Source organism: Gammaproteobacteria bacterium, from assembly GCA_032250735.1.
Lineage (GTDB): Bacteria > Pseudomonadota > Gammaproteobacteria > SZUA-152 > SZUA-152 > SZUA-152.
In genome coordinates this window covers 1-56,657 of record JAVVEP010000017.1, presented here as the reverse complement: position 1 = coordinate 56,657, position 56,657 = coordinate 1, and the positions used below count along the sequence as shown (strand labels likewise).

Sequence of the window (56,657 nt, the reverse complement as noted above, 5' to 3'; positions counted from 1 at the left end):
GAGTTGCGTGGCATTGCACTCGACGATATGGATACCGCCTTTGATGGCGCCTTCCTGATGCAGCAGATGGAGCTGCGTGAGCGTTTGGCCGAGGTCAATGCCAGCGCCGATCCACACCAGCAATTGCAGGTGATTGCCCGGGAGATCAGTGCCCACAGTCAGGCGTTGATTGCTGAAATGGCCGCACTGTTGCAAACAGAGGACAGGGACGATTGGCAACAGGCAAGAGAGGCGACACGCAAGTTACAGTTTTTCCGGCGACTCAGGGAAGAGGCCGATGCGCTGGATGATGAGCTGAATGAATTTTGATGATTTGACGGTTAATGATTTGAAGGTTGCCGCTTGTTTTTGGCGGCTTCATCGCAACTATTAAGAATGTACCTGTTTCAACGCACACAAAAAAAGACACTAGGAGCCTGTCGGACTATGGGAATCGTAGCGAGCATGTTGGGAAATCGAGTCCATTTTTTCGATCATTTGAGGAGAATAGTGGGCCTATTTAACGAAAATGATCGGAAAAATGGGCCGATTTCCCATCAGCGCAGTAGATTCTTCCATAGTCCGACAGGCTCCTAGATTCCCGAAATGGCATTGTTACAAATAAGTGAACCCGGAAAAACCGCCGCGCCGCATCAGCGCAAGCTGGCTGTGGGCATCGATCTGGGCACCACCAATTCCCTGGTGGCGACCGTGCGCAGCGGCAAGGTAGAGACGCTGCCGGATTCGGAGGGCATGCACCTGTTGCCCTCGGTGGTGCGATATCAGAAGGGTGGTTCGCCGCAGGTGGGGTTGCTTGCCAAGCAGGCCGCGGTGATGGATCCGCGCAATACCATCAGTTCGGTGAAGCGCTATGTCGGGCGCGGCATGGCCGATATCTGCAAGGGCTGTTCGTATAGCGAATATGAATTTGTCGACGGTGATACTTCAATGCCACGGATCCGTACGGTGGCCGGTGATGTGAGCCCGGTGGAGGTGTCTGCCGAGATTCTCAAAACCCTCAAGCTACGCGCCGAGCAGACTCTGGGTGATACCCTGACCGGGGTGGTGATCACCGTGCCGGCCTATTTTGATGATGCCCAACGCCAATCCACCAAGGATGCCGCCCAGTTGGCGGGGCTGCATGTATTGCGTCTGTTGAACGAGCCGACGGCGGCCGCCGTGGCCTATGGTCTGGACAACGGCTCCGAGGGTGTGCATGTGGTGTACGACCTGGGTGGCGGCACCTTCGATATTTCGATTTTGCGCCTGAATCGCGGCGTGTTCGAGGTGATGTCCACCGCCGGCAATACAGCGCTGGGGGGTGACGATTTCGATCGCGCCATTGCGCAGTGGATCATGCAGCAGGCCGGACTGTCCCCGTCGGCCCTGTCGGCCGGGCAGATGCGCGCCATTCTGACCGAGGCCTGCCGGGCCAAGGAGGCCCTGTCGGATGCGCCGCGGGTGACGGTGTCGCTGTCGGGTTCCGGGCTGCAGGCATGGCAGGGCGACTTGACCCGGGAGCAGTTGTATACACTGATTGATCCCCTGATCCGCCAGACCCTGTCGGCCTGCCGGCGCGCCCTGCGTGATGCCGGCATTGAGACCCAGGACATCGAGGATGTGGTGATGGTCGGCGGTTCCACGCGCTCGCCACGGGTGCGCGAACTGGTCGGTGAGTTTTTCCAGCGCGAGCCCATGGTGGATATCGACCCGGACAAGGTGGTCGCTGCCGGGGCCGCGATTCAGGCGGATATCCTGGTCGGCAACAAGCCCGACGATGAGATGCTGCTGCTGGACGTGATCCCGCTTTCCCTGGGGCTGGAAACCATGGGCGGGCTGGTGGAAAAGGTCATTGCCCGCAATACCACCATTCCCGCGGCCAAGGCCCAGGACTTTACCACCTACAAGGATGGCCAGACGGCGCTGGCGGTGCACGTGGTGCAGGGCGAGCGCGAGATGGTGAGCGACTGTCGCTCCCTGGCGCGGTTTGATCTGCGCGGCATCCCGCCCATGGCCGCCGGGGCGGCGCGCATCCGGGTGACCTTTCAGGTGGATGCCGATGGCCTGCTGTCGGTGACCGCACACGAGATGGTGTCGGGCGTGGAGAGCACGGTACAGGTGAAGCCGTCGTTTGGCCTGACGGACACCGAGATCGAAACCATGCTGCGTGACTCCATGGAACACGCCGAAGAGGATGTGCTGGTGCGCAGCCTGCGCGAGCAGCAGGTCGAGGCCGATCGCATTCTGGCGTCGGTGGAATCGGCGATGGCCGTTGATGGCGATCTGCTGGAGTCTGCGGAACGCCAGCAGATCGAGGCCGCCGTGGCTGCGTTACATCAGCGACGCGACGGCAATGATCCGCAGCAGATCAAACAGGCCATTCAGGCGCTGAATCAGGCGAGCACCGGTTTTGCCGCCCGGCGCATGGATGCCGGCATTCAGTCCGCCATGACGGGCCACAAGGTCGATGAGTTCTAGGAGCCTGTCGGATTATGGGAATCGTAGCGAGCATGGTGGGAAATCGAGTCCATTTTTTCGATCATTTGAGGAGAATAGTGGGCCTATTTAACGACCAATCCGCCGGGAGCGGATTGGGACCGCGCAAGCGACCCCGAAGGGGTGAAATACAGGACGTATTTCATCAAAATGATCGGAAAAATGGGCCGATTTCCCATCAGCGCAGTAGATTCTTCCATAGTCCGACAGGCTCCTAGGCGCGACCTTGTGGGCCGTTGAAAAGGCGGCCCCTTTCTCATCATCCGTTACAGCACACTATTGACGAGCACATCATGCCCCAAATTATCTTTTTACCCCATGAAGAAATCTGTCCTGAGGGCGCCGTGATCGAGGCCGATACCGGTATGACGATCTGCGACGCCGCCCTGGCCAATGGCATTGCCATCGAGCACGCCTGCGAGAAATCCTGCGCCTGCACCACCTGCCACGTGATCATCCGTGAAGGCTTTGAGTCGTTGGAGGCCTCCAGCGAAGAGGAGGATGACCTGCTGGACAAGGCCTGGGGACTGGAGCCGGACTCGCGGCTGAGCTGTCAGGCACAGGTCGGGAGTGCGGATCTGGTGGTGGAAATCCCCAAATACACCATCAATATGGTGTCTGAAAACCACTAGGGAGGACGGTGCATGGGCCTGAAATGGACGGAATCGCTGGAGATCGCCATTGCGCTGGATGAGGCGCACCCGGACGTGGATCCACAACGGGTCAACTTTGTCGATCTGCGCAACTGGATCATGGCCCTGGAGGACTTTGACGACGACCCGGCGCGCTGTGGCGAACGCATCCTCGAGGCGGCACAGCTGGCCTGGATCGAAGAGCGGCAATAGCCCCCAGCTGTCCAGTCCCTTGTGGACTCCCATCACTTGGCCAGACCGCCCCACCCATGGCCTGCTCTGGTGGACGGCCTGATACATGGCGCCGGCGATGCGGCGTCGATCCCGATTGTAAGCCGTTAATAACCCGACAGATTTTTGTCCGATAGGCCCGCCATTCCCTCGGGGTTTTTGAACGCTTGTTCGTCCTCCCTTTTTTCGCGCCACAGCACTCCTTCCGGCAAAATGCGGGCTAGGGGCTGGCCCCGATTCTCTTGTATAATAAGCGGTTTACGTAATCTCGAAGTCGTCACCGGTGGCCTGGCCCCGGCGGCGGCTCCGTCCCCTTTAGAACAGACTGGAGTATTGATACGCATGGCTATTGAAAGAACATTCTCTATCGTGAAACCTGACGCGGTTGCCAAAAACCACATCGGTGAAATCTATGCGCGATTTGAGAAGGCGGGTTTGAAGATCGTCGCCGCCAAAATGTTGCATCTCACCCGCGAACAGGCCGAAGGCTTTTATGCCGTGCACAAAGAGCGCCCCTTCTTCAAGGATCTGGTGGATTTCATGATCTCCGGTCCGGTGATGGTACAGGTGCTGGAGGGCGAAGGCGCCATCCTCAAGAATCGTGAAGTGATGGGTGCGACCAACCCGAAAGAGGCCGCGGCCGGCACGATTCGCGCCGACTTCGCCGATTCCATCGATGAAAATGCCGTGCACGGATCCGATGCCGCGGAGACCGCCGCACAGGAAATCGCCTATTTTTTCACTGCTGACGAGCTCTGTGCTCGTACACGTTGAGCAACAGGCGCGAGCGAGTAACGGCTTATTGTGATGTCGACCAAGGTCAACCTGCTGAATTTTTCCCGGCCTGACATGGAGGCCTTTTTCCTCGAGCTGGGGGAGAAGGCTTTTCGTGCCAAGCAGGTGATTCAGTGGCTGCACCAATACGGTGTTGATAACTTCGATGCGATGACCAACCTGAGTAAAGCTCTGCGTACCCGGCTCGAAGAGGTCGCGGAGATCCGCACGCCGGAGGTGTTGATCGATCAGGCCTCTGCCGATGGCACGCACAAATGGTTGTTAAAACTGGATAACGGCAACTCCGTTGAGACCGTGTTTATCCCCGAAAAAAATCGCGGCACCCTGTGCATTTCATCGCAGGTGGGGTGTGCGCTGGAATGTTCATTTTGTTCAACCGGGCAGCAGGGGTTTAACCGCAACCTCAGCGTGGCGGAAATTATTGGCCAGGTGTGGGTCGCCAATAAGGCCCTGGGCTGGGACCCGGTTGCCAATGGCAAGGCTGAGCGTATTATTTCCAACGTGGTGTTTATGGGCATGGGGGAGCCGTTATTGAATTTTGACAGCACCGTCAAAACCATTGATCTGTTGATGGATGATTTCGCCTATGGCCTGTCGAAACGTCGGGTGACCGTGAGCACCTCTGGTGTGGTGCCGGCACTGGCACGCCTGAAAGAGGTCAGCGATGTGGCCCTGGCCTTGTCCTTGCACGCACCCACCGATGCACTGCGCGATGTGCTGGTGCCACTGAATAAGAAATACCCGATACGCGAAGTGCTGGATGCCTGCAAACAGTACATCAGTGGCGATACCCGACGTAAGGTGACGATTGAATATGTCATGCTGGATGGCGTCAATGACAGCATTGCTGATGCCAGGGAACTGGTGAAGGTGCTGAAGGATGTGCCCTCCAAGGTTAATCTGATTCCGTTTAATCCCTTCCCCAACACGCAATACCGGCGCTCAAGCGATGAGGCGATTGTCAGATTCCGGGATGTGTTGATCAAGGGCGGTTTGATCACCCTGACGCGGCGCACCCGTGGCAATGATATTGACGCGGCCTGTGGGCAGCTGGTCGGTCAGGTGGAAGACAAAACGAAACGTAATCAACACAAGGTGGCGCTAGGCTGATATGCAGATGAATGTCTTACGAATGCTATTGTTAGTTATGTTGGGCGCGACATTGTTCGCCTGCGCGACGGTAAAAGAGCAGCAGCGCGAAGACAGTAAAAATCTCGAAATTGCCGATACCAATGTGCGTCTTGGCCTGGGCTATCTGCAGCAGGGGCGCGCGGAAGCGGCACTGGAAAAACTACAGAAGGCCCTGGCGGCATTGCCTGATCATGCCGAGGCGCACAGCGTCATTGCCCTGATATATACCGAGCTGGAAGATACGGAAAAGGCCGAGATGCATTATCGACGGGCGCTGGAAATTTCTCCCAAGGACGGATCGATGCACAACAACTACGCCGTTTTTCTGTGTCAGACGGGAAGACCCGCCGAGGCGGAGCCCTATTTTCTGAAGGCGATCCAGAGCCGCAATTATCGTACGCCGGCACAGGCGCTGGAAAACCTTGGCCTGTGCGCCCTGCAAATCCCTGATCCGGACAAGGCGGAAACCTATTTGCGCAAGGCCTTGCAGATCGATCCTCGCCTGCCCTCGGCCCTGTTGAAAATGGCACGCCTCAGCGTGGAAAAGGACAATCCCCTGTCAGGCCGGGCCTATCTGGCCCGTTACCAGGCGGTCTCGCCCCTGAACGCGGAAGGCCTATGGCTGGGGATTCAGGTGGAAAAGGCCCTGGGTGATGAGGCGCGGGTGCGTGACTACGAGAATCGGTTGCGCCGCCACTTTCCGGATTCGCAGGAACTGCGTCTATTGTTAGAGGCGCAGCAGGCCGAGCAACAGCCAGGCCAGACCCGGCAAGGGACAGAGGCCGGAAAATGAATCAGGATCGGGGGGAGCCGTCTCTGCTGGACGCCGCCGAGCCTGAAAACGCCGCTGCGCTGGCGCCCGGCGAGCAATTGAAGGCGGCGCGTCTGGCGCAGGGCCTGTCCGTGGCGGATGTGTCACGCCGCCTGAAGCTGCCGCCATCCACCATTGAGTCGCTGGAGCGGAGTGAGGTTGCCGGCATCGCCATTCCGGTGTTTGTGACCGGTTATCTGCGGGCCTATGCGCGGTTGCTGGAGCTGTCGGCCGACGACGTGCTGGAGCAGTTTTCGGCCTTGAGCGCGATGTCGTCGCCGGCGGATGCGGCTGAAGGGGGGGCGTTTGCAGGCCCCGAATCAAACCCGGAGGGCATGATCGCGACGGCCCTGCCGTCATCAACCGGCACCATTTTTCGGCCGGGCAGGGTAGAGCTGATGTCGGTGTTGCTGGGCGTGTTGTTGATCGTCTTGCTGGTAGTTGCCGCGCTGTATGTTGCACAGACGGCGGACGAGCGGGCGAACGAGGTAGTTGATGAGGTAGCGAACGAGGCAGTGGATGAAACGGTCAACGAGACCGTTGACAATGCGCTCGAGCAGCGGTCGGGCGATAGCCAGACGGAATCGGAGACAGGCAAGGAATCGGCGACAGAATTTGCGCCACCCCCTGGAGGGGTTGAGCCCCTCTCCGCCGCCGATCGGGAATCCAGGCCGGTCACCGTGCCCTTATCCCAGGCGTCGACGATGGACATGGCGACGCCCGGTGGTGTCGCCGGCGCCGAGGCTGATCCTGCTACCGAGGCGGGGCCTGCCGGCCAGGGTGCGGAAATGGATGCCGTGGCGGAAGTCTTTCAGCAGGCAGAACTGGCGATCGTTTTTAGGGACGACTCCTGGGTGGAGGTCACCGATGCAAGGGGAGCGCGACTGATCTATCGCCTTGCCAAGGCCGGCATGTCGCATACGGTAACGGGTGCTGCGCCGTTTGAGGTACAGCTGGGATATGTGCCCGGCGTTGAAATTTTTTATAACGGTGTGCCGTATGATTTGTCGCGCTATGCCGGGCGCCGCTCGGCGCGGTTTCGTGTCGGTGGCGCGGATGAAGGCAACACTAATGGTTAGGCAATGGTTAGGCGACTGTGATTTAGAAAACCTATTTTAAAAGACTATCTTAAAACCGTGATGAAAAGCCGTGATTGAAAAACCAGAATACCAGCAGATAAAGCGCCGTAAATCCCGCCAGATCATGGTCGGCAAGGTGCCCGTGGGTGGTGATGCACCGGTGACGGTGCAGAGCATGACCAATACCGAAACCACCGACGTGGCGGCAACCGTGGCGCAGATCCGTGCGCTGGAGTCAGCGGGCGTGGATATTGTGCGCGTCTCGGTGCCGAGCATGGAGGCCGCCGAGGCCTTCGGTGAAATCAAGCGTCAGGTGAATGTGCCGCTGATCAGCGATATCCATTTTGATTACAGGATCGCCTTGCGGGTGGCCGAGCTGGGCGTGGATTGCCTGCGCATCAATCCCGGCAATATCGGTCGCGAGGATCGCGTGCAGGCCGTGGTATCGGCGGCCCGTGACAATGGCATTCCTATCCGTATCGGGGTGAATGCCGGCTCACTGGAAAAAGACCTGCAGAAAAAATACCGTGAGCCCACGCCCGAGGCCCTGGTGGAATCGGCGATGCGCCATATCGACATGCTGGATCGTCTGGATTTCCAGAATTACAAGGTGAGCCTGAAGGCCTCGGATGTGTTCATGACCGTCGCCGCCTATCGCCTGCTGGCGGGCCAGATTGAACAGCCCCTGCACCTCGGCATCACCGAGGCCGGTGGACTGCGCGCGGGCTCGGTGAAATCGGCGATTGGCCTGGGCATGCTGCTGGCGGACGGTATCGGCGACACGATCCGTGTGTCCCTGGCGGCGGATCCGGTGCAGGAAGTGAAGGTGGGTTTTGATATTCTCAAAAGCCTGCATGTGCGCAGCAAAGGCATCAACCTGATCGCCTGTCCTTCCTGTTCGCGGCAGCAGTTTGATGTGGTATCGACCGTCAATGCGCTGGAAGAGCGCCTGGAGGATATTCTGGAGCCGATGACCGTGGCGGTGATCGGCTGCGTGGTGAACGGGCCGGGTGAGGCGCGTGAGGCCGATATCGGTCTCGCCGGTGGTGAACCGAATCTGTTGTATGTCGGCGGCAAACCCGATCACAAGGTATCCAACGAAGACATGCTGGATGAGCTGGAAAAGATGGTGCGGGCGGAAGTGGCCCGTCGCCTGAAAAATGCCGATAGCCTCAGCGCGATCGCTATCCAGCAGGTCGATGCGTAGCAATACGCTGGCACTGCGGACAAGTCGGCGAATAGAACAATAAAAACTGGAAACAAGATTGTGGCACAAGCACTAATACAGGCAATCCGGGGGATGAATGACATCACCCCGGACGACACCCCTTACTGGCAACAGCTTGAATCGACGATACGCACGGTTCTCGCCAGTTATGGTTATCAGGAAATCCGTTTTCCCATCGTGGAAAAGACCGAGCTGTTCAAACGCTCCATTGGTGAAGTCACCGATATTGTTGAAAAGGAGATGTACACCTTCGAGGATCGCAACGGCGACAGTCTGACTATGCGCCCGGAAGGCACGGCGCCATGCGTGCGCGCCAGCATCCAGAATGGCCTGTTACATAACCAGCTTCAGCGCCTGTGGTACATGGGACCGATGTTCCGCCATGAGCGCCCGCAGAAAGGCCGTTATCGCCAGTTTCATCAGGTGGGAGTGGAAACCTTTGGCATGGCTGGCCCGGATGTGGACGCGGAATTGATCTTTATGACGGCCCGCTTCTGGCAACAGCTCGGGCTCGATGGGCTGGAGCTGCAGATCAACTCGCTGGGGACCAAACAGTCGCGTGCCGCGTATCGTCAGCAGCTGGTGGCCTATCTCAATCAACACCTTGATGTGCTGGATGAGGACAGCCTGCGTCGCCTCGACAGCAACCCGTTGCGTATTCTGGATTCAAAAAATCCGGCCCTGACCGGGCTGATCGAGTCGGCGCCCAAGCTCATGCAGCATCTGGACGATGAGTCGCGTGAACATTTCGCGCGCCTGTGCGGTCTACTGGACGGCGCGGGGATCGCCTATCGCATCAATCCCTGTCTGGTGCGCGGTCTGGATTACTACTCGCGCACGGTGTTTGAATGGGTGACGGACCAGCTGGGCGCGCAGGGCACGGTCTGTGCCGGCGGCCGGTTCGATGGCCTGGTGGAACAGCTGGGCGGCAAGCCCGTTCCGGCGGCCGGTTTCGCCATGGGGCTCGAGCGCCTGCTTGAGCTGGTGCGTGACAATTTAAGCCCCGCCAACCTGCCGCAGGTGTATCTGGTGTTGTGCGGGGAAAAGGCGCAGGCCAGGGGATTGATCCTGGCCGAACAGCTGCGCGATGCGCTGCCCGAGTTGCGACTGATGACCCACTGTGGCGGCGGCAGCATCAAGAGCCAGTTCAAAAAGGCGGACAAGAGCGGCGCGCAGATTGCCCTGGTGATGGGGGATGATGAGGTCGAGCAGGGCACGGTGGGCGTGAAAACGCTGCGCGGTGACCGTGGTCAGGAGCAGGAGATGCTCCAGCAGAGCGCTGTGCCGGCATGGCTGAAAGATATCATCGCCTGAGGTTTGTCTGCCCGGGCAAAGAGAACACCGCCAGTAAAAACAGCAATAACGGTAAATAGTTAAAAATATCAGTGTAGTGTCTTATATAAAATGTGTATTTAGAAAGCCACTCAAGGCGCAAGTGCAAGGCGCAGACCGCAGGGAATGTCGGCTACCTTTCCAAGGTCTGCAACGCAGCAATTGCGCCTTGAGTGGCTTCCTGTAGGGCGAGACAGGATCTTTGGGGTACACCTAAACTCTGTCTCGTCTAAATATGCGTTTTATATGAGACACTACACTAGGCACACAGCAACATTAACGGAGAGCAGCCGTGGACGTATATACAACGGAAGAACAACAGGTCGAGGCCATTAAAAAATGGTGGCACGACAATAAATGGTCAGTCATCGGTGGGGTGGTGATCGGGATTAGCGCCTTATGGGGCGGCCGGGCCTGGCTGGATAACCAGCAGGCCTATGCCGAGGCCGCATCGGCGAACTATCAGATGATGCTGGAGCAGATGTCGCGCGGCAGCATCGAGGATGCCTCCACGCAGGGCGCGCTATTGCTGGGACAGTTTGCGGATACGCCCTATTCATCGTTGGCGGCCCTGGCCATGGCCACCATCAAGCTGAACGCGGGTGATGCCGCCGCGGCCAGTTCACATCTGCGTTGGGCGCTGGACAACAGCGAGGAGCCGGCGGTGAAGCAGGAGGCACGCCTGCGGCTGGCAAAATTGTTACTGGCCGAGGCAAAGTTTGACGAGGCCCTGGCTCTGCTGGCAGGCGCAGACACCGGCGTGTACACGGCCGCCTATGAAGAACTGCGCGGCGACATCCACCTTGCCGCCGGTCAGCCTGAGGCGGCGCGCACGGCGTATACGCGGGCGCTGGTCGCACTGACCCCCGCCGAACGTGGCCGTGAACTGCTGCAGATGAAGCTGGATGATCTGGGTGCCGCCGCTGATCCCGCGCAGGCAGCTGCCGGAGATGTCTCCTGACCATGAATGTCGTGCTCAAACGCATCGTGGTGTTATCGGCGTTGCTCGCAGGCGGCCTGCTCACGGCCTGCGGTTCCTCGCAGAAAGACTATTCCAATGCCACGCCACTGGCGAGTATCGACACGCGACTGGCAGTGACCCCGCTGTGGGCGGTGCAGACCGGTGATGTCCCCCCCTCGGCGCACGCACAATTGCCCGTCAAGGTTGATGGCGAGCGGGTGTACCTCGCCGACAGAGACGGCGGTGTTTCCGCATTGGACGGGCATAAGGGAAAACGGCTTTGGCGTGTGAATCTGGGTGAGGCGCTTGCCGGCGGTCCGGGTATTGGCGCCCGACATCTGTTTGTCGCGACCCGCAAGGCGGAGCTGGTGGCGCTGGACAAGGAGACCGGTGCGGAACAATGGCGTCAGCGTATCAGCAGCGAAATGCTTGCCGCCCCCGTGGTTGCCAATGAGCAGGTGGTGGTGCAGACCATTGATGGCAAGATCAGCGTGCATGATGTCGCGACCGGCAACAGGCTCTGGGTCTACGCACGCTCGATTCCAAACCTGACCCTGCGTGGCACCAGTGCGCCGCTGGTGGTTGACGACAAGATCCTCGCCGGTTTTTCGGATGGGCGTCTGGTTGCCCTCCGCCTGACCGATGGCGAACTATTGTGGGAGGCCACCATCGCGACCCCCCATGGTCGCACCGACCTGGAGCGCCTGGTGGATATCGATGGCCTGTTTCAGGTCGAAGATGGCATCGTCTATGTCAGCAGTTTTCAGGGGCGCGTGGCGGCCATCTCCGTGGTAAACGGCAACGTGGTGTGGGCGCGTGACATGTCATCCTATACAGGGCTTGCGGTTGGCGTGGGTCAGGTGTTTGTGACCGATGCGCAGAGCAAGGTGTGGGCGCTCGACGGCCGTACCGGTGCGACCCTGTGGCGGCAGGACAATCTGCAGGGACGCGAGCTCAGCGCCCCCGCAGTGGTCGGCGATAGCGTCGTAGTGGCGGATTTTGACGGGTTTATGCACTGGTTATCGCGCGATGACGGACAATTTATCGCGCGCAATAATCTCGCGGTCAGCTGGGGAAAATTGAATCATGTGTGGGAAGACGAAGAACAGGATGAGCGCCGTCGCAGCGTCACCGTTCCCCCACTGGCGGTGGCGGATACCCTGTATGTGCGGGATGACACCGGCGCATTGACCGTTTTCAGGCTGGCTTCTAGACGCCCGTTTGCCGTATCCCGCTAGAATTATTCATGCTCAACACAATAGCGACCTGATATGAAACCCGTAATCGCCCTCGTTGGTCGTCCGAATGTCGGAAAATCGACCCTGTTTAATTGTCTTACCCGGTCTCGGGATGCGCTGGTTGCCGACCAGCCGGGGCTGACGCGCGATCGTAAATATGGCGAAGGCCGTGTGGGTGATTATCCCTATCTGGTGGTCGATACCGGCGGACTCAGTGGCGAGAAGGAAGGCATTGACGGACTGATGGCCGATCAGGCCTGGTTGGCGGTGGAAGAGGCGGATGTGGTGTTGTTTATGGTCGATGCCCGTGATGGTCTGGTGGCCGGCGACCATGAAATTGCCAAACGTCTGCGCAGTGTGGGCAAAAAAGTCCACCTGGTGGTCAACAAGATCGATGGTGCAGAACTGCAAGTAGTGATTGCGGATTTTCATAACCTTGGTCTGGGTGTGCCGCTGGGGATCACCGCCAGCCAGCGGGGCGGCGTGAATGATCTGATGTCCGAGGTTCTGCCGAAGCGCGATGAATCGGAGATTGAAGAAGAGGAAGAAGATCATGGCATCAAGATCGCCATCGTCGGTAAACCCAATGTGGGCAAATCCACCCTGATCAATCGCATCCTCGGGGAACAGCGGGTGCTGGCCTATGATATGCCCGGTACGACACGTGACAGTATCTACGTACCGTTCGAGCGCCGCGGCCAGCGTTACACCTTCATTGATACTGCGGGTGTGCGCCGGCGCAAGAATGTCCATGACATGCTGGAAAAATTTAGCGTCATCAAGGCCATGCAGGCGATCGAGCGTGCAAATGTGGTGGTGCTGGTGATCGATGCGCACGAAGGCATCAGTGACCAGGACGCCCACCTGCTGGGTTTTGTGCTGGATGAAGGCCGTGCGCTGGTGATCGCTGTCAATAAATGGGATGGGCTGGAAGCGTCCGAGCGGGAGCGGGTGAAATACGAGCTGGATCGAAAACTGCAATTTGTTGATTTTGCAAAATTACACTTTATCTCGGCCTTGCACGGCACCGGCGTGGGCGATCTGTTCAAGCCGATCCAGAAGGCCTACCTGTCGGCGACGCGTCACTTCCCGACACCGGAGCTGACGCGCATTCTGGAAAAGGCGGTGGAGGCCCATCAGCCGCCGACGGTGCATGGTCGGCGCATCAAGCTACGCTACGCCCATCAGGGTGGACGTAATCCGCCGACCATTATCATTCATGGCAATCAGACCAAAGATGTGCCGGATGCCTATCGGCGCTATTTGCAGAATACCTTCCGCAATGCGCTCAAGCTGGAAGGTACGCCCATCCGCATCGAGTTCAAGACCGGTAGTAATCCGTTTGAGGGCAGAAAGAATATTCTGACGAAACGGCAGATCGATAAGCGCCAGCGTTTAAAGACCTTTGTAAAGCGCAAGGGCTAGGTCGACAGGTTTCTGTTGGCCGGTGTTTTCTTAAGGGCACCTCTAAAAATCCGCTGAAGCCGCGATGGCTGCGTTGGAAATGTCCGAAAAATGCTCATGTACTACGTGTACGTGTACACTGCGCTTTTTCGACCATTTCCGCCTTTCCCTCGCACCTTGATCGAATTTTTAGAGGCACCCTTAACGTGAGATGAACGTGAGATGAGCGCAAGATGAACGTGCGATTAACGCGTGGACAATATGCCGGGGCTGACCGATGGCGGTGTGAAGGGCAGATGGTCCGGCAGTTCGTGATATTCCCCGGAGCGTAATGCCATCCACACCAGTCCGGCCAGGGAATTAACCCCCAGTTTTCGCATGATATGCGCGCGATGGGTCTCGATGGTTTTGGTGCTGAGGCTCAGCTGGTGTGCAATCACCTTGTTGGCCTTTCCCTGTAGCAACAGACGCAACACCTCCTGTTCGCGGCGTGAAAGCTGCCCGAGATACTGCAATATCAGCGTGCGCCAGAGTGTTTCAGCGCGCATTTCCCTGTCGATCTCTAATGCCTTCTGAATGCTGTCCAGCAGCATTTGGTCATCAAACGGCTTTTCGAGGAAGTCGATGGCGCCGGCCTTGATTGTGCGCACCGCCATGGGGACATTGCTGTGGCCGGAAATAAAAATGATCGGAATGTTGATGCCTTCGCGTTGCAGGTATTCCTGTAACTCCAGACCGCTGAACTGCGGCAAGCGCACATCCAGTATCAGGCAGCCGTGTTGCGCGGGGTCATAGACATCCAGAAAACCTTGCACATGACTGAATGCGCGGGTGGGTATATCCATGGATTCGATGAGCAGCTGCAGGGCGTGGCGAACCGCGTCATCGTCGTCAATGATAAACACCAGGGGCTCGCTATCGGTGTTGCCGGCGGCAAGCACGGTGGGCGGGTTTGATGTCAGGGCTGGGGTAGAGAGTGTCGGTTGCATGGTGACAATAGTTCCTTCTATCGGTTGAATGGATGCAGAGTCATTCTGCGCGGTCAATGACCTTTTCAAGATGCCCCTTCCCGTGTGCTGAGTCAATATTCTGTACCCTATAGCTGGATGGTGCCATTGCCGCTAAAACTCCCGGTTGTACGGCTGTGGTTATTGTTGCGGGCTAGCCGATTTCCGGTTCCAGAGAATGGCGCCAGAACTGGTCTTCACGATCAAACAGCCGGCGTGTTGCCTGAGGTCCCCAGGTGCCGGCGGGATAGGTGTGGATAAAATCACGTTCCGTCGCCCAGACGCGCAGGACGGGGTCAACCACATTCCAGGCGCCTTCCACTTCATCGAAGCGCAGGAACTGGCTCTGGTCTCCCTTGATGATATCCAGCAACAGATCCTCATAGGCGTCGGACGAGATTTCTCCTTCGTTGCGCAGGCTGGCATCCAGGCTGATGGTACGGGTCTTCATGGTCGGGCCGGGTTCTTTCACCTGCATCTCGATGCGCAGGCATTCTTTTGGCTGGATACCAATGATCACCCAGTCCGGCTGCATGGTATCGATGGGGGTTTTGCTGAACAGGCGTTGTGGCGGCTGTTTGAAGCGAATGCTGATGGCAGACTTTGTTTCAGTCATGCGCTTCCCGGTGCGCAGGAAGAAGGGCACGTCGCGCCAGCGCCAGTTATCAATGTAGAGCTTGAGTGCGGCGTAGGTTTCCGTGGTGGAGTGTTGGCGCACCTGTTCTTCATCAAGATAGGCGGGTACCGTTTTGCCATTGACCATGCCGCTCGCATATTGGGCACGAAATGACTGGGCATGCACCGCACTGCTCGGAATCGGGCGAATGGATTTAAGCACCTTAACCTTTTCGTCACGCAGGGATTCGGCATCCATCGCCGCTGGAGGTTCCATTGCCACCAGGGTCAGCAGCTGCATGAGATGACTCTGGATCATGTCGCGCAGGGCGCCGGATTGATCGTAATAACTACCGCGGCCCCCGATCCCCAGGGTTTCCGAATGGGTGATCTGCACATGGTCGATATAGTTGCGATTCCACAAGGGCTCCATCATTACATTGGCAAAACGGAACACCAGGATGTTTTGCACCGTGCTTTTGCCAAGGTAGTGGTCAATGCGATAGATCTGTTCTTCGCGCAGATTACGGTGCAGTCGCGCCTCCAGCATGTGGGCGCTGTCCTGATCATAACCAAAGGGTTTTTCGATAATCACGCGCCGCCAGCCATGGGCCTCGGACAGTAATTCCGCCCCTGCCAGTTTGTCGATAACGATACCGAACTGGGCGGGTTGCAGGGCCATGTAGATGGCGCAGTTTTTAGAGAATTTGTTCTCGCTGTCAATGCAGTGACGAATATCCGCATACAGGGACTCTTCATTAAGATCGCCGGCGAAATACTGCATGCGCTCGCTGAAGCGCTGGAATACGTCGTTGTCGATACCGCCGCGGGCCTTGGTTTCGAGCATGTCACGCAGTTCGTTAATCCAGCCCTGTTTATCCAGCTTGCGACGGCCGATGGCCATGATCATGACGCCAGCCGGGAGGCGTTTTTCCGCTTCCAGGTGATACAGCGCCGGCATGAGTTTGAGGCGGGAAAGATTGCCGGTGGCGCCGAAGATAATATAGGTACAGGGTTCTAACATTGCGAATGCTCGGTGGTGATCATGGATAAATAGGTATGGGTTAGTGGTGAAGCAGGCTCAGGCCTTGCCCGACCAGTCGCTGTGGAAAAATTCACCGCGCGGCCGGTCGGTGCGCTCGTAGGTGTGCGCCCCGAAATAATCGCGCTGGGCCTGTAACAGGTTGGCCGGCACGGTGGCGGAACGGTAGCCATCGTAAAAGGCCAGGGCCGAGGAAAAGGCCGGGCTGGGAATGCCCGCGCCGACGGCAAACTGGATTGCGCGTCGCCAGCCGCCCTGGGCATCGTGAATCGCGGTGCTGAAAAAATCGTCCAGCAGCAGGTTGCTGAGCGTGGGATTATTGTCAAAGGCCTGTTTGATGTTGTTCAGGAAGCGGCTGCGAATGATGCAGCCACCGCGCCACACCAGGGCGATGTTGCCATAGTTGAGATTCCAGCCCTTTTCATCCGAGCTGCTGGCCATGAGCATAAAACCCTGCGCATAGGAGATGATCTTGGAGGCGTACAGGGCATCGTGGATGGCGTGGATCATCTGCGCGGTATCGACGCTGGGCCGGGTAGCAGGTCCCTGCAGTCGGGTTGATGCCTGCACCCGTTGTTCCTTAAGGGCGGACAGAAAGCGCGCAAAGACCGCCTCGCCAATGAGGGTAAGCGGGATGCCGCTTTCCAGGGCATTGATGCCGGTCCACTTGCCCGTGCCCTTCTGTCCGGCGGTATCCAGCACCTTGTCCACCAGGGGTTCACCGTCGGTGTCGCGCACGCCGAGGATGTCACGGGTGATCTCGATCAGGTAGGAGTCGAGCACACCGGCATTCCACTGCCCAAAAATGCCCTGCAAGTCCTCGAACGGGATACCCAGCCCCTCGCGTAACAGCTGATAGGCCTCGCAGATCAGCTGCATGTCGCCGTATTCGATGCCGTTGTGCACCATCTTCACGTAGTGTCCGGCGCCGCCTTCACCCATCCATTCGCAGCAGGGCTCGCCATCTACCTTGGCGGCGATGGCCTGAAAAATGTCTTTCACCGCCGGCCAGGCGGCCGGGTCGCCGCCGGGCATCAGCGAGGGACCGTGCCGCGCGCCTTCTTCGCCGCCGGACACACCCACGCCCAGAAAATGCAGCCCCTCGGTGGCGAGCGAGTCGACACGCCGCTGGGTGTCGGTATACAGGGAGTTGCCGCCGTCGATGATGATGTCGCCCTGGTCGAGATGGGGTTTGAGCAACTCAATGAAGTCATCCACCGCGCTGCCCGCCTTCACCATCAGCATGATGCGGCGGGGCGCCTTCAGTGACTGGCAGAAGGCCTCCAGGCTGTGACTGCCGATGATGGATTTTCCACAGGCGGCGCCGGCAAGAAAGTCATCCACCTTTGAGGTGGTGCGATTAAACACGGCGACCGTGAAACCGTGGTCGGCCATATTCAGCACCAGGTTTTGTCCCATTACCGCCAGGCCGATAAGGCCGATATCTGCTGTTGCCATGTCAATCTCTTTGCTTGATACGAGGTGTGTGTATCTTAACCTGAAGCCTTTAAAAATTCGCCCGCCTTCGCCGCCCAATATCCTGCGCGATCCGTGGGCGAATTCGAAGGGGTCGGCTCTACAGCAGCGGCAAAAAAGTCGGCCCCTTTATAGCGTGCAGGATTTATTGTTGTAATGTTGTTGTAGTGTCAGAAATGACTTGGGCCGGGAATCCGGCTGTGCTGCCGCCTTAACCTATAGCAGATAATCGCGGCTTCACCACTGGCACCAGTACGGCACATCCTGTTCGCGCAGAAACGCCTCGGCACCCGCGCCCTGCAACAGGGCAAGGGTGCTGAGCATGCCCGCATCGGTGCAGGTGGCGGCGGCCACGGTGACCGCATGGGGTGCGCCGCTTACCGGCCAGCCGCTGCGGGGGTCCAGTACGTGGCTATAGCGTCGGCCGTCTTTTTGCAGATAGCGCTTGGCGTCGCCGCTGGTGGCCACGCCGCCTTGCTGCAGTGAAAAGTCCGCCGCCTTTGCATTGGCGCCGGTCGCTCCCGTCTCGATGCCCACCCGCCAGCCTGAACCATCATGGCGCGGTCCGGTAACGGCAAGATCGCCGCCCAGATTCACCAGTACGGAAGGGGTGTGGCCGGGCTGGGTGTGCTGCGGAAGGGGAAATGCCGAGGCCAGCTGCGCGACACGATCGGCCGCATATTCCTTGCCAATGCCACCGAAATCGATTTCCATGCCCGGCGCCAGCTGGATCAGCGGCGCCTGCCACATCACCTTGTCCCAGCCCACCAGCGGCAACAGGGCCTCGACCTCGGCAGCATCGGGCAGCCGGTCGCTGCCGTCAAACCGCCAGACCCGCCGCAACACCCCGGAGCTGATATCAAACAGTCCGTCACTTAATTGATAGAGCTGTTGTGCGTAGTCCAGCAGGCGGGCGGTTTCGGCATCGACCCGGGTGGGTGCGCCGCTGTTGATGTGGTGCAGAATATTGTCGTCACGATAGCGACTGTATTTGTGTTCAATGCGCGTGACCTCATCCGCCGCCAGCCGGGTGATCTCCCGGGCCAGCGATTCACTGCGGGTATCCACCAGCACCTCACAGTGGCTGGCCATGGCCTCGAAACGACCCACAAAATAATCGGCCCTGCGCTCGAGGCTAACCATAGCCTTTTCTATTTGAACAGCCCCAGCACGTAGTTGATGATCATGTCGGAATCCAGCGACACGCCGGCCTGTAGCAGGTAGGCCTCGTTATCCGGGAACAGCTGCTGATTCTGTAGTTTGCCGATGGCATCCGCGCTGCGGTCTTTGCCGTTCTGCTCGATCATCTCCACCCGCAGATTCAGCTCGGCGCCGTTGTGGAACTGATAACCGTATTTTACGCCGATGGTCTGGGTGGTGAATTCACCCAGCCGATAATCGGCACTGGCGTAGGCGAGAGTGGTCTCCTCACCATCGATGAGTGTCTGGCGATAAAAGTCCGCCTGCGCCTGCTGGTAATAGCGCAGATGGGGCTGTAGATAGTGGCCGCCGGCGAAGTCGAAACGGTAGCGCAGGTCGACGGTGTGTGACTGGATGCCCCAGTCATCCCAGAAATAGCGATACGAGAGATTGAGCACGTTCTCGTTGGGGAGCTGATGCACACCCTTCCAGAAAAGGATCTGATAGTTGCGTTGATCCGGTCGGCTCTCATAAACATAAGGCGTGGTGCCGCGCAGATTGCCAGTGCCGTCGTCTTCCAGCACGCTGAGAATCTTGTACGGGTCGGTGAGATAGCCGTCACTCTGGCCGCGGCTGTAGTTCAGCTGCATCAGGCTGCTGCGGTCAATGATCTGCGTAACGCCAAATAGCACCTCTTTGACGGTTTTGTCCTGCTTGCTGCCATCGGTGGCCTTCACGCCGGGATAGACCGGCATCACCGTCAGGCCGACGGGCACGCCGCCCTCCGGGCTGACGGTGTCATTGTTGAAGGAGAGACCGAGCGCCAGGGTGGTATGGCGCTGGTTGATGTCCTGGGCGAAGTTCGCGGAGAACCCGGTGGACAGGTAGTCGTGTTCGTTGGAAAAATTGCCGCCGAAGGTGCCGCGCAGGTTGTTGCCCAGGGGGGTATCCCATTCCACATTGAGCGCGCCGCGGGAGTCTTTGAAGGTGTCGTCCAGCGGCGTGGTGTTGGCGGCCTCGGTATAGGTCGACTTGCCCGATGGGGTGGTAAAGGTCTGCGGCGTGTCGGCCGGCACCGCGCCATTGGGCGAGGCCCCGGTCAGCACGTCGGCGACGATACGGACATTGATGAATTCGTCGTCATCAATCTCCTTGCTCAGACTCAGTACCGGCTCGACCAGCGCCACGCGGTCCTTCTCGGCATAGATCAATAGCGCGGAATCGATTTTCCAGTTGTTGCCGGACGCCACCAGTCCCCCGGCATGGCCGGCACCGGCCAGTAGGCCACAGGTGGCCGCGGCCAGTTGTCGGCGGATGTTACGTGGTGTGTTGTGCGATTTTTTCAGTTGCATCCGCAGCCCCCTCCGCCCACGCCCTGGCCGCCGCTGGAGGCCTCCTTGCTAAAATAGATATGTTCATCGAGGTAGGTTTCCAGCGGGTCGGCTACCAGTTGCATTTTTTGCTGGGCCAGGATGTCCCGATCCCAGGGTTGCACCGGTTCAAGACTGCAGGCGCTCAGGCTGGCGCCAATGCCTGCGGCCAGGAGAAAGGTCTTTATCATGTTTGTCGGTCTCGTGAGCAAGGGTTATTGGCGGACTATTTTTTCAGCAAGGCCTGGATGGCGGCTTCCATTGTGGCCTTGTCCTTATCGCGGAAACCCAGGTGGGTTTTGACCAGCAGGCCGTTGCGGTCGATCAGATAGGAGCTGGGCATGCCGCGTAGACGATAGGCCTTGGCAATCTCTCCGCTAGGGTCATGCGCCACCGTGAAGGCAGGTTGTCGCTGGTTGATAAACTCTTCGATGAGCTCGCGTTTCTTGTCCACGCTGACGGCGATGATGGTGAGGCCCTCGTCCTTGTAACGCGCATGCATCTCATCCATCCAGGGAAAGGACTTGCGGCAGGGCGGGCACCAGGTGGCCCAGAAATCCAGGTACACCACCCGCCCCTTGAGATCGTGCAGGCTGATGCCGGCGTCATCGGGAAAGGTGGGCAGGGTAAAGTCGGGGGCGGGCTCGGCGCCAAAAGTGGGGGACGTAAAACCACACAGGAGCAGAACCAAAAGCAGGGGCAGGCGGGTTGACATGGGGTACGAACCTCTAAAACCTGTATACAGGCGTGATAATGCTGTGACAAATTGCCGGCACAATTATACGGTATTTTGCCGAATGGGTGCGAGTGCCGGCGGGCGGGTTCCCCGGTCATGGGCACTATGCGGGACGCCGGGGGTCTCAATTGATAACCCGACACGTCGACCAACCGAACGCGAGGAGTATCCATGCTGATCAGACGCGCTGCCGATATCAAGAGTTCCGAGATTACCGATGAGCAGATTTATCAGGGGCGGCGGGCGTTTTTGCGCACCGGCTCCGGCCTGGCCCTGGCCGCGGCGGCAGGGGCTGCGTTTCCAGGTCTGATGCTGCCGCGCGAGGCGGCGGCCCGGGTCGAACTGCTGAACGTCAACAAGAACCCCGGGTTTTCTACAGAGGAGTCGCCCAATAGCTTCAAGGACATCACCCGTTACAATAATTTCTACGAATTTGGCACCGGCAAGGAAGACCCCGCCCGCCACGCCCACAGCCTGAAGACCGATCCCTGGACGGTGCGCGTGGAGGGCGAGGTGGAAAAGCCCGCGGACTATCAGCTGGAGGATCTGGTCCGGGAGAGCCAGCTCGAGGAGCGCATCTATCGCCTGCGCTGCGTGGAGGCCTGGTCGATGGTGATTCCCTGGGTGGGTATTCCGTTGGGCACCCTGATCAAACGCCTCAAGCCCACCTCAAAGGCCCGCTATGTGGAATTCACCACGCTGCACGATCCGCAGCAGATGCCGGGCCAGAAACGCGCGGTACTGGACTGGCCCTATGTCGAGGGTCTGCGGATGGACGAGGCCATGCACCCGCTCACGCTGTTGGCCGTCGGCCTGTACGGCAAGGTTCTGCCCAACCAGAACGGGGCGCCGATCCGCCTGGTGGTGCCGTGGAAATACGGCTTCAAAAGCATCAAGTCCATCGTCCGGATCCGCTTTACCGAGACCATGCCCAGTACCACCTGGAATCTGGCCGGGCCGGGTGAATACGGCTTTTACGCCAATGTGAACCCCGAGGTGGATCACCCGCGCTGGAGCCAGAACCGTGAGCGCCGCATCGGCGAATTTCTGAAACGCAAGACGGCGATGTTTAACAGCTATCAGGAGCAGGTGGCCGGCCTGTATGCAGGCATGGATCTGCGCCGGAATTTTTGATGTCAGCAGGTGATGTCCATTATGGGATGTCGGCAAGTCGATGATGCAACCGACGCTGAAACCCGTGTTGATCAAGCCGCTGGTGTTTATCGCCTGCCTGCTGCCGCTGGCGCTGGGTATCTGGGACGGCCTTACCGATCAGCTCGGGGCCAATCCCATCGAGGAGATTACCCACCGTACCGGCGACTGGACACTACGCCTGTTGTTGATCACCCTGGCGGCAACCCCGGCCCGTCGCCTGTTCGGCTGGAGCTGGCCGCTACGCGTGCGGCGCATGCTGGGACTGTACAGTTTTTTTTATGCGTGCCTGCATGTGTTGACATACTTCGTGTTAGACCAGTTTTTTGACTGGGGTGAGATTCTCAAGGACATCATCAAACGTCCCTATATCACCATCGGCTTCACCGCCTTTGTGTTGCTGATACCGCTGGCAGTAACCTCCACCAACGCGATGATGCGCCGCCTTGGCCGGCGCTGGGGTCAGCTGCATCAACTGGTCTATGTCATCGCGGTGCTGGGCGTGCTGCACTATTTCTGGTTGGTGAAGGCCGATTACCTGTTGCCGCTGATCCATGCCGCCATCCTGCTGGCCCTGCTGCTGGTGCGCGTCCGCTATCAGCGGCAGGCCCTGTCGCGTCAGCGAACCGTTTCCCAGACTCCCTGAGATCATCGGCCTGTTGTCATTGTTTCAGGGCTGAAACATTAACAGTAGTTGTGTGAGGATATGATGATGAAATTCAAACCGATATTTGTTCTAACCATAGGCTTGCTGTTATGTGCCTCTGCGGCGATGGCGGACAAGGCTATATTCGCCGGTGGCTGTTTCTGGTGTATGGAAGCCGATTTTGAAAAGCTCGAAGGTGTGACAGATGTGGTGTCCGGCTTTACCGGCGGCACGCTGGAAAATCCCACCTACACCGGAAATCATCAGGGACATTATGAAGCGGTGGAAGTCAGCTACGATCCGGCCATCGTCAGTTATGAAAAGCTGCTGGAATATTACTGGCTGCACATCGACCCCTTCGATGGGCAGGGCCAGTTCTGCGACAAGGGTACGAGTTACCTGAGTGCAATATTTGTCGCCACGGCACAGGAGCGAAGGCTGGCGGAGGCCTCCCGGCAGAAAGTGCGTGAGCAGTTTCCCGACCAGCAGGTCGTCACCCCGGTTTTGGATGCCGCCACCTTTTATCCCATCAAGGGCGAGGAAAGCTACCATCAGGATTTCTATAAAAACAGTGCCGTGCGCTACAACTATTATCGCTGGCGCTGTGGCCGTGATCAGCGTCTGCAGGAAATATGGGGAGACAAGGCAGCCCAGTAAGAGGGTTGCGATATAAGCTGTGTCGGAAAAATTTACAGTTTCATCGATAGCCCAATCTGAAAAAGCATAACCCTCTGTTTTATAGGTAAAAAAATTAGTGGCCTGGATATTGCTAAATAAGGTTTAGTTACTTACAGAAGGGTATTTGATATGAAAAAGACCATCTTATTAATGCCACTATTGCTGGCAACATCGTTGTCTGCCGAGGCCGGCATTATCAACCTGACCGGCACCGTGCGTGACTTCCAGCAGGCGCATTCCGATTTTGAGCGTGCCATCGACGGGCACGTTACCGGCATGGTGGAAACAACCCTGGGTGCTGATGGCAAACCGGTTTACAGTGGTTTGAATACATCCAGCGTCTATAACTCCGGCGAGAACTTCGACCAGTGGTATAACAATGTGGCTGGTGTCAACCAGTCGATTTCGCACACGATCTCCCTGGATAATACGATTACCCCTGATCTGAATGTCTATACCTTTACGGACGGCAGTTTCTTCCCTATCGATGGACTGGGCTTTGGCAATGAGGGTAATACGCACAACTATCATTTCACCTTTGAGCTGGGCACGAATTTCACCTATCAGGGTGGAGAATCTTTTAGTTTCACCGGCGATGATGATTTGTGGGTGTTTATTAATGATCAGCTGGTTGTCGATTTGGGCGGTGTCCACGGTGCGATATCCGGTTCGGTTGATCTCGACACTCTGGGCCTAACGGTCGGCAATAATTATTCGTTTGACCTGTTCTTTGCGGAACGCCATCGTACGGCCTCCAGCTTCCGTATCGATACCTCCATACAGCTTGAGCCTACCTCTGTCCCTGAACCTGCCACCCTTGCATTGATGGGTCTGGGTCTGATTGGATTCAGTCTTTCCCGTCGTAAGAAGACCGTCTAAACAACGCGCCATTTGAAGTGATCTAGATCCCGCTACGGCGGGATTTATTTTGTCCGGCATTCGTGGTCTGGCGGTTTTGCATACCAGGCGATCCCGCTTATAGCCGGCTGCAATTCCGGTTCGCTGATCTTGTTTGCCTCTATCGCTAGTACTCCTTCAAGGTAATATTTGCGGGTTCAGTTGGTCTGTCAGCGTTCAGGGCAAGGCGCGCCTCGCAGGCAATGGCCATAGTCCTTGCCAAGAGGCGGAACGCGGCCATGGACGCTGACAGGCCAACCCTTCGGGCGCTCCTGTGGTGTCCCGCTGCGGCGTTGCGGCGCTTGGCAAGGGAATGGCCATTGCCTGCGCACCGCGCCTTGCAGCGAAACACCACAGGAACGCTGAACCCGCAAATATTACCTTGAAGGAGTACTAGTTATCATCCCGTTCAGGCGTTGGTACTTGGTGGCCCTTTTTCGTTATCATGAGCCCCCATAATTCGACCGCTGCGGGAGTCATTGGCGCGGACCGGGTACCCGATGAGTGTTTGAGTAGGGAGAACGAATGGATTTTGAGGTTTTACAGAGCGAATTCTGGCAGGGCGAGAGCGTGTGGGTGGCGCAGGTCTTTGTGGTGGTGTTTTTTGCCCTGCTGGCCGACTTTTTTCAGCGCCTCATCTTGCGCGGCCTGGCCCGCCGCGCGGCAAACACCAGCAATCCCTGGGATGATGCCCTGGTGGCGGCCGTGCGCCGGCCGCTGAGCCTGCTGATCTGGGTGGTGGGCATCAGCTTTGCCGCGCAGATAGCCGCCAGGCAGGCGGGGGTCGGGATTTTTGGTGCCGTCGAGCCGATTCGGGATGTACTGGTCGTTGTTGCCCTGACCTGGTTTGCGGTGCGTTTCATCAAGCAGGCCGAGGGCAATATCATTGCCGCGCGGGCCGCGCGGGGCGAACCCATCGACGTCACCACCATCGACGCCATCGCCAAACTGTTGCGTCTGTCGGTGATGATCACCGCCGGGCTGGTGGCCTTGCAGACCCTGGGCTTCAGTATCTCCGGCGTGCTGGCGTTTGGTGGTGTGGGGGGGATCGCGGTCGGTTTTGCGGCGCGTGATCTACTGGCCAACTTTTTCGGTGGGCTGATGATTTATCTCGACAGGCCCTTTTCCGTGGGTGACTGGGTGCGTTCGCCCGACCGTAATATCGAGGGTACGGTGGAATGTATCGGCTGGCGCCTCACGGTGATCCGCACCTTCGACAAGCGCCCGCTGTATGTGCCGAATGCGGTGTTTGCCAATATCGCGGTGGAAAATCCCTCGCGCATGAGCCATCGCCGCATCCACGAAACCTTCGGCATTCGCTATCGGGATATCGGCCAGATGGCGGCCATCACCGCCGATGTGGAGGCGATGCTTAAGGCGCACCCGGCGATCGATGCCACGCAGACCCTGATGGTGAATTTTGTCGCCTGCTCGCCGTCTTCGGTCGATTTTTTTGTGTATACCTTTACCAAGACCACGGTGTGGACCGAGTTTCATGTGGTCAAGCAGGATGTATTGTTGAAGATTGCCGATATTATCGCCCAGCACCATGCACAGATAGCCTTCCCCACCTCCACGGTGCACATGCCGGATGGCGTCAGTCTGTCGAATGCGCCGGCGGCCGTGGCGCCTGAACCGGCTTAGCGCAAGCCACATCAAACCACACCAACGCGAATAAAAGGATAATGAGGAAAGCATGGCTGACAAATTGCTGATCGTATTAATGAACACCGACCCCGGCAATCCGTCGGAGTTGGGTACCCCGTTCATGCAGGCGTGTGTTGCCGCCGCCATGGAATACAAGGTGGAGATCCTGTTGACCGGTCGTGCCGGCGAACTGGCCGTGCCCGGTGTTGCGCAGCAGCTGCATTTCTCGGAGGGCGGTAAGAAGACGGTTTATGATCTGATGCGCGATGCGGTAGAGGCCGGCGCGAAGTTAAAGATCTGTACCTCAAGCCTGGAGTTGTGGGGTGATGAGCTGATACCGGAGATTGTTGAAACGGTCGGTGCCGCCTATATTATCAGCGAGGCCATGGACGATGATACCGTGACCTTTACCTACTAGTCAGGCCGCATATTGGTGCCTGTCTTAGCACCTGTTTTAGTACCTGTTTTAGTACTTACGCAGATTTAATCAGAGACTCCCCCGACCATGTCCGTCACTCAACAACACATTCGTCAGGTGCGTGCCGAAGCCGATTGCCTGTTTAACGCAGAACAGGTCGAGACAGCCCTGGACCGGATGGCTGAAAACATTAGCGACAAACACAGCGACAATAATCCGCTGGTACTGTGCGTCATGAACGGGGGGCTGATCGTTACCGGTTGCCTGTTGCTGAGACTCGACTTCCCGTTAGAGCAGGATTATCTGCATGCCACGCGTTATCGCGGCGCTACCCAGGGCGGCGACATCAAGTGGCTGGTCGAACCTGCGCATTCTCTCAAGGGTCGACACGTGCTGGTGATCGACGATATTCTCGATGAAGGTTACACGCTGGCGGCGATTGTCGAACACTGTCGCGAGGCCGGCGCGCTGAGTGTGGAAACTGTGGTGCTGGTGGAAAAGCTGCATGACCGCAAGCAGGGGATTCAGGCCGACTATATTGGCCTGCAGGTTGCGGATCGTTATGTGTTTGGTTTTGGCATGGACTATAAAGGTTTTCTGCGCAATGCGGCGGGCATCTTTGCCGTCAAAGGAATGTGAAGTGTTATGAATCTATCCGCGAAAAAACTGGCCATCATCGGTGGTACCGGACTCGATGGCCTGGGTATCCTGCAGGTCGATAAACGGGAGGTCATCAGTACGCCCTATGGTGAGCCTTCCGGGCCGATCACCCGCGGCAGCCTGTTCGGGCAGGAGGTGCTGTTCCTGCCGCGCCATGGGTATAACCACAATCTGCCGCCGCATCAGGTGAACTATCGCGCCAACCTCTGGGCGTTGCGGGAGGCGGGCGCCGATACCGTGCTGGCAGTGGCCGCGGTGGGCGGCATCCGCGCCGACATGGCCCCCGGTCGGCTGGTGATTCCTGACCAGCTCATCGATTACACCTGGGGGCGGCCCAGCACCTTCTTTGAACGCGGTGCCGAAAGCCTGCTGGGCAATGTGCCGGAAAACGACTCGCTCGACGGGCGGGAAAAAAAGCCCCCCCAGGTCACCCACATCGACTTCACCGAACCCTATTGTGACGAGCTGCGCCAGCTGCTGGTGAGGGTGGCCTTTGAGGCGAAAATCAAACTGCTGGACGACGGTACCTATGCGGCGACCCAGGGGCCGCGACTGGAAACCGTGGCCGAGATCGAACGGCTGGAACGCGACGGCTGCCACATGGTGGGCATGACCGGCATGCCCGAGGCGGCGCTCGCCCGTGAACTGGGGCTGTGTTACGCCTGCTGCGCCGTGGTGGCCAACTGGGCCGCGGGCAAGGCGGAAGGGGTCATCACCATGGAAGAGATCGACGAAAACCTCAAGGGCGGTATGCGGCGGCTGGGCGAACTGCTCGAGGCGCTGATGACCTTTAACTACACGGCCTGAGCCCGACTAGGGCGTCGGTCGCGTCCTGAGCGGGGGCAGCAGGATATTCTGCGGGCTGGTCTGCTGAATCGCCGCCGCCGGCTCTGGCAATGCCACCGGTGTCACCACCACCACCATCCCCATGAACGGGTGATCCAGATAATGGATCTCGGTGGAACGCATGCGCCGCGATTCCTTCAGCTGGAAGCCGCGGATCGCCGCCCAGTCCATCTGCTGGTAGGCCGGTCCCTGGGGTTCCTTGAGGGTGGGATAGGGCCGGTCGTACCACAGATCGAGGTCGGAAACGGGAATCGGCTGGTGCTGGATCACCGGACGCCGGTAGACCAGGTCCGTGGCGATGTGCAGGTAGCGCTCGACGCTCAGGGTGACGGTGCCGGCGAAGCGGGGATTGGCGGGGCCGATGTGGTGATCGGCCTCGCTGGCGTATTCCGGCAGCAACAGTGGCCGGGTGCTGTCGCCGGCATCAGCGCCGGTAATGGGGTCCCTATTGCCGGCCGCTGCGGTTTCCACGGGGGATAGGGGCTCGGTCATCCCTTCGACGAGGTACACCGGATCGGCCTGTTGCCGGTCGCTGGTGGGCTGTTGCCAGGCGACATGCAGCAACAGGTCGCGACCGCCGGAACGGCGAATCTTTGCCGCGATATCCGTGAGCTGATGCTGCTCAGCGGGCAGGATCTGATAGGCCAGGGGCAGGTCCGTGTCGTCTTCGGCGGGCACGGTCTGCGTTGTAGGCTGTCCGGATAGCGGGGGGATATCCTGCATCGCATCCGGCTCGCCGGCGTCCTGCGCCAGCGGTGGTTGCGGCAGGCTCAGTTCGCGTAGCTTTTCCGGCAGCGCCAGGCCCTCGATGGTCGGCCACTGCTCGGCGTCGAGCGCCAGATCGGTCTGCTGGGAAAAGAGGATCAGTTCCACCTGAAACCAGCGGGCCTGGGTCTCGGCGGCATCGTCCGCAGCGGCGCGGGCCAGGTGGGGCGATGCCGTGGCGGCCAGTATCAGCAGGGCGCGCGCCATAAATGTCGCGGCGCGCCGCAGCCTACGGGGTGAGTTCTTGGTATTATGGGCGCTCATAACTGTTAAGGCAGCACTCGTTTCAATTCGGTTTGTTTCAAAATAAAAATAACATTCCGGCACACACACTATCCTGAAAACGTCTGAGAACGCATTATGCCTGCACGGCCCATTTTACGCATTGGTCATCCCCTGTTACTGCGAACGGCCCAGCCTGTCGGCGAGTTTAACACGCCCGCACTGGATACGCTGGTGGCGGATATGCTGGCGAGCATGGAGCAGGCGCAGGGCGCGGGCCTGGCGGCCACGCAGATTGGTGTGCTGCAGCGGGTGGTGATCTTCGGCTTCGAGACCAACCCCCGTTATCCCGGTCGGGAGCCGGTGCCGTTGACGGTGCTGGTCAACCCCGAGATCCAGCTACTGGACGAGACGCCGGAAAGCGACTGGGAGGGCTGCCTGAGCGTGCCCAACATGCGCGGCTGGGTGCCGCGCCCACGGCGGATTATCTATCGCGGCTTTGATCCACAGGGGCAGCCCATCGAACGCGAGGTCGACGGCTTCCATGCCCGCGTGGTGCAGCATGAATGCGATCACCTGGACGGCATTCTGTATCCGCAGCGCATCGAGGATATGCGCAAGTTCGGATTTGAGCAGGAGCTGTTCGACACATCTCCCGAACGCCCCGTCGCGGATCAGTAACGGAATGGTTGAATAATAATGACGGCTAAAAAACCACAGCCCGAGAGCGATGCCCACAAATTCAGCCCGGAGCTCCAGGCGCAGGCGGAGGCCCTGCGCGCGCAGCTCAATCACCACAATTATCGCTATTACGTGTTAGATGATCCGGAGATCCCGGATGCCGAATACGACCGCCTGTTCCGTGAATTGCAGGCGCTGGAGGCAGCCTGCCCGGCGCTGATAACGCCGGACTCGCCAACCCAGCGGGTCGGTGCCCAACCGCTGTCCGCCTTCAAAGAGGTGCGGCACATCATTCCCATGCTGTCGCTGGGCAATGCCTTTGATGAAGAGGAGGTGCTGGCCTTTGGTCGGCGGGTCAGCGAGAAACTCGGTAGCGACGAGGTTATGTTTACCGCCGAACCCAAGCTCGATGGCCTGGCGATCAGCCTGTTGTATGAAGACGGCATGCTGGTGCGCGCCGCGACCCGGGGCGATGGCCTGAGCGGCGAGGATGTGACGCAAAATGTGCGCACCATCCCTTCCATTCCGCTGCATCTGCTGGGTGATGACTATCCGCGCCTGCTGGAGGTGCGTGGCGAGGTTTACATGCCCAGGGCCGGTTTCGAGGCGCTGAATGAACGCCAGCGGACGGCGGGGGAAAAGGTCTTTGCCAATCCGCGCAATGCGGCGGCCGGTTCCTTGCGACAACTGGACTCGCGCATCACCGCCACCCGGCCGCTGGCCATGTTTTGCTACGGCGTGGGACAGGTGGAGGGAGAGCGGCCCGGTGCGCAATTGCCGGGCAGTCACGGCGCCATCCTGCAGCGGCTGAAACACTGGGGGCTGCGGGTCTGTCCGCAGGTGGAGACCGTGCAGGGCATCGAGGCCTGCCTGGCCTTTTATCGGCGCATCGCCGAGCAACGCGATACGCTGCCGTACGATATCGACGGGGTGGTGTACAAGGTCGACAAGCTGGCCCAACAGAAAGTGTTGGGTTTCGTGTCGCGTGCGCCGCGGTGGGCCATCGCACATAAATTCCCCGCCCAGGAGGCCATCACCCGACTGCTGGATATTGATGTGCAGGTGGGCCGCACCGGCGCCCTGACGCCGGTGGCCCGGCTGGAGCCGGTGGAGGTGGGCGGGGTGACCGTGACCAATGCCACCCTGCACAATCAGGACGAGATTGAGCGCATGGATCTGCGTATCAATGACAGCGTGGTGATCTATCGTGCCGGTGATGTGATTCCCAAGGTGGCCGGCGTGGTGTTGTCCCTGCGCCCCAAAAATGCCCGGCGCTTCAGCATGCCGAGCCACTGTCCGGAGTGTGGCGCCGAGGTGGTGCGGGCGGAGGGCGAGGCAGTGATGCGCTGTTCGGGCGGACTGTATTGTCCCGCGCAGCGCAAGCAGGCCATCAAACACTTCGCCTCGCGGCGCGCCATGGATATCGAAGGACTGGGCGATAAGCTGGTGGATCAGCTGGTGGATGCCGGCCTGGTGCATACCCCGGCAGACCTGTATCAACTGTCGCTGGAGTCGCTGGTCGGGCTGGAACGCATGGCGACAAAATCGGCCGAGAACCTGTTGCGCGCCCTGCAGCAGAGTAAATCCACCACCCTGGGGCGTTTCCTGTTTGCACTGGGGATTCGCGAGGTCGGCGAGACCACCGCGCAGAATCTTGCCAATCACTACAGAACGTTAGACGCCATTATGCAGGCCGATGAGGAAAGCCTGCAAACGGTGCCGGATGTCGGTCCCATCGTGGCCTCGCATGTGGTGACCTTCTTCAGGCAGGCGCATAACCGTGAGGTGGTTGAGCAGCTGCGGGCGCACGGTGTGCACTGGCCGGCCATCGCCAAGGTCGAAACCGCTGCCCTGCCTCTGGCCGGCAAAACGGTGGTGCTGACCGGCACCCTCAGCGCGATGAGTCGTAGCGAGGCAAAGGAGCAGTTGCAGAGGCTCGGCGCCAGGGTGGCCGGCAGCGTCTCCAGCAAGACGGATCTGGTGATTGCGGGCGAGGCGGCGGGATCAAAGCGGGAAAAGGCCGAACAACTGGGCATCGAAATCCTGGATGAGGCGGGGCTGCTGGCACTGTTGCAGCAATCGGTGCAGTAAAAGTTCAATAGCGGCGCGGCGCTATCAGGCCGTAAAACACAGGCCGTAAAAATATGTACAGACCGGCAGTGGGTGTGTATTTTTAGGCGTCACGAATTTTCAAACTATCAATGGGGAACAGCAGATGACTCAACAGGCGAAGTGCGAAGCGATTGTCGATTCTTCCTTAGGCCAGGAGCTGGAGAAGGACGAATGCCAGGTATTGACCACGGTCATGAAGGTAAGGTCGTTAAAGGATGGTGAAGTGCTGGTGAAGGAGGGTGAATCGGATAACCACCTGTTTATCCTGACCCGGGGCAAGCTTATCGTCAGCAGCGAGATCGACGGAAAACCGGTCCCGGTCTATTCCATGAAGGTGGGCGAGTGCGCCGGTACCCGTGCCTTTGTCGATCTGGCGCCAAGGCGGGCGACATTGACCGCCGAGGGGGATACCACGGTTTACACCCTGGATCCTGCGGACTTTGAGGGTTTACTGGCGTCACATCCGCGTATCGTTTACAAGGTGATGCGTGGCCTGTTTCGTCTGACCCACACCAACCTGATGCGCATGAATGTGGAAACCCAGGAGCTGTCGAATTACATTCACAAATCGGGCGGGCGTTATTGATCTTCGGGAGACCGCTTTCGGTTACTGCGCCCAGCTTTATTGGCTGCAATTAAGTTTTCTATAGCTATTTACAGTTGTTCGCCTCCCGCCGGATCCGCCACCCGCAAACATTGCGCGGTTATGGCAACACCGGGGGATTGAGGTGTTGCAGCGACACCCGGGCAAGGCCGTTGCCCACCCCGTCGTAATAGTTGTAAACCTGATCGACCCCGGCCTGGGTCAGTGGCGGCTGCTCTTCCGGCGATACGATGGTGGCACTGATCAGACCCCGGAACCCCATGGCCCGCAGTTGGCGCGCGGCCATCAGCTTGGCCGAGGTTTCCGGCAGGGCCAGTAGCACGGCATGCACATTGTCCAGGTTGAGCTTGGACCAGAGACCCATATCTTCGGCATCGGCATACAGCACCCGTCGGCCCGCCTTCAGGTGTTGCTCTACCTTGCCAATATCCGAATCCAGCCCTACCACGTGCTGCTTGAGGCCCACCAGCTCGTCGTAGGCGCCGCTCCCAACACGCCCCATGCCCATCACCACGATGTGCGAACTGCCCAGCGAAATGGGCTCATCATCCGGGTGGCGGCGTTTGGTCTCAAAGCGCTGCAGGAAGCGCGCCAGTGGGGTATAGATCTCATGGGCATAGCGGTTGAGCGGCGCGGTAATGGTGAATGACAGGGCAACGGCGACCGCCAGCAACATCAGCCACTCCTCGCTCATCCAGCCCTGTCGGACACCCAGGCTGGCGATGATCAGGCCGAACTCGCTGTAGGTGGCCAGCGCCAGGCCGGTGAGAAACGAGCTGCGCGCGCGCAGCCGAAACAGCAACAGCACAAAGAAAAACAACAGCGCCTTGAGCGGCAACAACAGCAGCAACCAGCCCGCCTGTAGCAGGGTCTCCTGGCTCGGGTGACCCGACAGGCCGATCTGCAGGAAGAATCCCACCAGCAGCAGCTCTTTCACCCCCCACAGGGCGCTGGACAGATCCTTGGCCCGGCGGTGGTCGGCCAGGATCACCCCCAGCAACAGCGCGCCGAGCTCGGAGCTCAGGCCGAAGCCCTCGAAGCCGGCGCCACCGACCACCAGCGCCAGCAACAGCCCGTACAGCACCACCAGTTCACCACGGCCGGACACATCCAGCAGCCAGTGCAGCAGGGGGCGCAACAGAAAAATCCCCAACAGCATAAAGGCCCAGGGTGATGGCGAGACACCGCCGGCCATGCTCAGCACCGCCACCGCCACCAGATCCTGCATGATCAGGATGCCGATGGCGACGCGGCCATGAAAGGCGCGCAGTTCGCGCTTGCTCTCCAGCACCTTGGCGGCCACCACGGTACTGGAAAACGACAAGGCCAGGGCGACCAGCAGGGCTGTCTGCAGGTCCAGATCGGCGAACCCGGTGAGCAGGGCGGCAGTGAATAGTACGGTCAACAGCATGTGCAGCAGCGAACCGCCCAGCACCTCACTGCGCAGCAGGCTCTTCCAGCGCAGTTTTAGCCCCACACTAAATAGCAACAGCAGTACGCCGGCGTGCGCGACCTCCTGCAACAGGTCGGTGGACTGGTGGCCATTGAGGCTGAGAATGAAGCCAGCGCCCAGATAGCCCACCAGCGGCGGCAGCCCGATCAGGCGCATCAACAGGCCGAGGCTGAAGGCGAATGATAACCAGATGGCGGCGGTGAACATGGCGGGGTGTTATTCCTGTGTGGCGATCCAGTGCAGGAGTGTACTCGATCGCAATCCTGGGAGTCTGGCGATGCTGTAAAAAGTCGTCTATTAGCAGTCTGGCCGAGGGTGCCGGCCAGACTGCGGTGCGGCTATTTCCGTTCGATGTTTGCGCCCTTACGCAGGCCGCCGATGTAGTCTTCGATCAAGCGGTTTTGCAGGCCTACCCGGATCTGTTCCTTGATGTCTTCAAATTTCGGCGGGTTCATCACCCGGCTGTCTTCCAGCAGGATGACGTGCCAACCGAACTGGGTCTGTACCGGTGCCGATGTGTACTGGCCCTTGCCGAGTTTGGCGGCGGCGTCAGAAAAGGGCTTGACCATCTGCGCGGGCTGGAACCAGCCCAGGTCGCCGCCACTGTCGGCGCTGGGGCCTTTGGAACGCTCGCCCGCCAGCTTGGAAAAGTCCGCACCCTTGTCCAGTTCGCTGATCACGGCTTTGGCCTCGGCCTCGGTCTCCAGCAAAATGTGGCGCGCCTTGAGCTCTTTGCCGCCGATTTCATCCTTGCGGATCTCAAATTCCTTTTGCAGATCGGCATCGCTGACCGCGAAGCGGTCGGAGGAACGATTCAACATGCTGCTGGCAATAATGTTGATGCGCTGATAGTCGATCTCGGCCTGGATGGCCGGGGTTTTGTCGACGCCAATGGCGACGGCGTTCTGGTAGATCAGCTCGCGATTGATGAGCTCCTCGATCAGGGCGTCGCGCTGTTGGCCGGCGGGCATCTCGGGCGGCAGGCCGCGCTGGCTGGCATAGCGGATCAGGGTGTCTTCGGTGAGTGCTGCGCCATTGATGGTGGCAAGCACTTTGTCGGCCTCGGCAGCCGACGCGAGGCTGGTGATGGCGGCAAGCAGAACTGCAATAGCTAACAGGGATGTCGATTTCACGTTATGTCCTTTGGTTTTGCGTTTGGTGATTTGTCTGTACTGACAGCATCGGCGGTAAAAAAATGATTACTGATTTTTCAACTCCTGCGGGGTATAGGCCTTGATGCTCAACGCATGGATGTCGGTTTGCATCGCATCACCCAGCGCGTCATACACCATGCGATGGCGGGTCAGCATGTTCTTCCCCTCAAAGGCGTCGGAGACGATGGTCGCGGCAAAATGACCGCCGCCACTGCGCGCGCCGGGATGCCCCGCATGCAGATGGCTCTCGTCGATGATATCCAGTTGTTCGGGGGCAAAGGCGGCGGTCAGTTTTGCGCGGATCATGTCGATGCGTTGGCTCATGTTTTTTTCCTTGGGGTTGATTTAGTGCTAAGTGCTGAAAGAAAGTGCTGAGTGTTGAGTAAAAGCCTCTATACCCGGCACTTAGCACTTTCTTTCAGCACTCAGCACTTGTTTACAGGGAAGACCTTTTTAAACGGCTTGACGCTCACCTCGGTGTAGACTCCGGCGGCCTGGTACGGGTCGGCAGCGGCCCAGGCCTGTGCTGCTGCCAGTGAGGGGAATTCCGCGACTACCAGGCTGCCGCTGAAACCGGCCGGGCCGGGGTCTTCGCTGTCAATGCCCGGATGGGGGCCGGCCAGGACCAGTCGGCCCTCGTTTTGCAGGGTGTGGAGGCGTTCGAGGTGCGCGGGGCGCGCCTGCAGGCGTTTTTCCAGACTCTGTGCCACGTCCTGGCTGATAATGGCGTAGAGCATCAGGCCTCCTCGTCCGGTTTGCCGGGGTCGGTCGGTTGCGTGCGCGGCGCCCTGGCCGCCTCGGGTTCGCTTTCTTCCTTGATGTAGCGGGCCAGGTAGAAGCCCAGCACCAGCATGAACAACAGGGTGGCGGCGGTCATGCCGTAAAATTTGATATTGAACCAGGTCTCGGTGTCGAAGTTGTACAGCACATACACATTCACCAGACCTTCGGCCATCATCAGCGTGCCCATGGCGGCATTGGCCCGGCTCCAGACAAACCGGGGCAACTCCATGGCGGCGCCCATCATGCGCTCGACGATGGTCTTCTCGCCGATAAAGTGGCTGGCGTAGATGACCAGCCCAAACAACACGCTGACCACGGTGAATTTCCATTTGATGAAGCTTTCGTCCTGCAGCACCAGGGTCAGCCCACCGAACACGATGATCACCACCAGGGTGATGAGGTGGCTTTTTTTCACCGTTCGATCCCGGAACCAGAATATGGCGACCTGCACCACACTGGCGGCAATGGCGACGGCGGTGGCGGTAAAGATGTCGGCGAGGTAATAGGCGCCGACAAACACCAGTAGGGGGAAAAACTCTAGTAGTGAATTCATGGGCGTAATTTAACACAGGGACATGCGCCTGCGCAGTCATGCTCTGTTAGAATGGTTCTTTTTTTGAGCACGCCCCATCATGTCGTCCGAGTTGCACACTGAGATTCACTACGATCTCCACAGCCACACCACGCTCTCCGATGGCACCCTGAGCCCGGATGCCCTGGTGCGCCGCGCCCGTCTGCAGGGTGTGGATGTGCTGGCGCTGACCGATCACGACGTGACCGACGGGCTGGCCGAGGCGGCGGCCACGGCGGACGAGGTTGGTCTGCGGCTGGTGCCCGGGGTGGAGATCTCGGTCACCTGGGGCGGCGTGACCTTTCATATCGTCGGCCTGAATATCGATCCCGCCCACGCCGGGCTGCAGGCCGGTCTGCGCCAACTGCGCTCGGTGCGTATGGCGCGGGCCGAGGAGATTGCCCGGCGGCTGGAAAAACACGGTATCGAAGGGGCGCTGGTGGGCGCCCAGGCCTTTGCCAGCGGGCCCATTCTCAGCCGCACCCATTTCGCCCGGTTTCTGGTGGAGGCCGGCCATGCCAAAGACATGCGCAAGGTGTTCAAGAAATTCCTCACCCACAATCGTCCCGGCCATGTAGCGGGCGAGTGGGTGCCGCTGGAAGAGGCGGTCGGCTGGATTCACGCCGCCGGCGGCCAGGCGGTGATCGCCCACCCCGCGCGTTACCGCATCAGCGCCAGCCGCCTGCGGCAGTTTATCGAGGCCTTCAAGGCCTGCGGCGGCGAAGGGATCGAGGTCGTTTCCGGCAGTCACACGGCGGGCGAGGTCGCGGGCATGGCGCAATATGCCAAGCGTTACGGGTTGCTGGCCTCCTGCGGTTCGGACTACCACGGCCCCGAACAGTCCTGGCAGGAGCTGGGCAGGCCCATGCCGCTGCCGGACGGCTGCGTGCCGATCTGGAAGGACTGGGCACAGCCCACGGAGAGCGTCCTATGAGCAAATTTTTTCAGATCCACCCGGACAACCCGCAGCAGCGGCTCATCGACCAGGCCGTCGAGATCATCCAGCACGGTGGGGTGATCGTGTACCCGACGGACTCGGGTTACGCGCTGGGCTGTCACCTCGGTGACAAGTCCGCCATGGAGCGCATTCGCAACATCCGCCAGGTGGATGCCAGGCACAACTTCACCCTGGTCTGTCGTGACCTGTCCGAGATCGCCACCTACGCCAAGGTGGAAAACGAGGCCTACCGGCTCATCAAGAGCCTTACCCCCGGGCCGTATACCTTCATCCTCAAGGCCACCAAGGAGGTCCCCAAGCGGCTGCAGAACCCCAAGCGCAAGACCATCGGCCTACGGGTGCCGGATAACCGCATCGCCCAGGCCCTGCTGGAAAGGCTCGGTGAACCGTTGATGAGTTCCACCCTGATCGTCCCCGGGGATGGCATGCCGCTGACCGATCCCTATGACATCCGGGACACCCTGGCGCATGCCCTGGACCTGATTATCGATGGGGGTTTCTGCGGTTTTGAACCCACCACGGTGCTGGAACTGACGGAGGACATCCCGGTCCTCGCGCGACAGGGGCTGGGGCCCATCGACGGCCTGGGCCTGGAGGACTGATCGGGGCGTCTGCCGGTTTGTCACAGAACAGGAACATCGTCGCCCAAACCGGATATAATCCCCCCGATGGAAGAATTAACCACAGTACAACGCGTGGCGGTCTGGGCCTTGCCGGTGTTGTTTGCGATTACGGTGCACGAGGTGGCGCACGGCTGGGTGGCCCGCCGGCTGGGTGATCCCACCGCGATGATGCTGGGGCGGCTGACGCTGAATCCCATCAAGCACATCGATCCCATCGGCACGGTGGTGGTGCCCATTGCCCTGCTGCTGATGGGGGGCTTCATTTTCGGCTGGGCCAAACCGGTGCCGGTGACCTGGGAAAACCTGAAAAACCCCAAACGGGACATGGCCCTGGTGGCCATCGCGGGGCCGGCCTCCAATCTGCTGATGGCGATTTTCTGGGCCCTGGTGATGAAACTGGGACTGGTGTTCGGCACCGGCTTCGAGACCCTGGCCTGGCCGCTGATCTACATGGGCGGAGCGGGTATTGCGATCAACGCCATTCTCATGCTGCTCAATCTGTTGCCGATCCCGCCTCTCGACGGTGGCCGGGTGCTGGCCGGTCTGCTGCCGGGGCCCTGGGCCTGGCAGCTGAGTCGTATCGAGCCCTATGGGCTGATGATCATGGTGGTGCTATTGGCGACGGGGATGCTGGGCAAGATCCTGGGGCCACCGATGCGGCTGTTCGAGGCGCTGATGTTTAGCCTGGCGGGTGCGGTTTAGGCGCGTCGCCTGCCACGCGATGTGCCGGATCTGAACAAGGCACAGGTAACGAAAGTACATTTAACCAAAATACATTTAACGAAAGTTCAATAAGTATAAAAAGGGTTTGAGGGAGAAACGGTTTGAGTGCGGTTTCAAGTCAGTATCAACGGGTGTTATCGGGCATGCGTCCTACCGGGCAATTGCACCTTGGGCATTACCACGGCGTGTTGAAAAACTGGGTGCGTCTACAGCACGAGTACGAGTGCTTTTTCTTTGCCGCCGACTGGCACGCGCTGACCACCCATTACGAAGACCCGTCGCTGATCGCCGACAGTGTGTGGGAGATGATCATTGACTGGCTGGCGGTGGGGGTCAATCCCGGTTCGGCCAAGTTGTTTATCCAGTCCCAGGTGCCGGAGCATGCGGAGCTGCATCTGCTGCTGTCGATGATGACGCCGCTTTCCTGGCTGGAACGGGTGCCGACCTATAAGGACCAGCAGGAGGCACTGAAGGAAAAGGATCTGGCCACCTACGGTTTTCTCGGCTACCCCTTGCTGCAGAGCGCGGACATCCTCATCTACAAGGCCGGTCAGGTGCCGGTGGGCGAAGACCAGGTCGCCCATGTGGAGCTGACCCGCGAGGTGGCGCGGCGCTTCAATCATCTCTATGGCCGCGAGCGAGATTTCGAAGAGAAGACCATGGCCGCCATCGAGAAGATGGGTAAGCGTAACGCCAAACTCTACAACGAGCTGCGCCGCAAGTTTCAGGAACAGGGCGACCACGAGGCTCTGCAGACGGCCCAGGCGCTGCTGGAGTCCCAGGGCAACATTACGCTCGGCGACCGCGAGCGGCTGTTCGGCTTTCTGGAAGGCGGCGGCAAGATCATCCTGCCCGAACCCCAGGCCCTGCTCACCCAGGCCTCGAAGATGCCAGGGCTGGACGGGCAGAAGATGTCCAAATCCTACGGCAATGCGATCTCTCTGCGGGAAGATCCGGCGGTGGTGGAAAAGTCCCTGCGCACCATGCCCACCGATCCGGCACGGGTGCGGTTGACCGATCCCGGCGACCCCGGCAAGTGCCCGGTGTGGCCGCTGCACGAGATCTATTCGGACGACGATACCCGTAAGTGGGTGCAGGAAGGCTGTCGTACGGCCGGTATTGGCTGCCTGGAGTGCAAGCAGCCAGTGATCGACGCCGTGCTCAAGGAGCTGGCGCCGATTCGTGAGCGGGCCCGGGAGTTCACCGCAGATCCCAAGCTGGTGCGCAACATCATCGCCGAGGGTAACGAGGCCGCGCGTGACGTGGCGAAAGATACTCTGGAAGAGGTGCGGGCGGCGATGGGGCTGGAGTATCGTTGATTGGTACACCAGCGGCCGACGGATGCCGGTCACTGCCCCGGTGCGCCAAAAGAATCACTGAGAAACCCTCGAATTTACGGTAATGTAATGCCCCATGAGTGAGCCAAAACCCGATCAGCCTGATCTGACCGATCAGTCCCCAAGTCCGATCCACGCGCCGGAGCAGCAGCCCGCGCAGGGCGAGATGCCGTTTGCCATGGTGCTGGGTGAGGCAATGACTACCATGCCCAAGGATTTGTATATCCCGCCCGAGGCGCTGGAGATCATTCTGGAGGCCTTTGAGGGGCCACTGGATCTGCTGCTGTACCTGATCCGGCGTCAGAACCTGGACGTGCTCAATATCCCCATCGCCGAAATTACCCGCCAGTACATGGAATATGTGGAGGTGATGAAGGCGCTGAATCTGGAGCTGGCGGCGGATTATCTGGTGATGGCGGCGATGCTGGCGGAGATCAAATCCCGCATGCTGTTGCCGCGCCCGGTGGAGGTCGATAACGAGGAAGATCCGCGCGCCGAGCTGGTGCGTCGCCTACAGGAATACGAACGCTTCAAGCAGGCGGCGGAAGACATCGACCAACTGCCGCGCATGAATCGTGAGGTGTTTCAGGTCTCGGTGAAAACGCCGGATCTCAAGCTGATCAAGCCCGAGCCCGAGGTGGACATGCGTGAGTTGCTCAGCGCCTTTAAGGATGTGCTGCTGCGCGTGGAACGCAATACCCATCATCAGGTGACGATGGAGGCCCTGTCGGTGCGTGAACGCATGTCCGAGGTGCTGGGCAAGCTCGGGAGTGACAAGTTCACCGAATTTTCCACCCTGTTTACCGTGGAGGAGGGACGCCTGGGGCTGGTAGTGACCTTCCTTGCGATCCTCGAGCTCATCAAGGAGTCCCTGATCGAGCTGATCCAGACCGAGGCCTATGAACCGATCCACCTTAAACTGCGGGTCAGTGAATGAGCTCGCCCGCGGTGGTGTCCTCTGGCATCACCGCATTCGTAAAGCGCTTGTAAAGAATTCTCAAAGCGCGCTCAAAAAATTACAGTGAAACCTAAAGATTGGAAGCAAGACCATGTCATCAGAATCAGTACAGGACAACATGCCGGAACAGGAACTCAACGAGCCAGCGGATTCGGAGTCATCGATTCTGGAGCCAGGGGCGGCGGCCGCCACAAGCGAGTCCCCGGAAAGGGATGACGCGCTGAGCGAGGAGGCCGAGCGGGAGGTGGGCGCACCCATTTTCGCCGCCGCGCCGCTGAACGGGCAAAAGATCCAGAACATCCTGGAGGCGGCATTGATGGCGGCGGGGCAGCCCCTGTCCATGGATCGTCTGCTTAACCTGTTTCTGGACACCAACCAGCCCTCGCGTGACGAGATTCATCAGGCCCTGGCCGCCCTGGCCGAGGCCTGCGAGGGGCGTGGCATCGAGCTGGTGGAGGTGGCCAGTGGCTTTCGTTATCAGGCCAGACAGGAAAATGCCGAGTGGGTGGCCCGCCTGTGGGAGGAAAAACCGGCGCGTTATTCTCGGGCCCTGTTAGAGACCCTGGCCCTGATCGCCTACCGTCAGCCGATCACGCGCGGCGACATTGAAGATATTCGTGGCGTCAGTGTCAGCACCAATATCATCAAGACCCTGATGGACCGTGACTGGGTGAAGGTCGTGGGGCACCGTGACGTGCCCGGCAAGCCGGCGATGTATGCCTCCACCCGGCAATTTCTCGATTATTTCAGCCTCAAAAACCTCAGTGACCTGCCGTCGCTGGCCGAGATTCGGGATATCGATTCCATCAACGCCGAACTGGATCTTGCCGAACCCGGTAGCGCCAGGAGCGAGATACGCGTCGACACCGACGACGCCGAGGTGCAGCTGGATCTGGTGGCCAATGATGTCATTGAGGCGGGTGAAGACCGCCCGGAAGCATCGGCGGAGACTACGGTTGAGGCTATGGTGGAGGGCGATGCCGAAGGTGATCTCGCGGACGCTGTTGAAGGGCGCCTCGATGCTGGCACCGAAGCCGACACCGATACCGATGTCCATGCTGAGACAGATGGCGAGCCCGATGCCGAGACCGACCCTACCTCAACGGTCGACCCACGGTGAGCGATACCCCTTCCCCTACCAAACCAGTGCAGAGTGAAAAACTCCAGAAGGTTCTGGCGCGCGCCGGTTATGGCTCGCGACGTGAACTGGAAGAGTGGATAACGGCCGGGCGCGTCAAGGTCAATAACCAGGTGGCCAAGCTGGGCGACCGGGTGGCGGAGACCGATCGTATCTCGGTGGATGGCGATCCGGTGCGACAGACGCGGCTCACCGAGCGTCGTAGCCGGGTGCTGATCTATCACAAGCCGGTGGGTGAGGTGTGTACCCGATCCGACCCGGAGGGGCGTGACACGATCTTTAACCATCTGCCGAAATTGACCAGCGGTCGCTGGATCACCATCGGCCGTCTGGATCTCAATACCAGTGGCCTGCTGCTGATCACCACCGATGGCGACCTGGCCAATCGCATGATGCACCCCTCACACCAGGTCGAGCGGGAATACGCGGTGCGCGTGCTGGGCGAGGTCACGGCGGAGATACTCAATAACCTGAAGACAGGGGTTGAGCTGGAGGATGGGCCTGCGCATTTTGATATGATCGCCAGCGTGGGAGGGGACGGTGCGAACAGCTGGTACCACGTGGTCCTGCGTGAAGGCCGCAACCGGGAGGTGCGGCGGCTCTGGGAGTCCCAGGGCATACAGGTGAGTCGCCTGATGCGCGTGCGTTATGGGCTGGTTTCCCTGCCCCGTGGCCAGAAGCCGGGGCGCTGGGAAGATCTGTCGGAGCAGGAGGTGGATACCCTGCGCCGCAGTGTGGGCCTGCCCCCCAAGGCGGTGGTGAGCGGCCGGCGTGGCGATGCCCGAAGCGATGCCAGGCGCGACACCAAAAGCGGATCGTCACGCGGCGATACCGGCAGCCGGCGTTTTTCTGCCAGGGGCGAGGCGAAAAAGCCCGCCGACAAACGCCAGTCACGCACCCCCCGCCGGCCGGTGAAAACCCGCCGCTGATCCTTATGCCTCCCTCGTCAGGTCATTATGAAACAGCCTGATCCCAAACGCGGACGACCGAAACGGACGGTGCTGAAGCAGCGGGAAATGCAGCAGGAAACACGTCACGAAACACCCCAGGAAAAACCGCCCGCGCAACACAGGGCCGTGCTGAACAAGGTCTATAAAACCCTCTTTTCCAGTTATGGCCATCAGCACTGGTGGCCGGGCGACAGCCCGTTTGAGATCATGGTGGGCGCCATACTCACCCAGAACGCCGCCTGGATTAATGTTGAACGGGCCATCGACAACCTCAAGACCCACGCCTGCCTTAGCCCGCAAAAGATTCTCGCCACCCCCGCACCCCAATTGGCGGAGTGGCTGAGGCCCTCTGGCTATTTCAATATCAAGGCGCAGCGCCTGCGCAATTACTGTCAGTGGTATGTGGATGCCGGCGGGCTGACGGCCCTGTCGCGCTGTGACACTGCAAGCCTGCGACAGCAGTTGCTGAGCGTGAATGGCGTCGGCCCGGAAACTGCCGATGATATCTTGCTGTATGCCTTCGAGCGACCGGTGTTTGTAATCGATGCCTATACCCGCCGGCTGTTTTCACGCCTGCAACTACTCGAACACGACGCTGGCTATGAGGCGCTGCGCCAGCAATTCGAGAGTGGCCTGAAAAGGGAGGCGTCGCTGTATAACGAATACCATGCGCTGATCGTGCGCCATGTCAAACAGGTCTGCAGAAAGCGACCCGATTGCACCGTCTGTTGTCTGTTCACCCAGTGTCCCTATCCAAAAATGTAATCGCCTTCACAGTGCTGTGGGTGATTTCCCTTTAGGCTCTATCCGTCATTCGCGATCGCTAAAAACTGTGATGCCCGTCACAAAGCCGGGTTCGCTATTTCGATATCTTTATCGTCAATAACGACACCGGCGGAGCGCGCGGTTGACGGCGAACAAAACGGCGAACAACGAGACGCCAAACAGACACAGGAGTTGCAAGTGGCCACACATCACCGTGCAGGGAAGCAGTATCGACTGGCCCTTTGGGCGAACCGGTTTGCAGATCGCCACCCAAAATCCTATCTGGGTGTCGCGCTGCTGCTGATGCTGCCGGGGTACGCGTTTCTGCTGTTGTTTCCCTATCTGGTGGTTGAGGGTGCCACCGTGCTGGCGCGCGAGATACCCAATGCCAGAACCACCGAGCACTGGATCGTGGTCGAGGTCTGGTCGGCGATCCTGTTGTTTTGTCTGTTGCTGAGCAACCAGGTATTTCGCCTGCACTTTCCGCGTGCCTGCGGATTGAAACTCTCGAAGGATCTGGCGCCCGAGCTGTTTAGGCTGATTGGTGAAATGAAAAGCTACACCGCGAAACTGTCCATAAGAAATGTCATCCTGACGGACCGGCATGAGCTGCGCATCGAACAGACGCCACGCCTGGGTTACCCCTTCGCATGCTCTAACACCCTGATCATCGGCATGCCCCTGTTGCAGACCCTGTCGGAGGCACAATTTCGCGGCGAGTTGCTGCGCCATATGGTCCAGTATTCCAGTGGCGCGCTGCGACCGGTGCACTGGCTGTTTCGCACACGCCGGCTGTGGCGGCGTTATGCGGATGCGCTGGCCTCGCGCAGCCGACTGGCCGAGGCGCCTATGCGCTGGTTTTTCTCGCTATACGCGCCTCTGTTTGAGGTACTGACACTGCCGGCGGCACGCAGGGATGAACTGGCGGCCGATAGCGCCGTGCTGGAATGGCTGAATGATCGTGACTATTTCCAGACCGTGAAGAGCCGGATTCTCGCGGAGAGATTTCTCAACACACAGTTCTGGCGCAAGGTGCATAAGCACGCATTACAGCATCCGCAAAAAGTCATGCATCCGTTCGCGGAACTGGAGCGCATCACCGGCCAGCCGCAACCCCTGGCAGTACGTCAGCAATGTTTGCAGGCGGCTTTTGAAGAACAGCAGGATGTCACTAACGCGATGCCGGTATTACACCAGCGGATGGACAACATCGGGCAGGACAAACTGCGTGAGGTGCCGGTGGTTGAAAAGACCGCGGCAGAGGCTTGTCTGGGAGAGGCCCGCGGGGATTTTATCTCTATCCTCGACAAGCTGTGGCGCTCAACCACGTTTATGCACTGGAAGGCGGATTATGAGCAGCGCTGTGCCGATCTGCACAGGGCCAAGACACTGAGCAGGAAGTCACGGCAGCAGGTCCTGGGCGTGCGAGAGATAGTGCTTTATGCGCGCCTCGCACGACAGCTTCGGGGTGACTCCCTGCGAAACTCACTGGCAAAAATGGGTCGGCGCAGCGCAGGCCATCTGCTATCGGGTCTAACGAGCGGGAGTGCCCTTGCGCGCAAGGTAAGGGCAACGCAGGACACCAATGTCGTTAACTAGTGTTGTTGCCTTGCGGGCGGGTGCGAATACTCTGGAATAGGTTTTGGTCCTGCGCTATGCGCTGGCCTTGGTCCTGTCCGTTGGCTCGCTGACCCGGGTGCAGTTTCGGCCGGCATTCTTGGCCTGGTACAACGCTTTGTCGGTGCGCACAAAAAATGACTCGTCGGTCTCGTCGGCCTGCAGGATGGCGACGCCAAAGCTGGCGGTCATCTTGATGTGATGCCCCTCACAGATACACTCGAGTGCCTCAACATTGCTGCGAATCCGTTCGGCCAGTTGCTTGACGCCGTCGATTCCGGTTTCGGGCAGCAGTACTACAAACTCCTCACCACCGTAACGGAACACCTGGTCCGAATTGCGGATGGTCTCTTCTGCGGTATGGGTGAGGGCCTTTAGCAGGCAGTCACCGGTATTGTGTCCGTAGGTGTCGTTAATATTCTTGAAGTGATCAATGTCAAAGATGATCATCCCCAGGGTGCGTTTGTGACGCTGGGCGAGCTCGATCTCCCGGCGCAGTGATTCGTTCAGCGCGGCGCGATTGCCGATGCCGGTCAGTGCGTCTTTCTGTGCGGCCTGGACCGCCTCCCGATACCGCAGCGCATTGCGCAGCGGGTAGAGCAGTGCGGCGGCCAGTCGCTCAACCGCCTCGGTTTCAGTTTTGGTGAATTTGCTCTTGCGCGTCAACACCAGCTGGCCGAGGCCCTCATTTTTGATGCTGAGTTTATAGTTGATGCGGCAACGCCCGCTTTTGCCGATGGAAAAGCCACAGTCCTTATGATCGTTGCGATAGCCGAGATGATCATGCGCGACGAAGGCCTTGATCTCGCGGCTAAACTGACCCAGCACCTCGTCGATATCCAGACTGGCCTGCAGCTGGTGAGACAGCTGCTGTACCAGATGGCTGAGTCCGAAACCCGGAGTGGCGCGCGGCGGCGCATCCAGCAAGGACAGCGGCAGAGGATTGATGTTTCGCAGTTGTGTGGTGCTCATGTGCAGTTCTCGGTCGATTCAGTGCCCTTCCTCTAGCGAATTCTGTGCCAACTTGCCAATGAAAGTGAAAATTTGCGTATAAACAGCGAGTTGGAAGGGCTGGATTTTTGCGGCGTCAATATTCCGTCAAAAAGTTGGCAGGTCCTTGCCGTGGGCGGCGGCGAGATTGTCGCCATTTGCGTCATAGAGCGAGACAGCTTTTCGTCACAATAGGGGTTTCTATGGCCTATCGGGGAGGTAATTTTCCGTCGATAAAAGAGGGGCTTAGGCGAGATAGTGCGGGTGATTTATCGCCTGGATGCGTTGTCCGGAGGTCTTTTCACCAGCGGCGCGCATCAACTGTAGGTAGACAGGGATTACCGTCTCAGGGCCGGGCAGGGTGTTGGGATCCTCTCCCGGGTAGGCCAGCGCCCGCAGGCGGCTGCGGATGGGGCCAGGATCGATGCTGTTGACGCGAATGGCGGTATTTTCTTCCAGCTCATCGGCCAGGGTCTCGGCCAGGTTTTCGATGCCGGCCTGGGCGACGCCGTAGGCGCCCCAGTAGGCCTGCCCGCGGAGGCCGACCGCGCTGGTGCTGAACAGAATGGCGCCCGCCTCGGATGCCTTGAGCAGGGGCAGGCAGGCCCGGGTCAGCTGCATGGGTGAGGTAAGATTGACCTGCAAGACCCGCTGCCACAGCGGCAGGTCATAGTGTTCGATGGGGGTCAGGCTGCCCAGAGTGGCGGCGGCGTGTAGCAGACCGTCGAGTCGGCCGAATTGCTGCTGGATGGTGGCCGCGATGGTGACGAAGTCGTCCGCCGTGGCGCTGGCAAAATCCAGCGGGCAGATGGCCGGTTGCGCATGGCCAGCGGCGACGATGGCGTCATAGGTCTTCTCCAGCGGCAACAGGGATCGCCCCAGCAGTATCACGCTGGCGCCCTGTGCCGCAAAGGCCCTGGCCGCGGCCCCGCCGATGGCGCCACCGGCGCCGGTAATCAGGATGACATGATCTTTCATGAGGTCGGTTTGCGTGCTGTGCTCCATGCTTAGCCCTGGGCGCGACGGCGCTCACGGATCACGCAGTGCGCGCTCTGCAGGCCGCTGCGCACCGCGCCCTCCAGCGTCGCCGGCAGACCGACGTCGGTATAGTCGCCGGCCAGATACAGGCCGTCGACCGGGGTTTTTGCCGCGGGACGATGATCCTGAACATTCACGGTGCTGGCAAAGGTGGCGCGTTTTTCACGGATCACGTGCCGGGATAACGGCGCGGGCCAGTGCGGGTACTGGCTCGCCAGTTCCTGTGCCACATGCCGGCATAACTGGATATTGTCCCACTCCAGGTGTTCGCCCTCACCGCTGATTACTACCGCCATCAGTCCCGCCTGGCCATTCAGGCCGCGGTCGAAAATCCACTGACTGACGGTGTTGACCATGCCCTGCACCCGGCGGCCGAGCTGTGTGTGTTGGTCATACTGCAAATAGACGGTGCAGATAGGCCGGTGCTGGAGGGGCTCGATTTGTGCGGCAATGGCCTGTAGTGCCGGGTATGGCCGGATGAGGCGACGGGTGATGGTGTGGGGGGTCGCCAGTATCACCTGCGACGCCGCGATGGGGTTGTTGCTGAGTTCGACGCCGCTGATGCGATTGTCGGTAATCGCCAAACCCGTCACCCGCTGACCGAGACGCACGCTGCCGTGGTGGGTTTCGATGTAGTCCAGCGCGGGTTGGGGGAGTATCTCTCCCAGATTGCTGCGGGTCAGCAGCAGATCCGAATCGCGCCGGGCGTGGCGGAAGCTGTCACTGAGGGTGCGCAGGAAAAGTTTTGCCGAGGCCTCGTGAATGTGGGTGTTTAGTGCACCCAGGCATAACGGTTCCCAGAGGGTGGTGATCAGGTTCGATGACTGCTGATGACGGTGCAACAGCTCGGCGACACTGTAATCATCTTCAATGGCGAAATTGGTGCGCTGTAGCTGGCGGCTAAATCGTAGCGCCGAGAAACGCTCCCTCCACGACAGCCCCTGCGCGCTCATCAATCCCCAGGCGAGATGCAACGGCGCCGGCAGTTTTGCCGTGCGTAAACTGACGCTCCTGCCGTGGGGGCTGGACCAGTGCAGCGATAACGGCTGGCGGTGCAGCACATCGGCCTCCGTGATGCCGATGTTTCTCAGTAGCCCCAGCGTGGACTCATAGGCGCCTAACAATAAATGTTGGCCATTGTCGAGGTGCATGCCATCGGCATGTACGCCGCGGGCGCGGCCGCCCAGCTGTTTGGCAGATTCCAGTAACACCACCGGGATGTTGTGTCGCGCCAGTTCCACGGCCGCAGCCAGTCCCGCCCAGCCACCACCGACCACGATCACCGGATCTGTCGATTTTTCCTTATTCATAGTTGAATTCATTGTTGGTCAATGAACTGCCGGTGACGGCGCTTCTCCTGGCGGGCGCTGCGCCAGGCAATCCACAGCTTGCGTAAGGGACTCAGCGAGGTGCGCTGTTTCAGCACCTGGCTGCTGTCCTTTTCGATGTTGTCGAGTACCGTCTGGTATATGCCTGCCATGATAATGCCGGTGCGCTGGGCATAGCGGTCGACCTCGGGTAGCAGCGAAAAGGCCCTGGCATAATATTCCCTGGCACGCTGCGCCTGGAAGTCCAGCAGGTTTTTCATGTTGTCGCTGTCACGCAGCCTGAGAATGTCCTGCTCGCTGACCCCGAATCTTTCCAGCTCATCTAACGGCAGGTAGATGCGGCCGCGTTCGGCATCTTCCTTTACATCGCGCAGAATGTTGGTCAGCTGGAAGGCGGTGCCCAGCTGCTGGGCGTAGTCCAGGGTGCGGCGATCCTCAAAGCCGAAGATCTCGGCGGCCATCAGGCCGACCACACCGGCAGCGCGGTAGCAGTACAGGTTGAGTTCGGTAAAGTCGGGATAGCGAGTCTGCTGTAAATCCATCGTCATACCGTCGATGATTTCCAGGAAGTATTCTTTGGGCAGATTGAAGTCTTTGATGGAGGTGCTCAGGGCCTGACAGACGGGGTGATTGGGTTTGCCATCAAAGGTGCCGAAAATTTCCGCGCGCCACCAGTTGAGTTTGCTGCGGGCAAGGTCGGCGTCATGGCATTCGTCCACCACATCATCCACCTCGCGGCAAAAGGCATACAGCGCGGTGATGGCCTTGCGCTGGTTGTCGGGCAGGAACATGAAGCTGTAATAAAAGCTGGACCCGCTTTTAGCAGTTTTGTGCTGGCAATACTCGTCAGGCGTCATGGGCGAGCTGTCACGGGTGGCGGAGAATGGAGGCGATGATGGCTATGCATGTTTTGCGTATTATACGCGACAATAGGCACAACAACAGACTCACAAAATATCGGGGAAAATAAAATGCAAAGCCTGTGGAGCCCGCAAGAGGCGCAGTTATGCGCAGATGACCCACTCGCCCTGCGCGTGTACAGCTCACGCCTGCTGGGACGTGAGCCCTCGCTGGTATTGCACGGCGGTGGTAATACCTCGGTGAAGGCGGAGGTCAAAGACCTGTTTGGTGACAGCAAACCGGTGCTGTATGTGAAGGGCAGCGGCTGGGACCTGGCGACTATCGAGGCCCCGGGGTTCGCCCCGGTGTGTCTCCACACTCTCCAGCGTATGGCCGAGCTGCCCAGTCTGTCCGACCCCGAAATGGTGCGCGCCCAGCGGGCGGCGATGACCGACCCTTATGCGCCCGATCCCTCGGTCGAGGCCATCCTGCACGCCATCATCCCCTTCCGCTTTGTGGACCACACCCATGCCGACGCGGTGGTCACCCTCACCAATACGCCGGGGGGCGAGGCGCGGGTGCGGGCGCTGTATGGCGAGCGGGTGCTGATTGTGCCCTACACCATGCCCGGTTTCGTGCTGGCCAGGGTGATCCGCGAGCTGACCCGGGGGATCGACTGGTCACAGCTGGAGGGCATGGTGCTGATGAACCACGGGATGTTCAGCTTTGCCGATGAGGCGCGCAGCAGTTATGAGCGCATGATCGCGCTGGTGACCCAGGCCGAGGCGGCGCTGGCCCGCGAGCAGGCCGGCGTGGTCCGCGCCCCGGCGGCGCCGCCTGCCGCCACCGACCTGCTGCAACTGGCCGAGCTGCGACGCGCCGTGGCCCGGGCGCGTTGCGCCCCGGGGCAGGCTGCCCGCGGTGTGGCGCGCTGGACGACCAGTCCGGAGGCGGTGGGCTTCGCCAACCTGCCCGATGTGGCGGATATCGCCTGTCGTGGCCCCCTCACCCCGGACCATGTGATCCGCACCAAGCGCGTGCCGCTGATTTTCACGGACGGGGCCGAGGCGGCCGTCGGGGCCTATGCCGACGCGTACCGGGCCTATTTCGCACGCCACCAGTCGGCCGGGCTGAGCTGTCTCGATCCCGCGCCGCGCTGGGCAGTGTGGCCGGGCCACGGCACCCTGGCCTTTGCCCCCAGCGTCAGGGAGGCGGACATCATCGGTGATATCAGCGCCCACACGCTGCGCGCCATCCAGCAGGCCGAAGCGCTGGGTGGCTGGCAGGCCCTGCCGGAGCGCGACATCTTCGCGGTGGAATACTGGGACCTGGAACAGGCCAAGCTGCGCAAGGCGGGTGCCCCTGGCGGCTTCGTCGGCCGGATCGCCCTGGTGACCGGCGCCGCCAGCGGCATCGGCCGGGCCTGTGCCGAGGCCCTGCACGCCCAGGGGGCGGCGGTGATGGCGCTGGATATCGATCCGGCGGTGGAGGATCGCTTTGCCGCGCTCGATGCGGTGGGGCGGGTGTGCGATGTGACCGATGCCACGGCCCTGCAGGCGGCGGTGGATGAGACCGTACGCCGCTTTGGGGGACTGGATATGGTGGTCAGCAACGCCGGCACCTTTCCCGCCAGCCACCGCATCGAGGCCATGGACGCCGCGCTGTGGGAGCGTAGCCTGCGCATCAATCTCAGCAGCCACCAGCAGCTGTTGACCTGCTGCATTCCCTATCTGCAACGCGGCCTCGAGCCGGCGGTGGTGTTTATGGCCTCGAAAAATGTCACCGCACCCGGGCCGGGGGCCGCCGCCTATTCCGTGGCCAAGGCCGGCGTCACCCAGCTGGCGCGCGTCGCCGCCCTGGAGCTGGGGCCGATGGGGGTGCGGGTCAACGTGCTGCATCCGGACGCGGTGTTCGACACGGCAATCTGGACCCCGGAGGTGCTGGAGAGCCGGGCGCGCCACTACGGGCTGAGCGTGGAGGAATACCGGACCAAAAACCTGCTGAAGGTAGAGATCCGCTCCCGCGACGTCGCCGAGCTGGCCTGCGCCCTGCTGGGTCCGCTGTTCGCCAAAACCACTGGCGCGCAGATCCCCATCGATGGCGGTAATGACCGGGTGATCTAGGGCTGAGGGCTCAGCAAGGGCGCAATAACCGAAGGGCATTGCACCGTATGCAATATCTACCAAGGCAGCATCGTTTTGATTATCGGTGGAAGTGTGTCGCAGAACGCTCTTTTAGAGTTGTTGCTCTGGCGTCGCTGGTTGGCCGGCGGTCTGTGCAGGCTCCCATAATGGCGCGTAACGCGTGTGCATTTGTGCATAAGCTGCAAATCTTAGCCAATAAGTTGCAAATGCCTATCCCATAAGTGAAAACTGGTACAGCTATGAATGAACTAGTGCTTTATACCGGTTGCAGGCGTTACCGATAATTCTCCAGATGACTGTTATACATGAAAGAGCAGTCATCCCGAGTCTATTCAATATCCGGCTTATCCGAAGTATCAATTTTCAGATTAATTGTGATTCCGTTAACGTGGGGTTGATATCCACCTTGTTGCGCAGTGCGCAACAAGCTATATTTAGGACAATGATACTCTCCTTCAAACACAAAGGACTTCAGCGATTTTACGAGACGGGGAAAACCACAGGTATACAGGCAGCACATAAAAAACGTCTGAAATTACAATTAGTTGCCATCGATACCGCTACGTGTATTGACGATATGGAAATCCCGGGATTTGCACTGCATTCCCTCAAAGGGAATAAAAAGGGTATCTGGTCAATTAAGGTGAGCGGCAACTGGCGGGTCACCTTCAAATTTGAGGATGGGAATGCCCATATCGTCAATTATGAGGATTATCACTGATGGCTATGCACAATCCACTTCACCCTGGTGAATTTATTCGCGAAATTTATATCACTCCATTTGATTTTAGTGTCCGCCAGGTTGCTGAAAGTTTGGGTGTGTCACCATCAACCTTTAACCGTCTGTTGAATGGAGACAGCAATGTCTCCCCTGAGATGGCGCTACGCTTGTCCAAAGCTTTAGGGCGCTCACCAGAGAGCTGGCTGACGATGCAAGATCATTACAATCTCTGGCAGGCAAAAAAAAATGTCAACCTTAAAGATGTTAGGAAATTAAAATTGTCTGCGGCATGACACTTAACATTAACGGCAAGTTAATACTGAAAGCGGGCTTTCACTTGCTAGAAGCAATACCGTTTCACCACCTCAAAAGCAGCCATCCACAGTTTATGATTCAAATCAGTAATGGGGAAATTATTTCTAGGCGTTCGGAATTTTGTGATAGAAATATATTTTATATTATATAAATCAATTAGTTGAATGAGTTCTTGTATGACTCTTATCGGCAGTTTTTCATCGGGACAGGCTCTAAACTGCTAGTCATTAGTCCTCTGGGAAGGGGATAAGGTACATACGGTTTGAGCTTTTCCCTTGACAATATAATGAATATATCTTATCAGTAAGAATAATTCTTAATAAATGCTGGGAGTACAGAAATGGCACAAGCAAAGACACAGACATTAAGCCTTGGCGATCATTGGAACAACTTCATTGAAAGCCATGTTGGGAAAAAAAAGCGTTACGCTACGGCTAGCGAACTGGTTCGGGACTCACTAAGACTTCTAGAGGAGAAGGAAGCCAACTCTAAACTGGAAAATTTGCGTCAATCCCTGATAGAAGGTGAAGAAAGTGGTGATGCTGGTGTGCTGAATATGAGCGCTATCCGGCAGGAAGCAAAGAAAGAAGCAGGCTTAACCTAATCTATGTATAAAATTCATCAGCAGGTAAAAGCACGCAGAGACCTTAAAAATATTTGGCTTTACAGCTATGAGAATTTCGGAATTGATCAGGCAGATAAATACTTTGATGAATTAGAATCTGCTATTAAAACGCTGCAGGACAATCCTCTGATAGGCGTTTCCTGTGACTACATCAGGGAAGGTTATCGCCAATATAAAGTCAACGAGCACTATATCTTCTATCGTATTGTCAAGAAGACAGTCCATTTAGTGCGAGTGTTACACGAAACCATGCAAGCCAGGAATCATTTCTAGGCTTGCTGCCATTAATAGCCAAGTCAATAGGATAGGGATTTATTCCCTATCCTATCTTCTGTCCGAAATTCTGCATTTTTATCACAAAATTCCGAACGCCTATAAATTATTTCTACTTTTTACACGTATAAAAAAAATCGTATATATATCCACCCTTTCTAACAACCAATGATTATTTGCTCGAGTTTCACCTTCAAGCTAAATAATTTCCCAAAAACGGTTGCATATACAACAATAAGGTATACACTTACACAATGTTCGAGCGATGCCTGTATTTTAATATTAATGCGCTGACGCGTGCCGTTAACCATATTTGGGATGCGGCTTTTTCTGAATTCGACCTGTCTCCATCGCACGCCTATTTACTTCGTCTGACATTGTCCACCCCTGGGCTTACACCAAAACAAATAAGCCATGAGTTGAAGCTCGAAAAATCAACAATTACCAGGTCTTTGGACGCTTTAGAAAAAAAAGGGTTTATAAATCGTAAAAAAGGCGACAGTGGTGATGCCAGAGAGCAAAGTATTTATCCTACGAAGAAATCTATAAAAATTGCGACTCAACTTGAGAAAAAGGGCAATGACCTCTATCAAAAAATGATTAAGGATATTGGAAAAAGCGAACTTGCATCGTTGGTTGGCGAGTTGCGAAAGACTCAAACACGAATTAAATAGTTTTTTTGTTCTATAGGTTGTACATACAACCATTTAGGGAGGCAATATGGACATCGTTAAACACCCAATAACCGGCCAAGAACCAAAGTTAAGTACATCATCACCATATTCTGCTCTGGTAGACTTTTATCGTTCTTTTAATAATCAAAACTATGAATTGATGAAGTCTAACTGGTCACTGTCTGACGAGATATCCATGTCCAACCCTCTTGGTGGAATAAAACGTGGGTGGAATGAAATAGAAGAGGTGTATAAAAAAATATTTAATGGACCAGCAAAAGTGTATGTCGAGTTTTATGAATATTCAATATACACCAGTGAAACCATGTTTTTAGCAGCCGGTCGTGAAAGAGGCACGCTAGAAATTAATAACGAAATAATCAACCTGGCTATTCGTACAAGTCGAGCGTATTGCCTTCAAGAAAATCAATGGAAACAAATTCATCATCACGGTTCGATGGATAATCCAGAGCTATTAGCGATATACCAAAAGGCACTGAGAAATAATAAACTGGAGATATAGTATGAACACATCACTTTCAAATGAAGTATTTTGGCTTATTTTAACAATTTTTATGACATCATTATTTTGGATTCCCTACATCATCAATCGCATGTCAGAATTGGGTATATTGAATGCCTTATGGGATCGGTATGGTCGCACTGACACTACTAAGAAGTGGGCAATCCGAATGATGCAGGCCCATGACAATGCAATTGAGAATTTGGTGCTATTCGCACCATTGGTAATATTGGTTGAGATAACTGGGGCAAACTCAGGAACCACTGCCACTGCTTGCATGATTTATTTCTTTACTCGGTTGATCCATTTCACTGTATTTACATTTGCTGGACCGTTATTAAGGGTCGTATCTTTTTTGGTTGGATTTTGGGTACAGGTAGTGCTGGCCTTAACGTTGTTAGGGGTATAAGCAAATATTGATCTAGTACCACTTTAGTGGTCGTATTGGTAGTTTTTCAAGGTCTGCTTTCGAGCAAAAAGCAAATTGTTGGCCAAAATATGTGGGGGTCCGCTAACGCTGCATTGCAACCTTTGACATATATCTATATTGGGTCGACAAGTGATGTTTACAGGCACTCCGGAGAACTTTACGCTGAATTTTTATTTGTAAATGATCACATAGATTGTCCGTCTATGTCTGATTCTCGCCAAAACGGTATAGTGGGATAAACTTTGGAGACGGATATGCGTAGCACCCGATTAATTATCAGACAGTTATTTTCTTGCTTATTCGTTTTGGTGGCTTTTTATCCAGCCTCTGTACTGGCTGATGATTTGGATGCCATTGTGATTCCGTCTCTGATGGATCAACAACTTGATGCTTGGTATCGCGTGCCACTCAATAGCGGGCCGCGCATTCAAAAGGCGGACAAGGTTACCCATGGTCAGACCTTTATGTTGTTAACCTTCTTTAAAGGTTATACCACTGATAAAGACAATCACATTCATCTACGTTATGACGTTCAGATCTATGGGCCGGATGGTAAACCCACTGAGGATAAAGGGGTGGATATGGAGGTCTATAAGGGACCTGCAGGTAATTCGAATGCCTTAATGCTAAATCGACAATATATGTTGATTACGTTTACCGATGCCTATCCGGTCGGTACCTATAGCATCAAAATGACTGGTTACGATAAAGTAGAGAATACTTCGGTTGTGAAGGAAACCACAATTGAGCTTGTTCCTTTTAGCCTCGGGGAGGCTTTCCCATCCATTAAAGAAGTTGGATCGTGGATGATGGCCTATTATAAAAGTCCGGAACCCATGCGCAGTATTCAAGCCATACGAGCAAGTATGAAAACCGAGACTAAGTGGCTGAACAAGAACATGAATGTCGCCACATTTTTCATGTATGTGTTTTCCAATAATTCCTTCTTGAGCCACTATATTGTCAAACACATGAAGAATTTTTCACTTGAGGATCGTAAGAAGTTGTTGCTCATTGCGGTGCTCAGCGGTGACGATGTACTCACACAAGCACTCTTGGACACAGGTGATCTCGATGAGATACATGACTATGCGAAGGGTATAAAATTACCTGAGAAGTCTGAGGTAGTAAGACATGCCGCCTACCTGGATGTGTATTGGTCAGAATTTCTGGCGACGGGCCGATACGAACCCATTAAAAAAATAGTCGGTGCTTTGGCGCTACATCAGTACAAAGGATCAATTGAGCAGTATAAAGCGACCTCTGACGAAGAAAGGACCGATGCACTAAAAGAAAAAACCTACTTTGAAGCCGTCTATCAATCAGCCGTTTGGTCATTAATCAGTAACAGCAAGCAAATGCCACAAGTTTTTAAATACTGTGTCTTCATTTATCAAAATGAGAAATTAGAGGAAGGCGTCAAAAAGGAATTGGGTGTCTTGTTATCGATAGTTCAGCAAGAGATGAAAAAAACACGTAGTGCTGAAAAACAAAAAGTTTCTTAACGCTCCGGCTGAATTGCGACGTTAGTATCAGGGAATGCCGATGTACATTGAAATGATCTAGCACCACTTTAGTGGACGTATTGTTAGTCATTCAATGTCTGCTTTCGAGCAAAAAGCTAATTGTTGGTAAAATATGGGGAGTGTTAGAAATTCTGTGTCATTTCAGTAGTATGAGCAAAAAGAGGAATGA

The 56,657-nt window shown here is 58.0% G+C and carries 59 protein-coding genes (1 of these 59 running past the window's edge); 42 read left to right on the top strand and 17 right to left on the bottom strand.

The window, feature by feature from the left end:
• The 13 genes from hscB to der form a co-directional block, all read left to right on the top strand.
• Positions 1–309, top strand: partial view of a Fe-S protein assembly co-chaperone HscB gene (gene hscB, locus RRB22_10750; GenBank protein MDT8384886.1) — the 3' portion only. 237 nt of this gene lie to the left of the window's left edge; the window shows 309 of its 546 coding nt (coding positions 238–546); its start codon lies beyond the left edge, outside the window; the stop codon is at positions 307–309.
• 276 nt (positions 310–585) lie between these two features.
• A complete protein-coding gene (hscA, locus tag RRB22_10745) occupies positions 586–2,457 on the top strand; it encodes a Fe-S protein assembly chaperone HscA (GenBank protein MDT8384885.1) in 1,872 nt (623 codons plus the stop codon).
• 311 nt (positions 2,458–2,768) lie between these two features.
• Positions 2,769–3,107 (top strand): ISC system 2Fe-2S type ferredoxin, encoded by a 339-nt coding sequence (fdx, locus tag RRB22_10740; GenBank protein ID MDT8384884.1) that lies wholly within the window; start codon positions 2,769–2,771, stop codon positions 3,105–3,107.
• 18 nt (positions 3,108–3,125) lie between these two features.
• On the top strand, positions 3,126–3,320 hold the full coding sequence (iscX, locus tag RRB22_10735; GenBank protein MDT8384883.1) for a Fe-S cluster assembly protein IscX: 195 nt from the start codon (positions 3,126–3,128) through the stop codon (positions 3,318–3,320).
• Between the two features lie 360 nt (positions 3,321–3,680).
• Positions 3,681–4,112, top strand: a complete 432-nt coding sequence (gene ndk, locus RRB22_10730; protein MDT8384882.1) for a nucleoside-diphosphate kinase — start codon at positions 3,681–3,683, stop codon at positions 4,110–4,112.
• Between the two features lie 33 nt (positions 4,113–4,145).
• Positions 4,146–5,243, top strand: coding sequence for a 23S rRNA (adenine(2503)-C(2))-methyltransferase RlmN (gene rlmN, locus RRB22_10725; GenBank protein MDT8384881.1), 1,098 nt, complete (start codon positions 4,146–4,148; stop codon positions 5,241–5,243).
• Between the two features lie 7 nt (positions 5,244–5,250).
• Positions 5,251–6,057, top strand: a complete 807-nt coding sequence (gene pilW / locus RRB22_10720) for a type IV pilus biogenesis/stability protein PilW (protein ID MDT8384880.1) — start codon at positions 5,251–5,253, stop codon at positions 6,055–6,057.
• Positions 6,054–7,154, top strand: coding sequence for a DUF4115 domain-containing protein (locus RRB22_10715; protein MDT8384879.1), 1,101 nt, complete (start codon positions 6,054–6,056; stop codon positions 7,152–7,154). Before pilW ends, RRB22_10715 begins: the two co-directional genes overlap by 4 nt.
• 73 nt (positions 7,155–7,227) lie before the next feature.
• Complete coding sequence (gene ispG / locus RRB22_10710) at positions 7,228–8,361, top strand: flavodoxin-dependent (E)-4-hydroxy-3-methylbut-2-enyl-diphosphate synthase (GenBank protein MDT8384878.1); 1,134 nt, start codon at positions 7,228–7,230, stop codon at positions 8,359–8,361.
• Between the two features lie 60 nt (positions 8,362–8,421).
• Positions 8,422–9,696, top strand: coding sequence for a histidine--tRNA ligase (hisS, locus tag RRB22_10705; GenBank protein MDT8384877.1), 1,275 nt, complete (start codon positions 8,422–8,424; stop codon positions 9,694–9,696).
• A 310-nt stretch (positions 9,697–10,006) separates the two neighbouring features.
• Positions 10,007–10,675 carry a tetratricopeptide repeat protein gene (locus RRB22_10700; GenBank protein ID MDT8384876.1) on the top strand — a complete coding sequence of 223 codons (669 nt, stop codon included), beginning with the start codon at positions 10,007–10,009 and terminating at the stop codon, positions 10,673–10,675.
• 2 nt (positions 10,676–10,677) lie between these two features.
• Positions 10,678–11,913, top strand: a complete 1,236-nt coding sequence (bamB, locus tag RRB22_10695) for an outer membrane protein assembly factor BamB (protein MDT8384875.1) — start codon at positions 10,678–10,680, stop codon at positions 11,911–11,913.
• Between the two features lie 33 nt (positions 11,914–11,946).
• A complete protein-coding gene (gene der, locus RRB22_10690) occupies positions 11,947–13,338 on the top strand; it encodes a ribosome biogenesis GTPase Der (protein ID MDT8384874.1) in 1,392 nt (463 codons plus the stop codon).
• A gap of 224 nt (positions 13,339–13,562) precedes the next feature.
• On the opposite strand, the gene RRB22_10685 is transcribed toward der, so the two are convergent.
• The 7 genes from RRB22_10685 to RRB22_10655 all read right to left on the bottom strand — a co-directional run bounded on the left by RRB22_10685 (position 13,563) and on the right by RRB22_10655 (position 20,682).
• Positions 13,563–14,306, bottom strand: a complete 744-nt coding sequence (locus RRB22_10685) for a response regulator (GenBank protein MDT8384873.1) — start codon at positions 14,304–14,306, stop codon at positions 13,563–13,565.
• A gap of 172 nt (positions 14,307–14,478) precedes the next feature.
• A complete protein-coding gene (zwf, locus tag RRB22_10680; protein ID MDT8384872.1) occupies positions 14,479–15,963 on the bottom strand; it encodes a glucose-6-phosphate dehydrogenase in 1,485 nt (494 codons plus the stop codon).
• 57 nt (positions 15,964–16,020) lie between these two features.
• Positions 16,021–17,439 (bottom strand): decarboxylating NADP(+)-dependent phosphogluconate dehydrogenase, encoded by a 1,419-nt coding sequence (gene gnd, locus RRB22_10675; protein ID MDT8384871.1) that lies wholly within the window; start codon positions 17,437–17,439, stop codon positions 16,021–16,023.
• Positions 17,440–17,694: 255 nt separating this feature from the next.
• A complete protein-coding gene (locus RRB22_10670; protein MDT8384870.1) occupies positions 17,695–18,600 on the bottom strand; it encodes an FAD:protein FMN transferase in 906 nt (301 codons plus the stop codon).
• 8 nt (positions 18,601–18,608) lie between these two features.
• A complete protein-coding gene (locus RRB22_10665; GenBank protein ID MDT8384869.1) occupies positions 18,609–19,949 on the bottom strand; it encodes a DUF3570 domain-containing protein in 1,341 nt (446 codons plus the stop codon).
• Positions 19,940–20,158, bottom strand: coding sequence for a DUF4266 domain-containing protein (locus RRB22_10660; GenBank protein ID MDT8384868.1), 219 nt, complete (start codon positions 20,156–20,158; stop codon positions 19,940–19,942). The genes RRB22_10665 and RRB22_10660 overlap by 10 nt, the downstream gene beginning before the upstream one ends.
• A 35-nt stretch (positions 20,159–20,193) precedes the next feature.
• Positions 20,194–20,682, bottom strand: coding sequence for a TlpA disulfide reductase family protein (locus tag RRB22_10655; GenBank protein ID MDT8384867.1), 489 nt, complete (start codon positions 20,680–20,682; stop codon positions 20,194–20,196).
• A gap of 192 nt (positions 20,683–20,874) precedes the next feature.
• Between RRB22_10655 and msrP the strand changes: the two genes are divergently transcribed.
• The 8 genes from msrP (at position 20,875) to mtnP (ending at position 27,608) form a co-directional block, all read left to right on the top strand.
• Entirely contained in the window at positions 20,875–21,837 is a 963-nt protein-coding gene (msrP, locus tag RRB22_10650) for a protein-methionine-sulfoxide reductase catalytic subunit MsrP (protein ID MDT8384866.1), read from the top strand.
• A 40-nt stretch (positions 21,838–21,877) separates the two neighbouring features.
• Entirely contained in the window at positions 21,878–22,501 is a 624-nt protein-coding gene (locus tag RRB22_10645) for a protein-methionine-sulfoxide reductase heme-binding subunit MsrQ (protein ID MDT8384865.1), read from the top strand.
• 66 nt (positions 22,502–22,567) lie between these two features.
• Complete coding sequence (msrA, locus tag RRB22_10640) at positions 22,568–23,158, top strand: peptide-methionine (S)-S-oxide reductase MsrA (protein ID MDT8384864.1); 591 nt, start codon at positions 22,568–22,570, stop codon at positions 23,156–23,158.
• Between the two features lie 150 nt (positions 23,159–23,308).
• Positions 23,309–24,058, top strand: a complete 750-nt coding sequence (locus RRB22_10635) for a fibro-slime domain-containing protein (GenBank protein ID MDT8384863.1) — start codon at positions 23,309–23,311, stop codon at positions 24,056–24,058.
• Positions 24,059–24,601: 543 nt separating this feature from the next.
• Entirely contained in the window at positions 24,602–25,720 is a 1,119-nt protein-coding gene (locus tag RRB22_10630; protein MDT8384862.1) for a mechanosensitive ion channel family protein, read from the top strand.
• Positions 25,721–25,772: 52 nt separating this feature from the next.
• Complete coding sequence (locus RRB22_10625; GenBank protein MDT8384861.1) at positions 25,773–26,141, top strand: DsrE family protein; 369 nt, start codon at positions 25,773–25,775, stop codon at positions 26,139–26,141.
• A gap of 87 nt (positions 26,142–26,228) precedes the next feature.
• The gene (locus RRB22_10620; GenBank protein ID MDT8384860.1) at positions 26,229–26,780 is read left to right on the top strand and encodes a hypoxanthine-guanine phosphoribosyltransferase; all 552 of its coding nucleotides are present in this window, start codon (positions 26,229–26,231) and stop codon (positions 26,778–26,780) included.
• Positions 26,781–26,786: 6 nt separating this feature from the next.
• Entirely contained in the window at positions 26,787–27,608 is an 822-nt protein-coding gene (gene mtnP, locus RRB22_10615) for an S-methyl-5'-thioadenosine phosphorylase (protein ID MDT8384859.1), read from the top strand.
• A gap of 6 nt (positions 27,609–27,614) precedes the next feature.
• Here mtnP and RRB22_10610 read toward each other — a convergent pair whose 3' ends face one another.
• Positions 27,615–28,676: a CsiV family protein gene (locus RRB22_10610; GenBank protein MDT8384858.1), complete on the bottom strand. Its 1,062-nt coding sequence runs from the start codon at positions 28,674–28,676 to the stop codon at positions 27,615–27,617.
• A gap of 96 nt (positions 28,677–28,772) precedes the next feature.
• Between RRB22_10610 and def the strand changes: the two genes are divergently transcribed.
• The 3 genes from def (at position 28,773) to RRB22_10595 (ending at position 32,013) form a co-directional block, all read left to right on the top strand.
• Entirely contained in the window at positions 28,773–29,315 is a 543-nt protein-coding gene (gene def / locus RRB22_10605; GenBank protein ID MDT8384857.1) for a peptide deformylase, read from the top strand.
• An 18-nt stretch (positions 29,316–29,333) separates the two neighbouring features.
• The gene (gene ligA, locus RRB22_10600; protein ID MDT8384856.1) at positions 29,334–31,406 is read left to right on the top strand and encodes an NAD-dependent DNA ligase LigA; all 2,073 of its coding nucleotides are present in this window, start codon (positions 29,334–29,336) and stop codon (positions 31,404–31,406) included.
• 124 nt (positions 31,407–31,530) lie between these two features.
• Positions 31,531–32,013 carry a cyclic nucleotide-binding domain-containing protein gene (locus RRB22_10595; protein MDT8384855.1) on the top strand — a complete coding sequence of 161 codons (483 nt, stop codon included), beginning with the start codon at positions 31,531–31,533 and terminating at the stop codon, positions 32,011–32,013.
• Between the two features lie 118 nt (positions 32,014–32,131).
• On the opposite strand, the gene RRB22_10590 is transcribed toward RRB22_10595, so the two are convergent.
• From RRB22_10590 to RRB22_10570, 5 genes are all read right to left on the bottom strand, one after another.
• Positions 32,132–33,691 carry a cation:proton antiporter family protein gene (locus RRB22_10590; protein ID MDT8384854.1) on the bottom strand — a complete coding sequence of 520 codons (1,560 nt, stop codon included), beginning with the start codon at positions 33,689–33,691 and terminating at the stop codon, positions 32,132–32,134.
• A 131-nt stretch (positions 33,692–33,822) separates the two neighbouring features.
• Positions 33,823–34,617, bottom strand: a complete 795-nt coding sequence (locus tag RRB22_10585; GenBank protein ID MDT8384853.1) for a peptidylprolyl isomerase — start codon at positions 34,615–34,617, stop codon at positions 33,823–33,825.
• 66 nt (positions 34,618–34,683) lie between these two features.
• Positions 34,684–34,962 carry a BolA family protein gene (locus RRB22_10580; GenBank protein ID MDT8384852.1) on the bottom strand — a complete coding sequence of 93 codons (279 nt, stop codon included), beginning with the start codon at positions 34,960–34,962 and terminating at the stop codon, positions 34,684–34,686.
• 101 nt (positions 34,963–35,063) lie between these two features.
• The gene (locus RRB22_10575; protein ID MDT8384851.1) at positions 35,064–35,375 is read right to left on the bottom strand and encodes a YciI family protein; all 312 of its coding nucleotides are present in this window, start codon (positions 35,373–35,375) and stop codon (positions 35,064–35,066) included.
• The gene (locus RRB22_10570; protein ID MDT8384850.1) at positions 35,375–35,974 is read right to left on the bottom strand and encodes a septation protein A; all 600 of its coding nucleotides are present in this window, start codon (positions 35,972–35,974) and stop codon (positions 35,375–35,377) included. Before RRB22_10570 ends, RRB22_10575 begins: the two co-directional genes overlap by 1 nt.
• A 79-nt stretch (positions 35,975–36,053) precedes the next feature.
• Between RRB22_10570 and RRB22_10565 the strand changes: the two genes are divergently transcribed.
• From RRB22_10565 to RRB22_10525, 9 genes are all read left to right on the top strand, one after another.
• Positions 36,054–36,926 (top strand): PHP domain-containing protein, encoded by an 873-nt coding sequence (locus RRB22_10565; protein MDT8384849.1) that lies wholly within the window; start codon positions 36,054–36,056, stop codon positions 36,924–36,926.
• A complete protein-coding gene (locus RRB22_10560) occupies positions 36,923–37,552 on the top strand; it encodes an L-threonylcarbamoyladenylate synthase (GenBank protein MDT8384848.1) in 630 nt (209 codons plus the stop codon). Before RRB22_10565 ends, RRB22_10560 begins: the two co-directional genes overlap by 4 nt.
• Positions 37,553–37,618: 66 nt before the next feature.
• Positions 37,619–38,275 carry a site-2 protease family protein gene (locus RRB22_10555; GenBank protein MDT8384847.1) on the top strand — a complete coding sequence of 219 codons (657 nt, stop codon included), beginning with the start codon at positions 37,619–37,621 and terminating at the stop codon, positions 38,273–38,275.
• A gap of 122 nt (positions 38,276–38,397) precedes the next feature.
• Positions 38,398–39,615 carry a tryptophan--tRNA ligase gene (locus RRB22_10550; GenBank protein ID MDT8384846.1) on the top strand — a complete coding sequence of 406 codons (1,218 nt, stop codon included), beginning with the start codon at positions 38,398–38,400 and terminating at the stop codon, positions 39,613–39,615.
• Positions 39,616–39,709: 94 nt separating this feature from the next.
• Complete coding sequence (locus RRB22_10545) at positions 39,710–40,570, top strand: ScpA family protein (GenBank protein ID MDT8384845.1); 861 nt, start codon at positions 39,710–39,712, stop codon at positions 40,568–40,570.
• A gap of 112 nt (positions 40,571–40,682) precedes the next feature.
• Positions 40,683–41,711: an SMC-Scp complex subunit ScpB gene (scpB, locus tag RRB22_10540; protein ID MDT8384844.1), complete on the top strand. Its 1,029-nt coding sequence runs from the start codon at positions 40,683–40,685 to the stop codon at positions 41,709–41,711.
• On the top strand, positions 41,708–42,658 hold the full coding sequence (gene rluB, locus RRB22_10535) for a 23S rRNA pseudouridine(2605) synthase RluB (GenBank protein MDT8384843.1): 951 nt from the start codon (positions 41,708–41,710) through the stop codon (positions 42,656–42,658). The genes scpB and rluB overlap by 4 nt, the downstream gene beginning before the upstream one ends.
• Before the next feature lie 27 nt (positions 42,659–42,685).
• Positions 42,686–43,444: an endonuclease III domain-containing protein gene (locus tag RRB22_10530; protein MDT8384842.1), complete on the top strand. Its 759-nt coding sequence runs from the start codon at positions 42,686–42,688 to the stop codon at positions 43,442–43,444.
• 198 nt (positions 43,445–43,642) lie between these two features.
• Positions 43,643–45,043 (top strand): hypothetical protein, encoded by a 1,401-nt coding sequence (locus tag RRB22_10525; protein MDT8384841.1) that lies wholly within the window; start codon positions 43,643–43,645, stop codon positions 45,041–45,043.
• Positions 45,044–45,097: 54 nt separating this feature from the next.
• Here the strand turns inward: RRB22_10525 and RRB22_10520 are convergent, their stop codons facing one another.
• The 4 genes from RRB22_10520 to hpnD all read right to left on the bottom strand — a co-directional run bounded on the left by RRB22_10520 (position 45,098) and on the right by hpnD (position 49,274).
• On the bottom strand, positions 45,098–46,033 hold the full coding sequence (locus RRB22_10520; protein ID MDT8384840.1) for a GGDEF domain-containing protein: 936 nt from the start codon (positions 46,031–46,033) through the stop codon (positions 45,098–45,100).
• Positions 46,034–46,297: 264 nt separating this feature from the next.
• Positions 46,298–47,056 (bottom strand): YciK family oxidoreductase, encoded by a 759-nt coding sequence (locus tag RRB22_10515; GenBank protein MDT8384839.1) that lies wholly within the window; start codon positions 47,054–47,056, stop codon positions 46,298–46,300.
• 2 nt (positions 47,057–47,058) lie between these two features.
• Positions 47,059–48,399, bottom strand: a complete 1,341-nt coding sequence (hpnE, locus tag RRB22_10510) for a hydroxysqualene dehydroxylase HpnE (protein MDT8384838.1) — start codon at positions 48,397–48,399, stop codon at positions 47,059–47,061.
• A gap of 8 nt (positions 48,400–48,407) precedes the next feature.
• On the bottom strand, positions 48,408–49,274 hold the full coding sequence (gene hpnD, locus RRB22_10505; GenBank protein MDT8384837.1) for a presqualene diphosphate synthase HpnD: 867 nt from the start codon (positions 49,272–49,274) through the stop codon (positions 48,408–48,410).
• Positions 49,275–49,388: 114 nt separating this feature from the next.
• Between hpnD and RRB22_10500 the strand changes: the two genes are divergently transcribed.
• The 9 genes from RRB22_10500 (at position 49,389) to RRB22_10460 (ending at position 56,467) form a co-directional block, all read left to right on the top strand.
• Positions 49,389–51,380 carry a bifunctional aldolase/short-chain dehydrogenase gene (locus RRB22_10500; GenBank protein ID MDT8384836.1) on the top strand — a complete coding sequence of 664 codons (1,992 nt, stop codon included), beginning with the start codon at positions 49,389–49,391 and terminating at the stop codon, positions 51,378–51,380.
• Positions 51,381–51,843: 463 nt separating this feature from the next.
• Positions 51,844–52,122 (top strand): type II toxin-antitoxin system RelE/ParE family toxin, encoded by a 279-nt coding sequence (locus tag RRB22_10495; GenBank protein ID MDT8384835.1) that lies wholly within the window; start codon positions 51,844–51,846, stop codon positions 52,120–52,122.
• Positions 52,122–52,415 carry a HigA family addiction module antitoxin gene (locus tag RRB22_10490; GenBank protein MDT8384834.1) on the top strand — a complete coding sequence of 98 codons (294 nt, stop codon included), beginning with the start codon at positions 52,122–52,124 and terminating at the stop codon, positions 52,413–52,415. The genes RRB22_10495 and RRB22_10490 overlap by 1 nt, the downstream gene beginning before the upstream one ends.
• 362 nt (positions 52,416–52,777) lie before the next feature.
• Positions 52,778–53,041 (top strand): type II toxin-antitoxin system ParD family antitoxin, encoded by a 264-nt coding sequence (locus tag RRB22_10485; GenBank protein MDT8384833.1) that lies wholly within the window; start codon positions 52,778–52,780, stop codon positions 53,039–53,041.
• 3 nt (positions 53,042–53,044) lie between these two features.
• The gene (locus RRB22_10480) at positions 53,045–53,335 is read left to right on the top strand and encodes a type II toxin-antitoxin system RelE/ParE family toxin (protein ID MDT8384832.1); all 291 of its coding nucleotides are present in this window, start codon (positions 53,045–53,047) and stop codon (positions 53,333–53,335) included.
• 254 nt (positions 53,336–53,589) lie between these two features.
• Positions 53,590–54,009 (top strand): MarR family transcriptional regulator, encoded by a 420-nt coding sequence (locus tag RRB22_10475; protein ID MDT8384831.1) that lies wholly within the window; start codon positions 53,590–53,592, stop codon positions 54,007–54,009.
• Positions 54,010–54,055: 46 nt separating this feature from the next.
• Positions 54,056–54,532 carry a nuclear transport factor 2 family protein gene (locus tag RRB22_10470; GenBank protein MDT8384830.1) on the top strand — a complete coding sequence of 159 codons (477 nt, stop codon included), beginning with the start codon at positions 54,056–54,058 and terminating at the stop codon, positions 54,530–54,532.
• Between the two features lies 1 nt (position 54,533).
• Positions 54,534–54,941: an MAPEG family protein gene (locus tag RRB22_10465; protein MDT8384829.1), complete on the top strand. Its 408-nt coding sequence runs from the start codon at positions 54,534–54,536 to the stop codon at positions 54,939–54,941.
• Between the two features lie 275 nt (positions 54,942–55,216).
• Positions 55,217–56,467 (top strand): hypothetical protein, encoded by a 1,251-nt coding sequence (locus RRB22_10460; GenBank protein MDT8384828.1) that lies wholly within the window; start codon positions 55,217–55,219, stop codon positions 56,465–56,467.
• Positions 56,468–56,657: the final 190 nt, after the last annotated feature.

Excerpts from the sequence above, each read along its gene's own strand:
- hscA (MDT8384885.1), top strand. The coding sequence starts at position 586 with ATGGCATTGTTACAAATAAGTGAACCCGGAAAAACCGCCGCGCCGCAT.
- fdx (MDT8384884.1), top strand. The coding sequence starts at position 2,769 with ATGCCCCAAATTATCTTTTTACCCCATGAAGAAATCTGTCCTGAGGGC.
- ndk (MDT8384882.1), top strand. The coding sequence starts at position 3,681 with ATGGCTATTGAAAGAACATTCTCTATCGTGAAACCTGACGCGGTTGCC.
- rlmN (MDT8384881.1), top strand. The coding sequence starts at position 4,146 with ATGTCGACCAAGGTCAACCTGCTGAATTTTTCCCGGCCTGACATGGAG.
- pilW (MDT8384880.1), top strand. The coding sequence starts at position 5,251 with ATGAATGTCTTACGAATGCTATTGTTAGTTATGTTGGGCGCGACATTG.
- RRB22_10715 (MDT8384879.1), top strand. The coding sequence starts at position 6,054 with ATGAATCAGGATCGGGGGGAGCCGTCTCTGCTGGACGCCGCCGAGCCT.
- bamB (MDT8384875.1), top strand. The coding sequence starts at position 10,678 with ATGAATGTCGTGCTCAAACGCATCGTGGTGTTATCGGCGTTGCTCGCA.
- der (MDT8384874.1), top strand. The coding sequence starts at position 11,947 with ATGAAACCCGTAATCGCCCTCGTTGGTCGTCCGAATGTCGGAAAATCG.
- RRB22_10685 (MDT8384873.1), bottom strand. The coding sequence starts at position 14,306 with ATGCAACCGACACTCTCTACCCCAGCCCTGACATCAAACCCGCCCACC.
- zwf (MDT8384872.1), bottom strand. The coding sequence starts at position 15,963 with ATGTTAGAACCCTGTACCTATATTATCTTCGGCGCCACCGGCAATCTT.
- gnd (MDT8384871.1), bottom strand. The coding sequence starts at position 17,439 with ATGGCAACAGCAGATATCGGCCTTATCGGCCTGGCGGTAATGGGACAA.
- RRB22_10670 (MDT8384870.1), bottom strand. The coding sequence starts at position 18,600 with ATGGTTAGCCTCGAGCGCAGGGCCGATTATTTTGTGGGTCGTTTCGAG.
- RRB22_10665 (MDT8384869.1), bottom strand. The coding sequence starts at position 19,949 with ATGCAACTGAAAAAATCGCACAACACACCACGTAACATCCGCCGACAA.
- RRB22_10660 (MDT8384868.1), bottom strand. The coding sequence starts at position 20,158 with ATGATAAAGACCTTTCTCCTGGCCGCAGGCATTGGCGCCAGCCTGAGC.
- RRB22_10655 (MDT8384867.1), bottom strand. The coding sequence starts at position 20,682 with ATGTCAACCCGCCTGCCCCTGCTTTTGGTTCTGCTCCTGTGTGGTTTT.
- msrP (MDT8384866.1), top strand. The coding sequence starts at position 20,875 with ATGCTGATCAGACGCGCTGCCGATATCAAGAGTTCCGAGATTACCGAT.
- RRB22_10645 (MDT8384865.1), top strand. The coding sequence starts at position 21,878 with ATGATGCAACCGACGCTGAAACCCGTGTTGATCAAGCCGCTGGTGTTT.
- msrA (MDT8384864.1), top strand. The coding sequence starts at position 22,568 with ATGAAATTCAAACCGATATTTGTTCTAACCATAGGCTTGCTGTTATGT.
- RRB22_10635 (MDT8384863.1), top strand. The coding sequence starts at position 23,309 with ATGAAAAAGACCATCTTATTAATGCCACTATTGCTGGCAACATCGTTG.
- RRB22_10630 (MDT8384862.1), top strand. The coding sequence starts at position 24,602 with ATGGATTTTGAGGTTTTACAGAGCGAATTCTGGCAGGGCGAGAGCGTG.
- RRB22_10625 (MDT8384861.1), top strand. The coding sequence starts at position 25,773 with ATGGCTGACAAATTGCTGATCGTATTAATGAACACCGACCCCGGCAAT.
- RRB22_10620 (MDT8384860.1), top strand. The coding sequence starts at position 26,229 with ATGTCCGTCACTCAACAACACATTCGTCAGGTGCGTGCCGAAGCCGAT.
- mtnP (MDT8384859.1), top strand. The coding sequence starts at position 26,787 with ATGAATCTATCCGCGAAAAAACTGGCCATCATCGGTGGTACCGGACTC.
- RRB22_10610 (MDT8384858.1), bottom strand. The coding sequence starts at position 28,676 with ATGAGCGCCCATAATACCAAGAACTCACCCCGTAGGCTGCGGCGCGCC.
- def (MDT8384857.1), top strand. The coding sequence starts at position 28,773 with ATGCCTGCACGGCCCATTTTACGCATTGGTCATCCCCTGTTACTGCGA.
- ligA (MDT8384856.1), top strand. The coding sequence starts at position 29,334 with ATGACGGCTAAAAAACCACAGCCCGAGAGCGATGCCCACAAATTCAGC.
- RRB22_10595 (MDT8384855.1), top strand. The coding sequence starts at position 31,531 with ATGACTCAACAGGCGAAGTGCGAAGCGATTGTCGATTCTTCCTTAGGC.
- RRB22_10590 (MDT8384854.1), bottom strand. The coding sequence starts at position 33,691 with ATGTTCACCGCCGCCATCTGGTTATCATTCGCCTTCAGCCTCGGCCTG.
- RRB22_10580 (MDT8384852.1), bottom strand. The coding sequence starts at position 34,962 with ATGAGCCAACGCATCGACATGATCCGCGCAAAACTGACCGCCGCCTTT.
- RRB22_10575 (MDT8384851.1), bottom strand. The coding sequence starts at position 35,375 with ATGCTCTACGCCATTATCAGCCAGGACGTGGCACAGAGTCTGGAAAAA.
- RRB22_10570 (MDT8384850.1), bottom strand. The coding sequence starts at position 35,974 with ATGAATTCACTACTAGAGTTTTTCCCCCTACTGGTGTTTGTCGGCGCC.
- RRB22_10565 (MDT8384849.1), top strand. The coding sequence starts at position 36,054 with ATGTCGTCCGAGTTGCACACTGAGATTCACTACGATCTCCACAGCCAC.
- RRB22_10560 (MDT8384848.1), top strand. The coding sequence starts at position 36,923 with ATGAGCAAATTTTTTCAGATCCACCCGGACAACCCGCAGCAGCGGCTC.
- RRB22_10555 (MDT8384847.1), top strand. The coding sequence starts at position 37,619 with ATGGAAGAATTAACCACAGTACAACGCGTGGCGGTCTGGGCCTTGCCG.
- RRB22_10545 (MDT8384845.1), top strand. The coding sequence starts at position 39,710 with ATGAGTGAGCCAAAACCCGATCAGCCTGATCTGACCGATCAGTCCCCA.
- scpB (MDT8384844.1), top strand. The coding sequence starts at position 40,683 with ATGTCATCAGAATCAGTACAGGACAACATGCCGGAACAGGAACTCAAC.
- RRB22_10530 (MDT8384842.1), top strand. The coding sequence starts at position 42,686 with ATGAAACAGCCTGATCCCAAACGCGGACGACCGAAACGGACGGTGCTG.
- RRB22_10520 (MDT8384840.1), bottom strand. The coding sequence starts at position 46,033 with ATGAGCACCACACAACTGCGAAACATCAATCCTCTGCCGCTGTCCTTG.
- RRB22_10515 (MDT8384839.1), bottom strand. The coding sequence starts at position 47,056 with ATGGAGCACAGCACGCAAACCGACCTCATGAAAGATCATGTCATCCTG.
- hpnE (MDT8384838.1), bottom strand. The coding sequence starts at position 48,399 with ATGAATAAGGAAAAATCGACAGATCCGGTGATCGTGGTCGGTGGTGGC.
- hpnD (MDT8384837.1), bottom strand. The coding sequence starts at position 49,274 with ATGACGCCTGACGAGTATTGCCAGCACAAAACTGCTAAAAGCGGGTCC.
- RRB22_10500 (MDT8384836.1), top strand. The coding sequence starts at position 49,389 with ATGCAAAGCCTGTGGAGCCCGCAAGAGGCGCAGTTATGCGCAGATGAC.
- RRB22_10495 (MDT8384835.1), top strand. The coding sequence starts at position 51,844 with ATGATACTCTCCTTCAAACACAAAGGACTTCAGCGATTTTACGAGACG.
- RRB22_10490 (MDT8384834.1), top strand. The coding sequence starts at position 52,122 with ATGGCTATGCACAATCCACTTCACCCTGGTGAATTTATTCGCGAAATT.
- RRB22_10485 (MDT8384833.1), top strand. The coding sequence starts at position 52,778 with ATGGCACAAGCAAAGACACAGACATTAAGCCTTGGCGATCATTGGAAC.
- RRB22_10480 (MDT8384832.1), top strand. The coding sequence starts at position 53,045 with ATGTATAAAATTCATCAGCAGGTAAAAGCACGCAGAGACCTTAAAAAT.
- RRB22_10475 (MDT8384831.1), top strand. The coding sequence starts at position 53,590 with ATGTTCGAGCGATGCCTGTATTTTAATATTAATGCGCTGACGCGTGCC.
- RRB22_10470 (MDT8384830.1), top strand. The coding sequence starts at position 54,056 with ATGGACATCGTTAAACACCCAATAACCGGCCAAGAACCAAAGTTAAGT.
- RRB22_10465 (MDT8384829.1), top strand. The coding sequence starts at position 54,534 with ATGAACACATCACTTTCAAATGAAGTATTTTGGCTTATTTTAACAATT.
- RRB22_10460 (MDT8384828.1), top strand. The coding sequence starts at position 55,217 with ATGCGTAGCACCCGATTAATTATCAGACAGTTATTTTCTTGCTTATTC.